The organism is Paenibacillus rhizoplanae, from assembly GCF_042684125.1.
In the GTDB taxonomy this organism is placed as follows: Bacteria; Bacillota; Bacilli; order Paenibacillales; family Paenibacillaceae; genus Paenibacillus_AQ; species Paenibacillus_AQ rhizoplanae.
This window is the reverse complement of sequence record NZ_JBHUKY010000110.1, coordinates 57,672-115,342: the sequence shown is the minus strand read 5'-3', so window position 1 is coordinate 115,342 and position 57,671 is coordinate 57,672. Positions and strand designations below refer to the sequence as shown.

General features: G+C 54.5%; 40 protein-coding genes and 1 riboswitch (2 of these 41 cut by a window edge). Of the genes, 31 read left to right on the top strand and 9 right to left on the bottom strand.

Going from position 1 to position 57,671, the window contains the following annotated elements:
* The 9 genes from ACFSX3_RS32705 to ACFSX3_RS32665 form a co-directional block, all read left to right on the top strand.
* Positions 1–872 carry the 3' portion of a hypothetical protein gene (locus tag ACFSX3_RS32705; protein ID WP_209991820.1) on the top strand. 904 nt of this gene lie to the left of the window's left edge, so the window shows 872 of its 1,776 coding nt (coding positions 905–1,776); the start codon falls outside the window, past its left edge; it ends in the stop codon at positions 870–872.
* A 35-nt stretch (positions 873–907) separates the two neighbouring features.
* The gene (locus ACFSX3_RS32700) at positions 908–4,984 is read left to right on the top strand and encodes an Ig-like domain-containing protein (RefSeq protein WP_209991821.1); all 4,077 of its coding nucleotides are present in this window, start codon (positions 908–910) and stop codon (positions 4,982–4,984) included.
* 86 nt (positions 4,985–5,070) lie between these two features.
* A complete protein-coding gene (locus ACFSX3_RS32695) occupies positions 5,071–7,347 on the top strand; it encodes a helix-turn-helix domain-containing protein (protein ID WP_209991822.1) in 2,277 nt (758 codons plus the stop codon).
* 488 nt (positions 7,348–7,835) lie between these two features.
* Positions 7,836–8,501, top strand: coding sequence for a hypothetical protein (locus ACFSX3_RS32690; protein WP_379313790.1), 666 nt, complete (start codon positions 7,836–7,838; stop codon positions 8,499–8,501).
* Positions 8,502–8,503: 2 nt separating this feature from the next.
* Positions 8,504–12,709: a glycoside hydrolase family 2 TIM barrel-domain containing protein gene (locus tag ACFSX3_RS32685; RefSeq protein WP_209991823.1), complete on the top strand. Its 4,206-nt coding sequence runs from the start codon at positions 8,504–8,506 to the stop codon at positions 12,707–12,709.
* On the top strand, positions 12,706–15,201 hold the full coding sequence (locus ACFSX3_RS32680) for a GH36-type glycosyl hydrolase domain-containing protein (protein WP_209991824.1): 2,496 nt from the start codon (positions 12,706–12,708) through the stop codon (positions 15,199–15,201). The genes ACFSX3_RS32685 and ACFSX3_RS32680 overlap by 4 nt, the downstream gene beginning before the upstream one ends.
* A gap of 293 nt (positions 15,202–15,494) precedes the next feature.
* Complete coding sequence (locus ACFSX3_RS32675) at positions 15,495–17,462, top strand: heavy metal translocating P-type ATPase (protein ID WP_209991825.1); 1,968 nt, start codon at positions 15,495–15,497, stop codon at positions 17,460–17,462.
* 162 nt (positions 17,463–17,624) lie between these two features.
* A complete protein-coding gene (gene trxB / locus ACFSX3_RS32670; RefSeq protein WP_209991826.1) occupies positions 17,625–18,566 on the top strand; it encodes a thioredoxin-disulfide reductase in 942 nt (313 codons plus the stop codon).
* Between the two features lie 83 nt (positions 18,567–18,649).
* Complete coding sequence (locus ACFSX3_RS32665) at positions 18,650–18,886, top strand: glutaredoxin family protein (protein WP_036694922.1); 237 nt, start codon at positions 18,650–18,652, stop codon at positions 18,884–18,886.
* A 172-nt stretch (positions 18,887–19,058) separates the two neighbouring features.
* Here the strand turns inward: ACFSX3_RS32665 and ACFSX3_RS32660 are convergent, their stop codons facing one another.
* Entirely contained in the window at positions 19,059–19,253 is a 195-nt protein-coding gene (locus tag ACFSX3_RS32660) for a hypothetical protein (RefSeq protein ID WP_036694925.1), read from the bottom strand.
* Positions 19,254–19,479: 226 nt separating this feature from the next.
* The gene (locus ACFSX3_RS32655) at positions 19,480–20,640 is read right to left on the bottom strand and encodes an ROK family protein (RefSeq protein ID WP_209991827.1); all 1,161 of its coding nucleotides are present in this window, start codon (positions 20,638–20,640) and stop codon (positions 19,480–19,482) included.
* A gap of 429 nt (positions 20,641–21,069) precedes the next feature.
* Here ACFSX3_RS32655 and xylA point away from each other — a divergent pair, with 429 nt between their 5' ends.
* From xylA to ACFSX3_RS32600, 11 genes are all read left to right on the top strand, one after another.
* Entirely contained in the window at positions 21,070–22,389 is a 1,320-nt protein-coding gene (gene xylA, locus ACFSX3_RS32650) for a xylose isomerase (RefSeq protein ID WP_209991828.1), read from the top strand.
* A gap of 659 nt (positions 22,390–23,048) precedes the next feature.
* Complete coding sequence (gene xylB / locus ACFSX3_RS32645; RefSeq protein ID WP_209991829.1) at positions 23,049–24,545, top strand: xylulokinase; 1,497 nt, start codon at positions 23,049–23,051, stop codon at positions 24,543–24,545.
* 118 nt (positions 24,546–24,663) lie between these two features.
* Positions 24,664–26,208 carry a response regulator transcription factor gene (locus ACFSX3_RS32640; protein ID WP_209991830.1) on the top strand — a complete coding sequence of 515 codons (1,545 nt, stop codon included), beginning with the start codon at positions 24,664–24,666 and terminating at the stop codon, positions 26,206–26,208.
* 197 nt (positions 26,209–26,405) lie between these two features.
* A complete protein-coding gene (locus ACFSX3_RS32635; RefSeq protein WP_209991831.1) occupies positions 26,406–28,184 on the top strand; it encodes a cache domain-containing sensor histidine kinase in 1,779 nt (592 codons plus the stop codon).
* A gap of 127 nt (positions 28,185–28,311) precedes the next feature.
* The gene (locus tag ACFSX3_RS32630; RefSeq protein ID WP_209991832.1) at positions 28,312–29,298 is read left to right on the top strand and encodes an ABC transporter permease; all 987 of its coding nucleotides are present in this window, start codon (positions 28,312–28,314) and stop codon (positions 29,296–29,298) included.
* A gap of 14 nt (positions 29,299–29,312) precedes the next feature.
* Positions 29,313–30,212: a carbohydrate ABC transporter permease gene (locus ACFSX3_RS32625; RefSeq protein WP_209991833.1), complete on the top strand. Its 900-nt coding sequence runs from the start codon at positions 29,313–29,315 to the stop codon at positions 30,210–30,212.
* 191 nt (positions 30,213–30,403) lie between these two features.
* Positions 30,404–32,146 carry an ABC transporter substrate-binding protein gene (locus ACFSX3_RS32620; protein WP_209991834.1) on the top strand — a complete coding sequence of 581 codons (1,743 nt, stop codon included), beginning with the start codon at positions 30,404–30,406 and terminating at the stop codon, positions 32,144–32,146.
* 109 nt (positions 32,147–32,255) lie between these two features.
* Positions 32,256–34,637, top strand: a complete 2,382-nt coding sequence (locus ACFSX3_RS32615; protein ID WP_209991835.1) for a glycoside hydrolase family 95 protein — start codon at positions 32,256–32,258, stop codon at positions 34,635–34,637.
* A gap of 147 nt (positions 34,638–34,784) precedes the next feature.
* Positions 34,785–36,842, top strand: coding sequence for a hypothetical protein (locus tag ACFSX3_RS32610; protein WP_379254972.1), 2,058 nt, complete (start codon positions 34,785–34,787; stop codon positions 36,840–36,842).
* A 12-nt stretch (positions 36,843–36,854) separates the two neighbouring features.
* Positions 36,855–37,241, top strand: a complete 387-nt coding sequence (locus tag ACFSX3_RS32605) for an immunity 22 family protein (RefSeq protein ID WP_209991836.1) — start codon at positions 36,855–36,857, stop codon at positions 37,239–37,241.
* Positions 37,242–37,599: 358 nt separating this feature from the next.
* Positions 37,600–38,739 (top strand): transglutaminase domain-containing protein, encoded by a 1,140-nt coding sequence (locus ACFSX3_RS32600; protein ID WP_209991837.1) that lies wholly within the window; start codon positions 37,600–37,602, stop codon positions 38,737–38,739.
* Positions 38,740–38,779: 40 nt separating this feature from the next.
* Here ACFSX3_RS32600 and ACFSX3_RS32595 read toward each other — a convergent pair whose 3' ends face one another.
* Positions 38,780–39,103 carry a DUF3889 domain-containing protein gene (locus ACFSX3_RS32595; protein WP_339220351.1) on the bottom strand — a complete coding sequence of 108 codons (324 nt, stop codon included), beginning with the start codon at positions 39,101–39,103 and terminating at the stop codon, positions 38,780–38,782.
* A gap of 79 nt (positions 39,104–39,182) precedes the next feature.
* Positions 39,183–39,548, bottom strand: coding sequence for a MerR family transcriptional regulator (locus tag ACFSX3_RS32590; protein WP_209991838.1), 366 nt, complete (start codon positions 39,546–39,548; stop codon positions 39,183–39,185).
* A gap of 109 nt (positions 39,549–39,657) precedes the next feature.
* Between ACFSX3_RS32590 and ACFSX3_RS32585 the strand changes: the two genes are divergently transcribed.
* On the top strand, positions 39,658–40,308 hold the full coding sequence (locus tag ACFSX3_RS32585; RefSeq protein WP_209991839.1) for a nitroreductase family protein: 651 nt from the start codon (positions 39,658–39,660) through the stop codon (positions 40,306–40,308).
* Positions 40,309–40,425: 117 nt separating this feature from the next.
* Here ACFSX3_RS32585 and ACFSX3_RS32580 read toward each other — a convergent pair whose 3' ends face one another.
* Both ACFSX3_RS32580 and ACFSX3_RS32575 read right to left on the bottom strand, forming a co-directional pair.
* Positions 40,426–41,913, bottom strand: a complete 1,488-nt coding sequence (locus ACFSX3_RS32580; RefSeq protein WP_209991840.1) for an amino acid permease — start codon at positions 41,911–41,913, stop codon at positions 40,426–40,428.
* 152 nt (positions 41,914–42,065) lie between these two features.
* Positions 42,066–42,283: riboswitch (Lysine riboswitch) on the bottom strand.
* Between the two features lie 98 nt (positions 42,284–42,381).
* Positions 42,382–43,515: a virulence factor gene (locus tag ACFSX3_RS32575; protein WP_209991841.1), complete on the bottom strand. Its 1,134-nt coding sequence runs from the start codon at positions 43,513–43,515 to the stop codon at positions 42,382–42,384.
* Positions 43,516–43,767: 252 nt separating this feature from the next.
* On the opposite strand from ACFSX3_RS32575, the gene ACFSX3_RS32570 reads away from it, so the two are divergent.
* Both ACFSX3_RS32570 and ACFSX3_RS32565 read left to right on the top strand, forming a co-directional pair.
* Positions 43,768–44,766 (top strand): MBL fold metallo-hydrolase, encoded by a 999-nt coding sequence (locus ACFSX3_RS32570; RefSeq protein WP_209991842.1) that lies wholly within the window; start codon positions 43,768–43,770, stop codon positions 44,764–44,766.
* A gap of 95 nt (positions 44,767–44,861) precedes the next feature.
* Positions 44,862–46,487, top strand: coding sequence for an ABC-F family ATP-binding cassette domain-containing protein (locus ACFSX3_RS32565; RefSeq protein WP_209991843.1), 1,626 nt, complete (start codon positions 44,862–44,864; stop codon positions 46,485–46,487).
* A 113-nt stretch (positions 46,488–46,600) separates the two neighbouring features.
* Here the strand turns inward: ACFSX3_RS32565 and ACFSX3_RS32560 are convergent, their stop codons facing one another.
* On the bottom strand, positions 46,601–46,786 hold the full coding sequence (locus ACFSX3_RS32560; RefSeq protein ID WP_209991844.1) for a hypothetical protein: 186 nt from the start codon (positions 46,784–46,786) through the stop codon (positions 46,601–46,603).
* A 134-nt stretch (positions 46,787–46,920) separates the two neighbouring features.
* Here ACFSX3_RS32560 and ACFSX3_RS32555 point away from each other — a divergent pair, with 134 nt between their 5' ends.
* Both ACFSX3_RS32555 and ACFSX3_RS32550 read left to right on the top strand, forming a co-directional pair.
* The gene (locus ACFSX3_RS32555; protein ID WP_209991845.1) at positions 46,921–47,790 is read left to right on the top strand and encodes a cation diffusion facilitator family transporter; all 870 of its coding nucleotides are present in this window, start codon (positions 46,921–46,923) and stop codon (positions 47,788–47,790) included.
* Positions 47,791–48,002: 212 nt separating this feature from the next.
* Complete coding sequence (locus ACFSX3_RS32550; RefSeq protein ID WP_209991846.1) at positions 48,003–49,076, top strand: C40 family peptidase; 1,074 nt, start codon at positions 48,003–48,005, stop codon at positions 49,074–49,076.
* 247 nt (positions 49,077–49,323) lie between these two features.
* Here the strand turns inward: ACFSX3_RS32550 and ACFSX3_RS32545 are convergent, their stop codons facing one another.
* The gene (locus tag ACFSX3_RS32545) at positions 49,324–49,731 is read right to left on the bottom strand and encodes a hypothetical protein (RefSeq protein ID WP_209991847.1); all 408 of its coding nucleotides are present in this window, start codon (positions 49,729–49,731) and stop codon (positions 49,324–49,326) included.
* A gap of 281 nt (positions 49,732–50,012) precedes the next feature.
* Positions 50,013–50,180: a DUF1328 domain-containing protein gene (locus ACFSX3_RS32540; RefSeq protein ID WP_036730311.1), complete on the bottom strand. Its 168-nt coding sequence runs from the start codon at positions 50,178–50,180 to the stop codon at positions 50,013–50,015.
* A 201-nt stretch (positions 50,181–50,381) separates the two neighbouring features.
* Here ACFSX3_RS32540 and ACFSX3_RS32535 point away from each other — a divergent pair, with 201 nt between their 5' ends.
* The 6 genes from ACFSX3_RS32535 to ACFSX3_RS32510 form a co-directional block, all read left to right on the top strand.
* Complete coding sequence (locus ACFSX3_RS32535; RefSeq protein WP_209991848.1) at positions 50,382–50,888, top strand: DUF948 domain-containing protein; 507 nt, start codon at positions 50,382–50,384, stop codon at positions 50,886–50,888.
* A gap of 70 nt (positions 50,889–50,958) precedes the next feature.
* Positions 50,959–51,495: a hypothetical protein gene (locus tag ACFSX3_RS32530; protein ID WP_209991849.1), complete on the top strand. Its 537-nt coding sequence runs from the start codon at positions 50,959–50,961 to the stop codon at positions 51,493–51,495.
* Between the two features lie 91 nt (positions 51,496–51,586).
* Entirely contained in the window at positions 51,587–51,934 is a 348-nt protein-coding gene (locus ACFSX3_RS32525; protein WP_209991850.1) for a general stress protein, read from the top strand.
* A gap of 210 nt (positions 51,935–52,144) precedes the next feature.
* Positions 52,145–53,317 carry a PP2C family protein-serine/threonine phosphatase gene (locus ACFSX3_RS32520; protein WP_209991851.1) on the top strand — a complete coding sequence of 391 codons (1,173 nt, stop codon included), beginning with the start codon at positions 52,145–52,147 and terminating at the stop codon, positions 53,315–53,317.
* Positions 53,314–56,982, top strand: coding sequence for a response regulator (locus ACFSX3_RS32515; protein WP_209991852.1), 3,669 nt, complete (start codon positions 53,314–53,316; stop codon positions 56,980–56,982). The genes ACFSX3_RS32520 and ACFSX3_RS32515 overlap by 4 nt, the downstream gene beginning before the upstream one ends.
* 81 nt (positions 56,983–57,063) lie before the next feature.
* Positions 57,064–57,671: the 5' portion of a CheR family methyltransferase gene (locus ACFSX3_RS32510; RefSeq protein WP_209991853.1), read on the top strand. The gene runs 262 nt beyond the window's last position; 608 of the gene's 870 nt are visible here — the first part of the coding sequence; it begins with the start codon at positions 57,064–57,066; the stop codon falls past the right edge of the window.

Sequence of the window (57,671 nt, the reverse complement as noted above, 5' to 3'; positions counted from 1 at the left end):
ATTTGCGGCCACGGGAGAACGCCTCGGCTGCGCTGCCGGTACCACGGATTCGTGAGGAGCGGATCTTCGATGCCTCGCGTGCCTATACCTGGATCGGGCAGCATACCCGCCTGGGCAGCATCAACCGCTTCCCGGTGATGCCGGGCAGCTACCAGCATCCGTCCTGGGGGCTGGGCTGGCAGAGCTTCCCGGTTAGCTTCAGCGTACAGGATCAGCAGGTGTCCTATCTGCGCTGGTATGTAGATGACTCCACTGCCGTGCGGACGCATCCGGCGGAGGAATACCGCAGCGCCTATTTGATGCCCGCATTGTTCGCCGGGCCGCTGTACCCGGAGGTGGAGACGCGCTCAGCCCAGCAGGGGAATGCGCTGGTGGTGATCCGCTCGATGACCCGGGTGCATAACCGGGCAGCGGAGATTGCCGATGAATGGCTGGTCCACCGCTATGACGGCGAGGTAGAAGCTGTAGTGAATACTGCCGGAGACAGGGAATGGCTGGTGCTGCGTTACCCGGACTGCGCGGTAGCAGTCACGGCGCTCAGGGGCCTGGACTCCAAGGCGGAAGCTCATGCCGTACTGCCGGTCACGGTGGTGCGGGAGGAAGGACGGATCAGGCTCCGCCAGGTGCTATATTCCGGCAGCGGCTCGATGCTGGCGCTGCCCCGCCTGGAAGCGGGCTGGGCGGTGGTATGTCTGGACGAAGCAGCGGAGTCAGCGGATATCCAGCAGCAGCTCGATACGGTGACGATTGAGGATACACAGAGGGATGACCGGGAGGTGCCCCGTGAGCCATGGGCTCAGATACGCAGCATTAGGCTAACTGCGGGCCCCCGGCCCCCGGTTCAGCTCACCGTTGATCCATACGCGCTGTAACACTATACTTGCTTCCATACAGAAAGGTGGCTATTATGAGACAATCAAGCCGGAAACCCTTATTTGTATACGCTATCATTATGGTTCTGCTGCTGGGACTTCTCCCGGCAGACCTTGGATCTGTTGCCCGGGCGGACAGTGATTACAGGCTGGAAGAGACCTTTGAGACGTATAGCCCCGGTGCGAAGCCGGCCGGATGGACGATTAAGACACCTCCCCAGGGAGTGAGTGTGGGGGTGCAGGCTTGGGAGGGATATCCCGGCAAGCTGCTGGAGCTCCAGCAGACCAGTAAGCTCGCCAGCAGCTACAGCATCAGCAGATCCGTTACAGATGTGACGTACAGAAGCATGTTCAGCTATTCGTTCAAAGCCGAGCAGACCGGAGCCGTGATCTACCTGCCCACCCCGCAGAGCGGTTCCGTGCCGCTGGTGAAGTTCGCCATTAACAACGGAGCGTTCAGCTATATGAAAAAAGGCGCCGGGTCCTGGACCTCCGTACTGCCGGTATCGGCAGGCGTATGGCATGAGGTGCGCCTGTCGCTCGACGGCGGCGGCCATACCTTCGATCTGTCCATTGACGGCAACCGTCTGCTGACGAAGGAGCCGATGGCCGAGGGAGGGGCGTTAACCTCCTTCTATATGGGATTCTATAAAGACAGCACGGGCAAGATCGGCTTTGACAATTTTATTGTAAGCGGATACAAACAGGCGCTCAGTGCAGCCTTTTCCCAGGAAAGCTACAGTCTGCGAAGAGGCGATAAGCTGTCCTTGCCTCTTCAGTTCACACCTGCGGATGCTACAGATCAGACGGCTGTCTGGTCTTCCGGCAACGGGGAGGTCGCCACAGTGGATGGCAACGGCCTGGTCACAGGCATCCGTCAGGGAACCACCGTGGTGACAGCCCAGCCGAATGAGGGGCTTCCGGCCGTCACTGCGACAGTAGCCGTCTACGAATCTCCGGTCACGGAGCTCGTGCTGGCTCCGCTGGCGCGGGCCGTTCCCGTGGGCTCACGGATGCTGCTCCAGGCAGCGGTAACGCCCGTAGATAATACAGACACAGGCATCCGTTGGGGAACGGAGGACGAGAGCATCGCCGTCACTGACCGCTACGGGGAATTGACGGGCGTCAGCGCCGGAACGACAACCGTGTTCGTGACCGATGAGACCGGAAACGTCCGCGCCGAGACGGATGTCACCGTTACCGGGCGGACGACCGGTCAAGAACTGTATGTCGCCCCGGTCGGGGATGACAGCAATAACGGCACGGAAGCGGCTCCCTTCCGGACCATTGCCAGGGCGCAGGAGGCGGTTCGTCTGCTGAATGATGATATGGATGCAGATATCGTGGTGAATCTGAGAGAAGGAACCTATACGCTGACGGAGCCGCTGGCATTCACCCCTGAGGATTCCGGGACGAACGGCTATTTCATTACTTACCGCAGTTATCCCGGGGAGCAGGCAGCCATCAGCGGGGGACGGCCCGTCACGGGTTGGGCAGTGTTCGACAGTGCCAGGGGGATCTACAGAGCTAACGTAGGAACCAGCCTTCAGACCCGGCAGTTATTCGTGGACGGCATCCGCGCGGTCCGGGCCCGCAGTGCGGCGGGGCTGGTTAATCCGGTCAAGACTGCCACCGGCTATACATCTGTTAACCCGGAGCTGGCCGGATGGGGCAACATCGATGATCTGGAGCTGGTATACAATGAGCTGTGGACGAACTCCCGGATCAAAGTAGCGTCTGTCACTTCTTCAGGCGGCCAAGCGCAGATTGTGCTCCAGGAGCCGGGCCGCAGCGCGGTCTTTAACCGCGGATTAACCTCAGCGACGGTTCCGGTCTATTATGAGAATGCGTTTGAGCTGCTGGATGAGCCTGGCGAATGGTACTATAACCGCCAGGAAGGGATGCTGTATTACAAGCCGCGTACCTGGGAGAATCTCTCCACCGCCGAGGTGGTGGCTCCGGTACTGGAACAGCTCGCCACAATCTACGGTGAATCCGCCGATGAACCGGTGCGCAATCTGAATTTTGCAGGCCTGAAGTTTATGTACACCACCTGGAACCGCCCAAGTACGGCAGCAGGACATTCTGATTCGCAGAATAACCATCTGCGTTATCCGTCCATCCCTGATGAGCTGACCGATGCAGCGGTGATGCTGGAGCTGGCGAACACGGTGAATTTCCGCAGCAACGAGTTCACCAAGCTGGGGATTACGGCGGTGCGGATGCAGAACGGTGTTCAGAACAGCCTGATCGAGGGCAACCGCTTCTATGATATTTCAGGCAGTGCGCTGAATGTGGGCCAGCCGAATTCGGCGGACCGCAATATCTATCATCCGGCAGACCACCGGCTGCTGATGAAGAATAACGATGTGCTGAACAATGTGATTCATGATATCGGCATCGATTATAAATCAGCGTCCGCCGTATCGGCAGGGTATCCTGTGGATATGGATATTAGCCATAATGAAATGTACAATCTGCCTTACAGCGGAACGCACATCGGCTATGGCTGGGATAAGCTGTTCGATGCCGCGACCCGGAACGTCAAGATTCAGAATAATCTGATCTATGACCTCATGGGCATGGGGCTGCGTGACGGAGGCGCTATTTACAGTCTTGGCCCGACAGGAGCCACAGCACCCGACAAAAACCTGGTCAGCGGCAACTACATCCGCAATCAGATGGACGGCAATGCCGTTCTCTACACGGATGAAGGCTCTGCCTATTGGAGATTCGAGCATAACGTCATTGATCTGAAGGATGCCCCGCTCTGGCATTCCCCGCTCCGCTGGGCGATGGCCTATGTGCCGACCATCCATGATGTGGATTTTGTGAACAACTATACGACAACAGACGGATACACCAACAACGGGCGCAATGTGCTGTTTCAGAATAATCTGGTCCAGCCGGATGCCGCATGGCCGCAGGCGGCCCTGTCCATTATGGAGCAGGCGGGGCTTCAGCCGGAATACGCCTCTGCCGCAGAAGGGCAGGTCAGCCGCTGGAAGCTTGCTCCGCTCAAGCTGGCCGCCGGTGCAAGCGGGCAGGTATCCCTTCAGGCGCTGGACGGCAAAGACCGACCGCTGGGTACAGCGTCGAGCACCTTCTTTTACAGTATTCTTGATCCGGCAGTGGCCTCGGTTAGCAGCGGGGGCGAGGTCACCGGACTGAGCCAGGGACAGACGAAGCTTGTAGTGAGCATCCTGAACGGCTCAATGCTGCGCACCCTCAGCGCGGATGTGTTCGTGGGAGACACCCTGTCCACGGTCCTTCTGGAGGGACATGACGGTCATGTCGCATACATCCGTGAAAGCGCAGACCTGCAATTGCAGCCTTATGGCGAGACGCTGTTCGGCAACCGTGAGGAGCTGGAGGCGGTCACCTATACGAGCAGCGATCCATCCATCGTCAGCGTCAGCGGGAACGGCCTGTTAACAGCCCATCAGACCGGCACGGCCTCACTTACACTCTCTACGGAGTATTTGGGCGCTGTGACGCAGGGACAATATGAGGTTAAGGTATGGAATGAGGAGAGTACCTACGATCATACCCTGCAAGGCGAGGTGCAGGACCCGGACGGCTGGTATGTAGCGGCAACGGCTAACGGGCTGAAGGAGAGCGGGACGGATACGCTGACCCTGCGGGCACCCGGAGGCCATATTATCTACCAGAACCGCAAGTATCAGAATGAGCTGCTGGATTTCACTATGAGAATCAATGACAGCTCCGCCTCCTCCAACTGGTATGCCCTGATGCTGAATAATCAGAGCAAGGAGCTGAGCTACAGCACCGGCAGCATGTATCTGGTGGTCGTTGGAACCTCGGGCATTGAGCTGCACCGCTTCAACAATGGGGTACGCACTGTTATTTACGGTAAAATCGAGGGCCTGACCAGTCTGGGCGGACCGGCGATTCCTAATTCGTTCCTGCCCTTCGGGGAGCGCAAACGGGTTCAGCTGGGTGCTTTTCAAGAATCCGGGGGTGTGCGCCTGATCCTGAAGGTTAACGGGGTGCAGGTATTCAACTATCTGGACACCGCCGCCGGGGCCATTGGAGAAGCCGGGTACTTCGGACTGATCTCCCGGGGGGCCAGCACCGAGCTGGGGTACTGACAACCTGTATTTAGGAATCCGGTCCCGTAGCCCGCACCCGCAGCCTTAAGGATCACCAACATCTGGACTTACAGGGGATGACACCGATGCATAAGAAATGGCTGTACCGACTGATTCTTTCCTATCTGCCCATCCTGTTTGCGGTGGTGTTCTGCCTGATTATCCTGTTCTTCGTGACCTTAAATGAGGCGATGGAGAAGCAAACCTCGAAGGCAAACGGCGTGTATGCAGAGAACGTGCTGCAGATTGTAGATACTACCCTGCGCAATCTGGAGACCATGACGATCAAAAGCCTGCTGATGGATGATCAGGTGGGCAGTTATTTTGACCGTCCGGGGAAGCTTGATCCTTACCGCGATTACGGGGTAACGGAGGTACTGCTGGATTTCATGTCGCCGCTGCCGATGATTGATTCGGTCTATTTATACCGCGCGGCTGACGGCAAGGTGCTGATGCAGCATTTCTCCTCCCGTCTGCCGGACTTCGGGGACCGCAGCTTCATAGCGTCTGCGATGAAGAATACCGGCGGCCAGGTCTGGAGCGGAATCCGTGATCTGCAGCTGTTCCCCGGTGAGGATCAGCGGAAATCAGTCATTTCGCTGGTGGAGCAGGTGCCTTATTTCTCCGGTGAGCAGGGGCTGATTGTCATTAACGTGCGGAAGCAGTCGCTGCAGGCGCTGATTCAGGAGATGAACATGGAGAATACGGAGATCTGCCTGAAGGATGTGGCGGGACGCGCTTTTGCAGGGGGAGAGGCCTGCTCCGGGCCGCAGATTCAGAGTCAGGCAGTCAGCCGCATATCCTCCTATACCGGCTGGACGATCCAAGTAGGCATGGAGCGGGCCAAGGCCTTCTCGTTGCTGTCAGCCTTCTCCAATGTCTGGGCGGTCCTGGGGTTCGCTGCGATCATTGGCGGTATCGCCGCCATGACGTATATCAGCCACCGCAATTACCGTCCGATTGAGCAGGTAATGAGACGAATATACTCCTTCGGGGAGGACCGTGCCTTCGGCCTGAATCCACAGAGCAGGGAAGGTGACGAATTTGCCTTCATCGGCCATGCGCTGGAGAGTCTGATCGAGCAGACCAACAGCTATGAGAAGCAGCAGGCCGAGGGGATTCTGCACAGGCGGAATCAGTTATTCAAGGAGCTGCTGGAGAACAGCGGCCAGATGTCGGCGGATAACTGGAGCCGGGAAGCGGAACGGATCGGGATGGACGGTGAATTCGCTGGTGCGGTGGTGGGCATTGCCGAGATTGATTTCTATGAGGCTTTTGCCGCAGATTATTCGGCACGGGATCAGGCGTTGTTCAAGTTCACGCTGCGCAGTGTGATTCAGGAGATCGCCGAGAAGGAAGGGGGTTCCCTGTGGACCGAGTGGATCGGACCGGGCCGTCTGGGACTTCTGTTCCGCCGCTCTGCGGATGAGGAGACAGCGGACATCCCCGGGAAGACGCTGATCATTGCCGAGTCGGCCCGGTCCTGGGTGAAGCAGCATCTCAAGTTCACGGCTACCTTCGGTATCAGCGGACCTTCCGCCGGCCTCAGCGGCTTATCGGGTGCGTACCGCCAGGCCCTGGGGGCGCTGGACCGCAAAATCACCGCCGGTCCCGGCCGCGTCTATGCGGCGCCGGCCGGAAGCCCGCTGCCTCCGGCAGAAGGCATGGATGTGCTGGTTCAGGCCATCGGCGCCGTTCCCCAGCTGTACCGGCTGGGGAACGCGGAGTGGAAGCCGCTGATTGAGCGGATCTTTGAGCTGCTGGCAGGCGGCAACTACTCCAAGGAGGATATCGTCCGGCTGCTGAGGCTGCTGGAGACGGGGTTGTCCCGGGAGATGCAGGAGCTGCCGCCGGAGATGAGGGACATCTGGAACAGCGGGCGGCTGCGGGGAATTCCGCATTCGCCGGAGTCTTTTGAATGGATTGAGGAGCTGCACGGGGAGCTGGTCTCTTCGCTGGAGGAGATGGAGGAGGCGCTGCGCAGCCTGCGGATGAACCGTGAGCAGTACACGCTCGCCAATAAGGTGCGCGAATATATCGGCTGCAATTACGCTGATCCCGACTTTTCCCTGACCCATGTTGCCGACAGCTTCGCCATGAACACCAAGACGGTAAGCCGGATCTTCAAGGAGGAGATCGGCGAGAACTTCGTCGATTATCTGGCCCGCCTGCGCATGGAGGAGGCCAAGCGCCTGCTGACCGGGACCTCTGATCCGGTGCAGAGCATCGCGGAGCGCGTGGGGTATCTGTACCCCATGTCCTTCATCCGCGTCTTCAAGAAGCTCGAAGGCATCACGCCGGGCGAATACCGCAAAGCCCAGGGCAGTCCCCTGCATAATGGTGAAAGTGATGGGGAGGGTTAGGTTCATGGATGCGTGGCGTAAACGGGGCGCACAGCGGTACAGCTACGGAGATAAGTTGGTTGAGCTACAAGGTGTGTAACAAGACGGCCGGGGCCCCCTGCCGTCTTGTTTGTGTGCTTGGTGCGGAGGTGCTGCCGTTCTACAAAACCACATTGGTACGCAGATGAAGGGTATAAATACACCACATTTACTGGAATAGCACTGTTGGCGCACGAGTCAAGTGTATATGCCCCCCAGCGTCGCCGTTGGCAGGCCCCAATCAGCCTCCCATTTTTCTCCCGGAACAAGCCTCTTCTTTATTCCTGGAGTATCGGCGGGCATTGTGTATTGCTCTAACAGTAAGCCGGATTCCGCTGCTATATCACATCAGCTTATGGCTGCATTTTCGCATGTCGTTATTATGCTAAAGAAGGGCATGATCGTCAAGGAACCGGCCCGCCGGATACGTTACTCTAGAAGGGTAGATGACATAAGGTTGGAGGGGCACGATGCAGCGTTGTTTATATAGAGCCGAGTGCAGGGAGGATGCTAATCCGTCAGCGTTCTGGGGCGCGCAGACCGGACTGCTGAGTAAACGCATGGACAGGCTGGGCCTTGCACAGCTTAGTGTTTTTCAGAATGGGAAGGAGCTGTTTCTGTACTATGAGTGCGCCAGCCGGGAGGTGGAGCCGGGGCAGCTATTTCAGGGTGAGGCAGAGATTCTCAAGGAATGGCCGGGAGGGGAGCAACCCCGGTTGTGGGTGCCTATGATGGATATTTTTCATTATCAGCAGCCGGTCTCCGCAGAGCAATGGAAGCGCAGTCATACGACTGGAACCCCCTACGGACGAGTGGCGGCGCTGAAGCCGGAGCAGGTCGCAAGTTATGTGTATCACCATTATCAATATCAGGAGGAGCGCCCGGGAGACGGTGACAAGTACGGGATCATCGGCCTGCATGAGAACCTGCTGTTCTTTTATTCCGAGCTGCCTGCAACGGTTGAACCTGCCCCGTACGCCGGGAAGCTTACCACGAATCTCCGGCCGGAGAACTGGGGTGAGGTGATGGACCCGCATTTCAGGAAATGGAGTGAGATGGGGCCGGATCAGGCCATTTGGAAAAAGCTTGGGCTCGTCCTAACCATCCCCCGCCCCCATACAGGAAAAGGAGAATGAATATGTTACGTACATCCATATGTCTCAATGGCGAGTGGGATTTCATGCCGCTCTATGACCAGCCGCGCACCCGCGCCCTTCCGGAGAGATTGCAATACGAGGCCCGCAAAATACAGGTTCCATCGAGCTGGCGCTACAGCTATCCTGCGCCTTCGGGCAGCAAATTTGGCGAAGTCGCCGAATATCATTTTCAACCCTTCGATGTGTACAAATATCCCGAGGAATGGAATACAGCCGAAGCCGGAGTGCTTCACCGCAGCTTTAAGGTGCCGGAGACGATGGTCGAGCAGCGGATCGTACTTCGGTTCGATGGCATTATGCAAAAAGCGGCAATCTATCTGGACCGCGAGCGGATTGCTGTCTGGGAGGACGGATTCCTGCCCTTGCGGCTGGATATCACGGCGCTAACGAAGCCCGGCCGGGAGCAGCATCTGCATGTGGTCTGCGGCAGCTTCGACACGGCGGTGCTTCCCTCCGGGGAGACCAAAATCACCGGACTCTCCGGCTCCTGGTTCGGCAGAATCGCGCGGGGCATCTGGCAGGATGTCTTCCTGGAGGCCTATCCGCCGGTATCGCTGGAGGATCTTACGATCCGCACCTCTGTCCGGCAGGGAAGGCTGGAAGTGGATGCTCTGATAAGCAGCACAGAAGAGGGGCCCTCACCCGAAGGAATGCGCGTGCTTTTGCAGGTCAGGGAGCGGAAGTCCGGCGTCCAGTCAGCACTGGCAGAGCCGCCGCTTCTGTCGCAGCCGCTGCCCGTACTTGAAGCGGAAGCAGCAGTATCGCTTCTTCCCGGGCAGGCTGCGGCAGGGCGGCAGTTATGCGGCAATACCGGCAGCCGGGAGTGGGGCGGAGCGGCATTCAGTTTGCCCTGGCAGGAGGCCAGGCTGTGGAGCCCGGATTCCCCTGTCCTGTATGAGCTTGAGCTTGTGCTTCAATCGGACGGTGTAGTTCTGGACCGCCGGAGCGAGTCCTTCGGCTTCCGGGAGTTCTGGTGTGAGGGGCCGCAGTTTATGCTGAACGGGATTCCCGTTAATCTGCGGGGGGACTCCTGGCATTTTCAGGGGGCGGCCCAGCAGACAGAAGACTATATCCGGGGCTGGTACCGGATGTGCCGGCAGGCGGGCATTAACAGCATCCGGCTGCATGCGCAGCCGTATCCGTCCGATTATCTGCGGATTGCCGATGAGGAGGGGATGCTGATTGTCGATGAGACGGCCATCTACGGCTCCAGCAAAAGCATGGATGCTGCCCATCCCGATTTCATCGACAATTGCCGCGCGCATGTGCAGCGGCTGGTGCAGCGGGACAAGAATCACCCTTCGGTCATTCTGTGGAGTGTACAGAACGAGATGCGCTGGGTGGACGGACGGGATCACTACAAGCAACATATCCCCGGCCTGATCCAGCTGATGAAGGCGCTGGATGACACACGCCCGGTCATGGTGGAGGGGGATAACCGTCTGGTCTCCAGGCAGCAGACCGAGGTGGAGAGCCGCCATTACAATATTGATGGCACGATCGCGCAGTGGGACCGGCAGGTTCCGCTCACCTTCGGTGAGCATGGCGGCTGGTGGTACATCTGTCCGCAGAACAGCAGTATGTACTCGGGAATGGATGTATATAAGGATTCTGACGCAAGTGCTGCCGGGCTGGCCCACAAGGAGCGGCTGTTCGTGGAATATGCACGGCGGCAGGGCGTCTCAGGCATCTCTACCTTTAACTTTGTCCATTACTTCATGCGGGCGATGCCGGAGCAGGAGCTGAAGCTGCCGCAGGCCGATCTGACCACACCCGGTCCTAAGTCCGCTGTGATTCCGGCCTACTCGCTTTCGCTGAACAACGGGCTGCTGCCGGAGGAATATCCGGTCTACAGGCCTAATCCTGCTTTTGCCATTATGGCCGCGGCCTTCAAGCCGGTCACGCTGATTGCCGCCGAATACAACCGCTGCTTCTTCGATGATGCGCCGGTCTCCCGCAGCTTCGATGTCTATAACGATACGCTGTCAGCGCAGGAAGTAACGGTCGAATGTGAAGTCATGCAGGGCGGGCGCAGGGTGCACAGTGAGACCTTCCGCTTCCGTCATGAGCCTGCTGCACGCCAAAGTATCCGGCTGGAGTGGATGCCGGAGGCAGTGCATGGCGAAGGAGCTGGAGCTGGAGAGGGGACAGGAGTAGGCGTACCGGCAGGTGAAGGAGAAGCAACGCTGTCCGCCCGGCTGCTCCATGGCGGCGAGCTGATGCATGAGCTTGAGGTAAGCTACCGGCTGCTGTCCGGGAGCTGCCGGACCGAGCCGGTAGAGATTGCCTTGCCCGCTGCATACATCGGCTCTGACCGGGACTTCCAGGCGATACACGCGCTGGTGCCTGCGCTGGTCCGGGCTGAGCCGGAAGCGGTAGAGAGTCTTGCGGCCGGAACCCTGCTGATTGTCGGCAGCAAGATGGAGGATAAGGACGGGTCGCTGGACCGGAGGCTGAGAGGATTCGTGCAGCGGGGCGGCCGGCTGCTGCTGCTGGAGCAGCTTCATCTCTCTCCCGGCCGGCTGCCGCTCACCCGCCGGGAATTCATCCGCGCCCATGCCGGGGATTACGGGCATCCGGTGCTCCGGGGATTAGGCGCGGAGGATCTGATGTACTGGCATGAGGAGCTGCGCGAGGACGGGCCGCTGCCGATCATCCGGGCGGCGTTCGAGAAGCCGGTAACCGGCGACTTCACCCTGCTGCTGGAATGCAGTGCAGGGGACTTCGGAGACGGCGGCGATCTGTGGTCGCCGCTGCTCGAATACCGCAGCGGAGCCGGCATGTTCCTGGCGAATCAGCTGGAGATCATGGATCATCTCCAGCGGGTTCCCCAGGCCCTGCTGCTGCTGCGCAGCCTGCTGCAGTATGCGGGCCGCGCGGTCCACGCGGCCGCTCCCCCGGCTGCGACGCGGTCCACAGGTCCCGCCGCTGCAGCCAAGCCCGCCGCCGCCGCGCTGGCGCCCGCCGCGGCAAGGTCCGCTGCGGTATGGGTCCGCAGCGGCGGAATGGCGGAGGCCTTGCTCAGCAAGCTCCGCCTGAAGGGCCAGAGCCTGGACAGCGCCGCAGGCTTGTCCGGCCTGACCCCCGGCCTCCTAGTCGTGGAGGCCGCACTGCTGGGCACGCCGGGCACGGCGGAAGCCGTGCGCCAGGCAGCCCTGGCCGGCGGCAGCGTGCTGGTGCTGCCGGCAGAGCCCGGCGGGCAGGAGGCCCTCGCCCGCCTGCTGGACGCTCCCGTGCGCATAGCGCCGCACGGCACGTATCATCTGGCGGCGGACTATGCGCACGCCGCCGTGCAGGGCATCAGCCCGGTCGACCTGTTCGGCTTCGACAAGGTGCATCTCTCGCCCCGGGATGTCGTCAACCGGGAGCTGGCCGCTTACAGGCTGGAGGTGCCGGACGCCGGGGTGCTGTGCACCAGCGTCGAAGGCACAGCCTGGAAGGACTATTTCGCCGGGCAGCATACGGCGGAATACAGCCGGCTGGCGCTGGTCGAGCTGAACCGCAGCCAGGCTGCCGCTCCCGGGGCTTTTGTGATCCGCCAGGCGGCCGGAGCGGGAGAGATTCTCTGCTCGCAGCTGCTTACCGACCCGGACAGTGACAAGAGCCTCAGGCTCTACACCCGCCTGCTCGCCAATCTCGGAGCCGCTTTTGACGATGAGCTGCTGCTTCATGACAAGGAGACTGCGCAGTGGGCGGTGGAGGCCGCAATGACGCTGTTCTGTCCGCCGCATATCGACTACGAGGCGATGAAGGACTACTATACAGACCCTGAATTCTCCCTGAACAATCTGGGGGAAGGCCTATATGGCTGGATGAAGAAAAAAGAACGGCGCCCGGATGGAACCTTCCTCATCCCCGCACCGGAAGGACGCCCTCTGTTCCTGAGCTGCTTCGTGCATCTGCCCAAGGCGGCGGATGCAGCCTTGGGCAGCGTGAGCCCGGACGGCACAAGAACCGGCAGACTCCGGGTGAACTCGGCCTGCGCTTTTGACATCTATATGAACGGCAGGCTGGTGCCGGAGCCTGAACAGGAGATTACGCTGGCAAGCGGGGTCAACCGCCTGATCGCCATCGTCCGGGGAGCGCAGGAGGATATTGCCTTCGGCATGGTCTTCCTGAATACAGACGGCACGTATATGAATGATCTGGAGTTCCGCCTGACGATGGATGAGGTGGAGCCCAAATGAGCACGATCAATGGAGAGGAGCATACCGATATGAACGCCAATGAACCGGTACCATCCGCAGCATCTGCATCATCCGCACCGTCCAATTCATCCGCACCACCCGCAGGCTCTTCCAGCCGCGCTACAGAGCTGGACCAGTATTTTGCCTTCAACGATGAGGTGAGGGAGGTGGAGTTCAAGCGGCATGATATGCCGACCCCCTGGCTGAATTACTTATCCAACGGGACCTTCCATACCATGCTGTCCCATGCGGGCGGCGGATTGGCCTTCTATAAGTCTCCGCAGATCTGGCGGATTACCCGCTACCGTTTCTTCCATCTGCCCACCGACCGCTCCGGTCCGTATATTTACTTGCAGGATGCCGGAACAGGCAGCTACTGGTGTCCCACGTATGAGCCGGCCTTCCGGAAGCCGCAGGAGTGGCGGAGCAGCCATGGCATGGGCTATACCCGCTTTGAAGCGCAGGAGGAGGAGCTGGCGGCAAAAACAGTCTATTTTGTCGGGCCCTATGAGAATTCCCTGATCTGGAATCTGACGCTGACGAACAACAGTAGCGAGCTCAAGGAGCTGAACGTGTATGCCTACGCCGAGTTTGGGATGATGGAATTCATGCGCGAGCTGCAATGGCAATGCTATAACAAGCATCAGGTCTCGGTGCAGTACCATGACAAGGAAGCACTGATCTACAAATACGGGGTGGAAAATCAGCCCAAGCCCGACGAAACACCGCTCGTCTATATGATGTCCAATGCACCGCTTGCCGGGTATGACGGAGACCGTGAAGAATTCATCGGCAGCTACCGCAGCGAATCCAATCCGGCTGCCATAGAGCAGGGGGGCTGCACTGGCTCGGCGATTCTGGGAGGCGACCCCTGCGGCGCACTCCAGGTTCGGGTAACGCTTGCGCCTGGCGAGACCCGAACCGTGAACTTTTTCCTGGGGACAGCCATGAACGAGGCCGAGATTGAACGGGCCATCGACCATTCGCGGGAGGCGGATTTTGTTACCCGTTCCTACGCGGCGCTTCAGGAGAACTGGGAGCGTTACCTGGGGGCGTGGAATTGTGAGCTGCCGGATCAGGATGCGCAGCGTATGCTCAACACCTGGAATCCGTACCAGTCACAGCGGAACTTCCTCTTTTCGCGCAATATTTCTTACTATGCCACCGGCACCTTCCGGGGCGTAGGCTACCGGGATACTGCCCAGGATATTCTGGCGGTCGTACCGTACGATCCCGAGGCGGCCAAGGATAAAGTCCGGCTGCTCCTGGGGCAGCAGTATCAGGACGGGCATGTGAATCATTATTTTTTCCCGAATGAGGGTTGGGACCCGGTCACCAGCATCCATTCGGATGATCACCTGTGGACGGCGCTGGCCGTATGGGACATTCTTGCCGAGACCGGAGACTGGGCATTCCTTCAGGAAAATATTCCGTTCTATGACGGCGGTGAGGCGCCGCTCTATGACCATTTGAAGCGGGCGGTGGACTTCACGGTTTCCCGGCTGGGGCCTAACGGATTCCCGCTGATGCTGCGCTCGGACTGGAATGACCAGCTTTTCCGCGTATGCCGTGAGGGCAGAGGAGAGAGTATATGGACAGCGATGCAGTTCGGGACGGTGCTGCTGCGCATGAAGGATCTGGCGGCGGCCTCCGGTTACCCGGAGCATGCGGCGGATTATGACCGGCTCTACGGGGAGCAGAAGCGGCTGGTGAACACGTTGGGCTGGGACGGGCAATGGTTCCGGCGGGCGGTGATGGATGACGGGCGTTATCTGGGTACCGCTGAACATGAGGAGGCCCAGATCTGGCTCAACGCGCAGACCTGGGCGACCCTGTCCGGGATGGCCGAGTCTGACAAGGGGCTGAAGGCTATGGACAGTGTACGCGACATTCTCGATACAGAGCTGGGTATCAAAAAACTGCATCCGTCCATCACCACCTTCCCCGATCCCGCCGATCCGTTAACCAACTATAACAAAGGAACCGGGGAGAACGGGGCCGTCTTCTGCCACGCCAATACCTGGGCGATTATTGCGGAGTGCATGCTGGGCAGAGGGGACCAGGCGTACAAATATTACCGCCAGCTGATCCCGAACATCGCCATGGAGCAGGCCGGAATCTGGCGCTACAAAGCAGAGCCGTATGTCTATGCCTCGAACCTGTTCGGGCCGGAGTCCGACAGATTCGGTCTGGCGAATGTATCCTGGCTGACCGGGACGGCCGCCTGGATGTATGTAGCTGCAACACAGTACATTATGGGCATCAAGCCGGTGCTGGCCGGACTGTCCATTAACCCGTGCATCCCGTCTTCCTGGGAGGGCTTCTCGGTCACCCGGCGGTTCCGCGGCTGTGAGTATGAGATTACCGTGAAGAACAGCAGCCATGTCTGCTCAGGCGTCCAAGAAATCCGGGTGGACGGCGAACGGCTCGAAGGAAAAGTCCTCCCCGCGTACCCGCACAAACAATCAGTGAAAGTGGAGGTCATACTGTAGCCTGGGCCTTCTGTTGAACCAGAGTGTATAAGTTAGGCTCATCCCCCGGTTTACATTTGCGGATAGCGTGGTATAGTATAGTTATAAGTTGCACAAAGGAAATATAGTTGCTCTATTGCAACAATGATTATCATTCTCAGTCATCATCTCAGTCATTATCCTCAACTACCATACCTATTCAACATGCTGTCCCGGCCGATGCCGGGGCAGCATGTGTCATTTTAAGGGTGTTAATAATGGCTCTCATTCTCAAGTGTGCGCTTAACCAAAACCATTCAGGAAGGTGATTATTCATGCAAGCAACCTCGAAATCAATGCCCAAATCCATAGCGCGTCAAGGAGGGGCGCAGCAGCCCCGCACTCCGGGACCGCGGCGCTTCGATCCGCTGGCGATGCTCAGTAACTCCGAAATGCAGGCTGCTCTGGGGAGCGGCCTGATTATGCTCGTAGCCTGGGCTACCAGCGGCTGGTCGGAGGTCTTATCCGTTATCCTCTATGTGATCTCTTATACACTGGGCGGCTGGGTGAAGGCGAAGGAGGGCGTGGAGACGCTGGTCAAGGAACGTGACCTGGATGTCAATCTGCTGATGATCGCCGCAGCGCTGGGTGCCGCCTCCATCGGGTACTGGAATGAAGGTGCGATGCTGATCTTCATCTTTGCCCTGAGCGGAGCGCTGGAGAGCTACACCATGGAGCGCAGCAAAAAGGACATCTCCGCCCTGCTGGCCCTCAAGCCTGCCACTGCGGTCCGGATCGAGCAGGGCGCGATGAGTGAGGTAACCATTGATCAGCTCATGCTGGGAGATCTGCTGCTGATCCGTCCGGGTGAACTGATTCCCGCTGACGGCAAGGTATGCCGGGGGGAGTCGTCTGTGAATCAGGCGTCCATCACGGGAGAATCGCTTCCCGTAGACAAAACTGCCGGCAGTGATGTATTCGCCGGTACCGTCAATGGAGAAGGCCCCCTCTATATAGAAGTGACGAAGACTGCCGAGAATACGCTGTTCGCCAAAATCATCCGCATGGTCGAAGAGGCGGAGAACGAAGTGCCGGATTCGCAGCGTTTTATCAAACGGCTCGAATCCGTATATGCCCGAGTTGTGGTGGCTGCCACGGTCCTGCTGATCACCTTGCCGCCGTTTCTGCTGGACTGGAGCTGGAGCGATACGTTCTACAAGGCAATGGTTTTCCTGGTTGTGGCCTCCCCGTGTGCGCTGGTATCCTCAATCATGCCCGCCATGCTGTCGGCCATCTCCAAGAGCGCCCGCAAAGGCATCCTGTTCAAAGGCGGGGTTCATCTGGAGAATATGGCGCGGACCTCGGTCGTTGCTTTTGACAAAACCGGTACCCTGACGGAAGGCATTCCGCAGGTCACGGACTTCATCGCCGGAGAAGGGTATGTGCGGGAAGAGCTGCTGGCCGTGAGCGCCTCCATCGAGAAGCTGTCGGGGCATCCGCTGGCCGAGGCCATTGTCGCGCTGGCGGAAGCGGAACAGATCGGACTGCGGGATATTGAAGAGAGCCAGTCAGTCACCGGCTGGGGAATTGAAGGCGTCATAGACGGCCAGCTGTGGCGGATCGGCAAGTCCAATCTGCTGGATGAAGCGGAAGGTGCGGCAGCTGGGGCGGATACGGACTATTGGAAGGCTCTGCGCAGCAGGCTGGAACAGGAAGGCAAAACGGTATCGCTGATCCTTGCCGGAGAGACCATCGCCGGAATGATTGCCTTGCAGGACACCGTTCGCCCCCAGGCGGCGGCTGCCGTGCGCAAGCTGCAGGATCTGGGGATCAAGGTAGCAATGCTGACCGGTGACCGCGAGGCTACAGCCCGGGTAATTGCGGGGCAGAGCGGCGTTGACCTCGTGTTCGCCGGGCTTTTGCCGGAAGATAAGGTATCGCACATCAAAGCGCTGCGGGAACAATACGGCCATGTCATCATGGTAGGCGATGGGGTGAATGATGCGCCTGCACTCGCTACTGCAACGGTTGGCATGGGCATGGGCATGAAGGGCAGCGGGGCTGCCCTGGAGATTGCCGATGTGGTGCTGATGAATGACAACATTGAAGAGATTGCCGGAACGATTGCCCTGGCGCGCCGGACGCAGCGGATTGTGAAGCAAAATATGATTTTTGCCGTAACGGTCATTGCAACCTTAATGATCAGCAACTTTGTGCAGGGGATTGCACTGCCGTTCGGGGTGGTCGGGCATGAGGGAAGCACGATTCTCGTCATCCTTAACGGCTTACGTCTTTTGCGCTAATTCATTTAATTGCTTAAAATTGAATTGTTCACAAAAAGGAGCGTTTACAACGGGTCTGGCATATTGACAACTCCCCTTGAGGTGATCATAATAAATACTAGATTATAATTATTTTAAATAAGGAATGGCGTCTTTTCCGTCCATCTCAAGGGGGATATCATCATGTACAAATCAATTATTGTCGGTACTGGACCGGCCGGATTGACAGCTGCTATATATTTGGCCCGGGCGAACCTGAACCCGCTCGTTATCGAAGGTCCGCAGCCAGGCGGACAGCTTACAACTACAACGGAGATCGAGAACTTCCCGGGATTCCCGGAAGGCATTTTGGGTCCTGATCTGATGGATAATATGCGCAAGCAGGCAGAGCGTTTCGGTGCACAGTTCGTGACCGGCTGGGTGAACAGCGTGGAGCTGGGCGACCGTCCGTTCAAGTTGAACGTGGAAGGCATGGGCACACTGATCACGGATACGCTGATTATCTCCACGGGTGCTACAGCCAAGTATCTCGGCATTCCCGGGGAGCAGGATAATATCGGACGCGGGGTCAGCACTTGTGCTACCTGTGACGGATTTTTCTTCCGCGGCAAAGAGATCGTGGTGGTCGGCGGCGGCGATTCCGCGCTTGAAGAAGCGGGCTTCCTGACACGTTTTGCTTCCAAGGTAACCCTGGTGCACCGTCGTGAAGAGCTGCGGGCCTCGAAGATTATGCAGGACCGTGTCCGCGATAATGCCAAAGTGACCTGGGGATTGAACCGTACCCCTGTTGAAGTAATTGCTGCAGACAAGGGCGTAACCGGCCTGAAGGTGATCAACAACGAGACTGGCGAAGAAGAGTTCATTGAAGCCAGCGGGGTATTCGTGGCGGTCGGCCATCATCCGAATACATCATTCCTGGGCGGACAGATCACTACGGATGCGAACGGTTATATCGTATCGAATCCCGGAACCTCCGAGACGAACATTCCCGGCGTATTCGCCTGCGGCGATGTGCAGGATACCCGTTACAGACAGGCCATTACGGCTGCAGGCAGCGGCTGTATGGCGGCTATGGATGCCGAGAAATATATCGAGAGCCTGGAGCACAGCGCGGTAATTATGTAAGTCTGGCATTTGGAAAAGCAGAGATTCCGGTGCTACAATAGAGCCTAGAGTCTAATACTTAGATAAGAGGAGGAAATCATACTATGGAGAATGTAATTGTATACACATCGACGAATTGCCCGCATTGCCGTCAGGTGAAAAGCTTCCTGAGCGATAAAGGGGTAGCGTACGAAGAACGCAACATCGAGCAGAATGAAGAGTACGCCCAGCAGGTGTGGGATATGGGCATGAGAGCTGTGCCGATTACGGTAATCGGAGATATGAAGATTGTCGGCATGAACAAAACCAAGTTCGACAAGGCTTTGGCTGCAACGGAATAATAGCCGGCAGTCCTGAAATATATAGAGCCGCTTCCCGTTGGGAGGCGGCTTTTTACGTGCGGCGGCGGAAAAACAACATTTAAATCTGCCCATTGGCCTGCTGTAGCGAATATGAACAATCTTAAATGCTGCTTCTCCACTTGCTTACGTCATTACTGTCTGCTTGCAGGCCTCAGGTAAGAGACATGAACATCTGGAAGACAGCATAGACGGCAATGCCGCTGGCGATAAGGAGGAATCCCGATTTCTTCCGCGACTGGAACAGACGCAGGACACCGAGGCTGACGAGCGGAGCAATGATGAGCAGCAGCAGCAGCACCGCGATGAACATCTTCGCCGAAATATCAGACGTATCAACATAAGTCATGGATTCTCTCTCCATTTCAGAAAAAAGGGTATGGTGACAAATGTCACACAAGTATCCTTATTATATAGGATAGCTACTCCTTTTAGAGCAGGAAATGCAGATAAAAATGCGGCGATTTTAAGAAATATAAGAATTTATGCGCTAGCCAAAAGTGATCCTGCTATTTCACGGAAAAAAAGCCGCGTCATAAAAAACATGCCGCAGCTGTTCCGCTTGTAAATGTGCTCTATAGGGTCACGCGGATATTGCCCAGAAAATGCATGACCGCTGAAAAACCCGCTCCAATCATGGTTCCCCGGCTGCCCAGCCTGGAGAAGGTGATTTCGAGCTGCTGCTTGTGGTAGGGAAGGGTACGTTCAGCTACGACCCGGCGCAGCGGCTCGCCGAGCCACGGCTCCGCCTCTGATAGAGCGCCGCCGATAACGATCAGCTCGGGGTTGAAGCTATTGATCAGATTGGTAACTCCGATCCCAAGATACTCGCCAATGGAGTTGAAATGGCTTAGTGTATCGGGCTGCCCCTCAAGCGCATACTTGACCAGTCCGGTTGTTGTGCGGGCCGGGAGGGAGAGGCCGGGGTTATCATAGGTTTTCTCGGAGGCGTACAGCTCCCAGCAGCCCCGGCTGCCGCAGCTGCAAGGCTTGCCTTCTGCTTCAATCGTCATATGTCCGGTCTCACCCGCATATCCGCGCGCACCCTTATACAATTCTCCGCCGATAATAATCCCCGACCCGATCCCCGAGCCGGCGCTGATATACAGCAGGTGGCGCACATCGCGCGCTGCCCCGAAGTTCAGCTCACCCTGAGCACCTGCATTGGCCTCATTATCAATGGTGACCGGCACCGCGAAGGCGCTTTCCAGAATCGAACGCAGGTCTACCATCTCCCAGCCCAGGTTGGGCGCGAACAGGACAACGCCTTGCTCATCGACCATTCCCGGGACGCCGACACCAATGCCGACGAGTCCGTAATGAGAAGGCGCGGCCGTAGCGATCAGCTCCGAGATCATCTGCTGCATCTGCCCGAGCACATAAGGGAAATCGTGGTTCTCCAGCACACTGTCCCGTTCATGAAGAATGCCGCCCCCCAGGTTGCAGAGTACAGCCTTAAGCTGTCTCACGCGCAGCTCGATCCCGATCACACTACCAGCCATTTCGTTAAAATGCAGCATCAGCGGCTTGCGCCCGCCACTGGATTCTCCGGGTCCGGCCTCGGTAACCAGCTGCTGCCCGCAGAGCTCGGCTACCAGATTGGAAACGGTAGCTTTATTCAGTCCTGTCACCTCGGACACCTTGGCCCGTGAGATGGGGGAATGCATACGGATGGTATGTAAAATAATCGATTTGTTTATTTTTTTGACCAGCGCCTGATCACCGGTAACTTTCAAGAAGCACACTTCCTTTTACAATATAAGAATTTATATGTCTCACACAATAATGTTCGTCCGGTCTGCTGATCGGCGGCATGTAACAATGAGGAAAGCCGTTGTTTCAGGTTAGAACGGGGCCCTTGCGCGTACGGGAACGGGAAGAAGCAGCAGTGAAGCCGCTCTCCGCTGCGCGGGTATGCCCCCTAGTCTAGAATGAAGAGCGCAAAAATGCAACTACATCCACTGAACTGGAGCGATAGTGAAATTGCATAATTTTATATAAATAGAATTTACGAGGGTGAAGATAAGCGCCGGGAAAGATACGGAATACCGAGAAAAATAAAAATAAAAAAACTTTGTTTAACCAATATACAAAGTCCGAAGGATGTGTTAAGATGTTGCTGTAAACGCTTGCGGGCGAAGCAAAATATCGAGGAGGATTTAAAAATGGCTTATTTTGAAACAGTGAGCAAGATCTCTTACGAGGGAAGCCGTTCCACCAACCCTTATGCATTCAAATTCTACAATTCCAAAGAAATCGTAGCCGGCAAAACAATGGAAGAACACCTGAAATTTGCAATGGCTTACTGGCATACATTAACAGCTGGCGGTTCCGATCCGTTCGGCGCTGAAACTGCAGTCCGCGCTTGGGACAAACTGAGTACACTGGATAAGGCTAAGGCCCGTGCGGAAGCAGCATTCGAATTCATGGATAAGATGGACCTGCAGTACTACTGCTTCCATGATGTGGACATCGCTCCTGAAGGCGCGTCCCTGCGTGAATTCTACAGCAACATCGATACTATTGTAGACATCCTTGAACAAGGCATGAAGGCTTCCGGCAAAAAATTGCTGTGGAACACTGCCAACATGTTCACCAACCCGCGCTACATGCACGGTGCAGGCTCCACCTGTAACGCTGACGTATTCGCACACGCTGCTGCACAAGTGAAGAAAGGTCTGGAAGTGGGTAAACGTCTGGGCGCTGACAACTATGTATTCTGGGGCGGCCGTGAAGGTTACGAGACACTGCTGAACACTAATATGCAGCTAGAGCAAGACAACATTGCCCGCCTGTTCACCATGGCTGTGGATTATGCGAAGGAAATCGGCTTCGACGGCCAGTTCCTGATCGAGCCTAAGCCGAAAGAGCCTACCAAGCACCAATATGACTTCGATGCAGCAACTTGCATTGCCTTCCTGCAGAAGTACAACCTGGATAAGCACTTCAAGCTGAACCTTGAAGCGAACCATGCTACACTGGCTGGCCACACGTTCGAGCACGAGCTGCATGTAGCCCGTATCAACGGCATGCTGGGATCGCTGGATGCGAACCAGGGCGATCCATTGCTCGGCTGGGATACAGATGAATTCCCTGCAAGCATCTACGATTCTACCCTGACTCTGTATGAAGTACTGAAGAACGATGGACTGGGCAAGGGCGGAATCAACTTTGACTCCAAAGTACGCCGTCCTTCCTTCGAGCCTGAGGATCTGTTCCTGGCACACATCTCCGGTATGGACGTATATGCTAAGGGCCTGAAGGTAGCTGCTAAGCTGCTGGAAGACGGCGTATTCGAGAACTTCATTGCGGATCGTTACAGCAGCTTCAACGAAGGCGTTGGCGCTGACATCGTATCCGGCAAAGCGACACTTGCTTCGCTGGCTGACTACGCGCTGAACAACGAGAGCCCGCGTCCGAACAAATCAGGACGTCAGGAAATGCTGAGAGCTACACTTAACCAGTACATCCTGACTGCTGAGTAAGACGCTGCCGGATTTGCGGGATCACCCGCAGATTCATTAGAGAATACACGCAACGGGGGTTGCTGAAGAGAGCATTCTTCGGCAGCCCCTTTTTTAAAATATAAGAATTTATATGTTTTCACACGATAACTTATCCTTCTATTTCTCGCTGAAACGGTACCGTCCTTTTAAAGGACGGCAAAGCCGTTTCCACTTGATGCAGAATGGTAGGGTTTCCTGCGGAGTAGTGCATCAAGAACCGCAGAAGTGTATGTATTCCATAAATGTGGTAAGTCTTGCGGAGCAGGACTGTGTGAGTGTATTTTGTGCAATAGAATGCTCTAATTTCGCTGGGAAATAGCATTCTACTGTATTTAGCACAACTGATATTTGAGAGTAGCCTACAAAACAGCCTTTTCAACAAATTCTAGTGTACAAAGTGCAATAGCTTACGATTTTCGGCCAACTTAACGAGAATCTATTGCAGGAAATACAATCGCGGCCGCGTCTTCAGTGGATTGAAACCGTTGGAACGGCTGATGCTTACGAAGCGAGTTTTGCTCGAAGAGAATACAGGATGCGGAACCCCGCAAAACTTAAGCGTATGCTTACGAAGCGAGTTATATTGCGGAGATGTTCCAAGAGAAGTAATGCTTCATATAACTTTTAGGAGGATAACTATGAAATATGTAATTGGTGTCGATCTTGGAACCAGCGCGGTAAAGACTGTACTGGTAGATCCTCAGGGCAAGGTGGCATTTGAGCATTCTGAAGCATATCCGCTCAGCAGACCCCAGCCGAACTGGAGTGAGCAGAACCCGGAGGATTGGGTGAAGGGAACCATCGCCAGCCTGAAGCGTCTGATGGAAGTATCGGGTGTAGAGCCTGGACAGATCGACGGTATCAGCTTCTCCGGCCAGATGCACGGGCTTGTGCTTGTTGACGGTGAAGGCAAGGCGCTGCGTCCCGCTATTCTATGGAATGATACGCGTACGACTGCGGAATGCCGCAAGATTGAGAAGAAGCTTGGCAGCAAGCTGATCGATATCGCCCGCAACCGCGCGCTCGAAGGCTTCACGCTTCCGAAGATCCTGTGGGTCCAGGAGCATGAGCCTGAGGTGCTCGCGAAGGCTGAATTGTTCCTGCTGCCGAAGGATTATGTGCGCTACCACCTGACGGGTGACTACGCCATGGACTACTCCGATGCAGCCGGAACCCTGCTGCTCGACGTAGGCGCGAAGCAGTGGAGTGCGGAGATTGCCGGAGCGTTCGATCTGCCGGTCTCCCTCTGTCCGAGACTCGTAGAATCCTTCGAGCAGACCGGAACCCTGCTGCCGGCGGTTGCCGAAGCCTCCGGCCTGCTTCCTACCACCAAGGTGTTCGCCGGCGGGGCAGACAATGCTTGCGGCGCACTGGGTGCCGGCATTCTGGGTGAAGGCCGCACGATGTGCAGCATCGGCACTTCCGGTGTGGTATTGTCCTACGAGAGCAACAAGGATCTTAACCTCGAAGGCAAGGTTCATTTCTTCAACCACAGTGAGAAGGATGCCTTCTACATTATGGGCGTGACCCTGGCGGCAGGACACAGCCTGACCTGGTTCAAGGAGACTTTTGCAGCTTCGATGAGCTTCGACGAGTTGCTGCAGGGAGTGAACGAAATCCCGGCTGGCAGCAGCGGTCTCTTGTTCACCCCTTACATCAGCGGGGAACGTACACCGCACCCGGATGCCAGCATCCGCGGCAGCTTCATCGGGATGGATTCCGGACACACCCTGTCCCACTTTACCCGCGCTGTGCTGGAAGGCATCACCTTCTCGCTGCGTGAATCGATTGAGATTGTGCGTGAATCCGGCAAAGAGATTACCGAGGTCGTGGCGATCGGTGGCGGGGCCAAGAATGAAGCCTGGCTGCAGATGCAGGCTGATATCTTCGGCGCTACGATCATTAAGCTGGAGAGCGAGCAGGGTCCGGCTATGGGCGCAGCTATGCTGGCAGCCTACGGCGCAGGCTGGTTCGAATCCCTGGGTGAATGTGCGGAAGCCTTCATCCGTCCCGCAGAGACCTATACCCCTAATGCAGAGCAGGCGGCACTATACGATGGGATCTTCGCTTTGTACCAGGATGTATACAGCCAGACCCGTGAACTGAATGAGAAGCTGGCTCAGTATCGTAAATAAAATATTAGCATGGAATATCTGCCATCCTGTATAGGGTGGCAGCTTGTTTTCTTTATACGCGTTATGGTATAAGCTTTGCTGTAGAATCTGTTATAAGCTCTGTGAAGGGAGGCCCCAATTGATCAAAGTACTGATTGTGGATGATGAGCCCAAGCTGAGGGAAGGGATGCGGACCTTGATTCCCTGGGAGGAAGAGGGGTATACCGTGGTGGCGACAGCGGCTAACGGTTATGAAGCGCTGGACAAATTCCGTGAGCTGAAACCTGGACTTGTGATGGCAGATATCCGTATGCCGGGAATGACCGGGCTGGAATTGATCGCTGAGCTGCGCAAGGAGAATCCGGGCTGCCATGTGCTGATTCTGAGCGGCTATGCCGATTTTGAATATGCGAAGCAGGCCATCTCCTATCATATTGACGGTTATTTGCTTAAGCCGGTGGATGAGGAGGAGCTGATCAGCTATCTGCAGGAGCTGCGGGAGAAGATCAGCCTGGAAGAACGGATCAACGAATGGCAGGCGCTGGAGCCCGCAAGAACAACCGAGGTGCTCGTGCGTGAGCTCTTGCAATCGAAGGAAGGCGGAGAAGCTGCGGCTGAATTGGGCCTCAAGGACAGCAGCTGCGAAGTGGTGCTGCTGGAATTGAAAGGGCTTAACAAGGGTGAGGATGTCCGCGAAGATGCGGTGAAGCGGCTGATGGAGTGGCATTGGCAGGAGGAGGAGCGCGGCTTCTTCTTCACCCTTCCTCCGTACATGGGAATTCTGCTGAAGGAGCCGCTCCGGGATGAACGCGCCCGGGCGGCGCTCTGGCAGGAGCTGCACCACCTGATCTCGAAGGAGGGGCTGGAGTTCGTGGCCGCAGCGGGCGGAGCAGCTGTCCGGCCGGAGGAGGCCGGACAGTCCTTCGCGGCTGCACGCGCCCGGCTGGAGGATGCCTTTTTCGGGCAGAAGAACACACTGCTCTGCGAAATGCCGGACCTCTGGGAGGAGCCTGCACAAGCTGCGGTTGAACCGGAGGAGGAGCCGGACCCCGAGCGCGACATCGAGGTGCAGCTGCTGCTGGCAGTGGAGGCTGGAAGCAGCGAGGTGGCCAGGGACCTTACGCTGCAGATTATCCGCCAACTCGTGGATACCCAGCGGGATGAGACCTATATCAAGGATCAGCTGCTGCGGATTGTCAGCAGCACCATTGCCCGGCTGGAGGCGGCGAGTCCTGAGCTGCGCCCGCTGATTGCCGGACAAGCCTCGCCGATGGGCGAGGTCTACAGCAGCAGATACCTGCATGATGCAGAGCGTCTGGTGTCGGGCTACATGGAGCAGCTCTCCCGGCTGACGGGCAGCGGTAGCGGACGCGGCGATGAAATTAAGCGGATTACGGATCTGATCCAGCGGCGGTATAAGGAGAATTTGAAGCTGGGCACACTTGCGGAGATTTTTAACTACAATAGTGCCTATTTGGGCAAAATGTTCAAAAACCAGGTGGGCGAGCACTTCAACACGTATCTGGATAAGGTACGGATCGAGAAGGCCAAGCAACTGCTGACCCAGGGCATGAAGGTCTATGAGGTGGCCGAGCAGGTCGGGTACATGAACTCCGATTACTTCAATGCCAAATTCCGCAAATATGTCGGCGTCTCCCCAAGCGCATACCGCAAGGAGAACTAGACTTATATAAGAAGCGGTAAAGCACTTAACGAAAAGCAAAAAGAAGCGAAGGGGAAATTTGGAACTGCAGGTCGCGGCAAGCTTGCAGAAAATCAGGTATGAGGCTTATGATATACAGGCTGTTCCCCTTCTTGCAGAAGACCGGGAGCAGCCTGTTTGTATAGAGAGGGGAGATTGATATCAAGAAGCTGGTGCGGATGGTCAATAATATGAAGCTGAAATACAAGCTGATCTTTTTTTATATCATAGTGGTGATGATTCCCGTGCTGATTGCAGGGGTTATTCTGACGAATTATTTTCGGGAGGGAGCCTTGAACAGAGCGATTGATCAGGCCACCAACAACGTGGAAAAGATCAAAAGCCAGTTGTACAGCAAGCTGCGGGTCCCTACAGATATTTCGAATCTGCTCTATTTCGATGAGGATCTGGAACGGCTGGTCAATACGCATTATCCGAGTATCCTGGAGCTGACCAAGGCTTACCTGAATTATACCGACCTCAAGGAGTATGTGCTGCGGTACCGGGAGATCTCCAATATCCGCTTTTTCATCGATAATCCTTCACTGGTGGACGATATGTCCATCGCACCGGTAACGCCGGAGATCCGTACGAGAAACTGGTATACACAGGCTATGCAGAACAATCAGATCTACTGGATGTATATCCACGACAAGGACCCTTATATCAACAGCCCCAAAGGAACCATCAACAAGCTAAGCCTGGTCCGCCAGGTGCCCTACCCTGAATACAGCAAGTCAGGAGTTCTGATGGTGCAGGTGAATCAGAATGAGCTGAACCAGATGCTGCACCAGGAGCCGTTCGAGACCATTATTATCGATGAACAGGGTTATATTGTGTCCGCCAAAAATCCGCAGCTCGTAGGAAGTACGGTGGATGCTTTTGATATAGGGATCGATGTGGGGGCGCAGTCCAAGGGCGTGTTCACGACCCAGGTGAAGGACAAGGATTCCTACGTCATCATCGATGAGATGATCCCTGAGCTGAGTGTCAGCAGGCTGAAGATTATCTCGGTATTTGAGACTAAAAGCATTCTGAGCGATGCCAATAAGGTGAGTCAGCTGGGCTTGTTTATCGTAATCGGGGTGCTGCTGGTTGCGCTCGTACTGGTCTACACCATCTCGCTGCTGACGAGCAACCGGCTGCTGCGGCTGAGCCGCCAGCTCAATCAAGTGGCCCTCGGGAACCTTAACGTTGTCTCCCACATTGACGGAACAGACGAGATCGGCCAGCTGTCGCGCCAGTTCAACTACATGGTAGCCAGCATCAACCAGCTGATTAAGCAGGTGATAGAGAGCAATGAGAAGAACAGTACGCTGGAGATCGCGCAGCGGGAGATTAAGCTGAAGATGATGGCCAGCCAGATTCATCCGCATTTTCTGTTCAACGCACTGGAGTCGATCCGTATGAACGCCCACCTGCGGGGAGAGAAGGAGATCGCCAATATTGTCCGGCTGCTGGGCAAGCTGATGCGCAAGAATCTGGAAGTAGGCCGGGAGAGAGCGCCGATCAAGGAAGAGATTGAGATGATCCGCTCCTATCTGGAGATTCAGAAGTTCCGGTATGAGGACAGGCTGGAATATAAGATTACCTTCGATCCCGCCGCCGCTGAGGTGATGATTCCGCCGCTGATTATCCAGCCGCTGGTGGAGAATTCTGTCGTTCACGGTCTGGAGAACAAGGAAGGCACGGTGCATGTCAGCATCGCCATTACCCTCACGGAGAATCAGGAGATTGAGGTGATTGTAATGGATGACGGGATCGGCATGAAGGAAGGACGGCTGTCCGAGATTATGGAGGTCATCACCAAGGCGGAGGAAGAGGAGCAGGGCCGGATCGGGCTGCGCAATGTGCAGCAGAGACTGACCCTGTATTACGGAGCGGAGCATGGGCTGAGCATATCCAGCCGGGAGGGAGAGGGGACCCGGATTACATTTTCAATTCCTAAGGAACAGTGATTTGAAGGCTTAAGGGGATACAGGCGGGGAGAATGTCTAATTTCTATAGGTTTTTACGTGAAATCTGTTGGGTATTCTCGCCCCCGGCGCTGGGATAAGATAAAGCTATCAAAGCGAAGGGGGAATAATGATCGTGAAAGCGCTCACTGAAAGCGGTGTTACAGCAAATGAAAGCGTAACCCCCCGCCCACCTGCGAAACGGAATAGTGGATTTTGGAAAAGCGTACTCCAGCAAAAGTACTTATACCTGATGTCCCTTCCATTCGTAATCTGGGTATTTATATTCAGCTATGTGCCCATATGGGGATGGCTAATGGCCTTCCAGAATTATAAGCCGGTCAGGTCGTTTAGCGAGCAGAAATGGGTCGGACTGGACAACTTCAAGGAGCTGTTCCAAGATGAACGCTTCTACCTCGTATTAAGAAATACACTGGCGATGAGCATGCTGGGACTGATCTTCGGCTTCGTGGTTCCTATCCTGTTCGCCGTAATGCTCAACGAGCTGCGCGGGAACATCTTCAAGAGATCGGTTCAGACGATATCTTACCTGCCTCACTTTGTATCCTGGGTCGTTGTTGGCGGGATTGTCTATAAGACGCTTGCCATCGATGGAGGGATCGTGAACGATCTGCTGCTCTGGACGAATGTTATTGATGAGCCGATTCAGTTCATGGCCAAAGGGAAATACTTCTGGGGAGTCTTAACGGCTGCTGACATCTGGAAGGAAACGGGCTGGAATGCGATCATCTATCTGGCAGCGATTACAGGCATTGATAAAGAGCTGTATGAAGCCGCCAAAGTGGACGGTGCAGGACGGGTCAAGCAGATGTTCAATATTACACTGCCGGGTATCCGCACCACGGTGATGGTCCTGCTGATTATGAATATCGGCCATCTGGTCGGCATTGGCTTCGAGAAGCAATTCCAGCTGCAGAACAACATGGTTACCGATTATTCGGAAGTGCTGGATTTGTATGCGCTTAAATACGGGATACAGATTGGACGCTTCTCCTATGGTACCGCGATAAGCATGTTCACCTCGGTAGTCAGTGTCATCCTGCTGTTTACCGCCAACGGTCTAATGAAGAAATTTGCCAAAGAAAGCATTATGTAAGGAGGGGATCATCTATGGGTGGCAAAGCATTCCAAATGTCAAAAGGTGAACGTGTTTTCGATATTTTTCTCTACATCGCTCTAATCCTGATTATGATTGTGACGTTATATCCCTTTCTGAACGTGCTGGCGATTTCCTTCAATGAATCTACGGATACGGTCCGGGGCGGCATCTATATCTTCCCGCGGGTCTGGACGCTGGAGAATTACGAGCGGATCTTCAGCTATACGGGACTGATTCAAGGCTTCAAAATATCGATTCTGCGTACCCTTTCCGGTACCCTCCTGGGTCTGATCAGTGCTTCCATGCTGGCCTTTACCCTCAGCCGTCCGGAATTCAGAGCCAGAAGATTCGTCTCGGTATTCCTGGCCCTGACCATGTATTTCTCCGGCGGTATGGTGCCGATGTACATTCTCATGAAGGATCTGAATCTGATCGGAACGTTCTGGATCTACATCCTGCCGGGTATGGTTTCCGCGTTCAACGTGTTCATTATCCGCTCTTTCATGGACGGGCTGCCGTTTGCCCTGCAGGAATCCGCTAAGCTGGATGGGGCGAATGACTTTATGATTTTCTACAAAATCATTCTTCCGCTCTGTAAGCCGGTACTGGCGACTATCGCCTTGTTCCTGGCCGTGGGGCAATGGAATGAGTGGTTCACCACCTATCTCTACAACGGCAACAAGCCGCATCTGACTACGCTGCAGTTCGAGCTGATGAAGGTCCTGTCTTCGACCAATCAGGGCAGCGGCATGGCAAATGCGAATGATATGGCCAGACAGATGGCGCAGATTTCACCGGAGTCGATCAAGATGGCGATTACGATTGTCGTAACCGTGCCGATTCTCGTGGTATATCCGTTCCTGCAAAAGTATTTTGTCGGCGGTATGACGTTGGGTGCAGTTAAGGCATAGGCCTTAACCCAGGAGTGACAGGGAGAAGCTGCCGGGTTCAGTGCAGAGCCGGGCAGCTAACCCGCTTAGGGTTGAGTGTTAATTAATGGAAATTTATATTTATGGTAGTTTTGCAAGCGTTCACAATGGTATATTCAGGTCTCACCTGATATGCATAAAGGCAACATATTAAGATACAAGGGGGATACACAATGAACCGCAAGAGTACCAAGACTATCTTCACACTCCTGCTGATGAGCTCGATGCTGATCGCCGGTTGTGGAGGCAACGGCAATAATGCAGCCAACAATACGACGCCTAACAACTCAGGAACTACACCTGATGCTACTGCCGCAGCAGATGATACGGCTCTAGATACCTCACCCGCTACGTTCACCTTCTTCGGTGCGGATGCCAGCCCGAACTGGAACAAGATGCAGGATGATGTCGGTAAAGCCATTACGGAAAAAACAGGGGTCACCCTTGAAGCTGAATTCGATGTAGGCAGCGGCGGCGGTGACCAAAAAATCGCCATGATGGCGGCCAGCGGCGATGTTCCTGATATTATTTTCGCTAAAGGCAGTCTGAGTACCCTGGTGGATGCGGGCCTGATCATGGATATGACGGACCTGATTGACAAATATGGCCCCAACCTCAAGAAAGTCTACGGCGAGAACATGAACCGTCTGAAGTACAGTCTGGATGACCAGAGTATTTATCAGATTCCTACTAATATGGGTGTCGGCCAGAAGTCCTTCGATGCCACAGGCGGATTTGAAATTCAGCATCGTGTGCTCAAAGAGCTCGGCTATCCGAAAGTGCGGACTGTAGCTGATTTTGAAAAGGTGCTGAAGGATTATGTCGCTCTGCATCCGGAAACCGATGGACAGCCTACCATTCCGCTGACGCTGAACGCCGATGACTGGAAGATTATGATCACCGTGACGAACCCGGCCTTCACTACAACTGGCGCACCGGATGATGGTGAATATTATGTGGACCCTGAGACCTTCGAAGCGAAGCTTCACTACAAACGCGCCGAAGAAAAGGAATATTTCCGCTGGCTGAACGGCATGTACAATCAAGGACTGCTGGATAAGGATACCTTCGTACAAAAGGATGACCAATACAAAGCGAAAGTGGCCAGCGGCCGTGTACTCGGTCTCATCTCTCAGGAATGGGAATACTCTGATGGTGAGAATGCCCTGAAGGCTGCCGGTAAAGACGAGTATACCTATGGACACTTCCCTGTAACCCTGACCGAAGAGTATAAGGATCATTCCTTCATGCAGACAGGAATCGACGGCTACGGGATTGCAATCACTACAGCTGCCAAAGATCCTGAGCGGATCATCAAATGGCTGGACTGGATGTCCTCCGATGAAGGCCAGATCCTGAGAACCTGGGGGATTAAAGACAAGCACTATACTGTGGATGCCAATGGCAAACGTGAGGTTCTGCCTGAGATCCGTGACGGCTTAGCCAATGATACAGCGAACACTCAAAAAACAACCGGGATCGGCCAGTACCTGATCTTCGGTGCACGGTATGGCGACGGAGTGAAGGATTCTACGGACAACTACTACACTACAAGCTTCCCAGAACAGATCGTTGCTTCGTACTCAGAAGCTGAGAAAGAATCCCTTGCTGGATATAAAGCGACTACCTGGAAGGACCTGTTCCCGAAAGAGGATGAATTCCCTGTAAAAGAAACAGGTGCCCTGTACAACCTGCCGGTTCCGACAGACGGTAAATATCAGGTCATCTTCAAAAAGACCCAGGATATCGTACGTAAACGTATCCCGGAAGCGATTCTGTCCAAACCGGCTGATTTCGATAAAGTCTATGACGCCTTCCTGGCTGAGCTGGACAAAGCCGGCGCTCAGGATATGGAAAAAGAATTCACTGAGCTGGTGAAGAAGAGAGTATCCCTGTGGACAGGCAAAAATCTGTAAATCCTAATGGGATGTAGCATGATCAAACGTACAGCAGAAGGCAGAAGGGCCCGACTTAGGTCAGGGCCTTTTGCTGTATTCAGAACTTAGTACGAAGGGTGAGGAGAATATGGAAACTGAACAAAGGAAATCCCCATGGAAGCTTAGATACCGCCAGCCCGCAGCCGTCTGGGAAGAGGCGTTGCCGCTGGGGAACGGGCACATGGGGGCTATGGTATTCGGCGGTACCGCCAGAGAGCTGATCTCGCTGAATGAAGATACCCTATGGTCCGGGTTCCCCCGGGATATTAACAATTATGAAGCGCTCAGGTACCTGAAGAGAACCCGGGAGCTAATCGCTGCAGGCCGGTATGGTGAGGCCGAAGATATGGTGAATGCCCATATGCTGGGGGTCAACGCCCAGGCCTACATGCCGCTTGGGGACCTGATTCTTACGCAGCCGGGCGCAGAGAATTGTACGGCCTATGAAAGAGTGCTGGATCTGGATAGCGGAGTTGCCAGAGTGACCTATCAGACCGGGCAGGGAGCCTTCACCCGTGAAGTATTCATCAGCACACCAGATCAGGTGGGTGTCGTGCATCTGACAAGCGGTCAGCCCGGAGGGATTCAGTTAGAGCTGGCACTGGACAGCCAATTACAGCATAGCGTTAGTCCAGGGGAGGGGAATCGGCTGGTAATGCAGGGGCGCTGCCCCTCGCATATTGCCGACAATTACCACCAGGATCATCCGCTCGCAGTGCTCTATGAAGCGGGGCTTGGAGTAGCATTTGAACTGCACCTGCATGTACAGGTAACCGGGGGAAGTATCCGGCATTCCGCAGGCAAGCTGGTCATCAGTGGCGCGGAGCGTGTTCTGCTGCTGTTGGCAGCCGGAACGGACTATGAGAAGGTGCGGTCCAGAGCAAGCCATAGATCTGCTGCGCCAGCTCAGTATTCCGCAGCTATGCTAAGCCCGGCGGAGCTGTGCGCCAGCAGATTAAGCGCTGCGGGCGGAAAGACTTATGAGGAGCTGCACGCACGCCACGTAGCAGACCATCAGGCGATCTTCCGCCGGATGGATCTGGATCTCGGCGGTCACGAGGCGGATGAGCGGCCTACCGATGAACGTCTGGCCGCCTATCAGGAAGGGGCAGAAGACCCGGCGCTGGAGGCCCTATTGTTCCAATATGGCCGCTATCTGCTGATGGGCAGTTCACGGGCCGGAACCCAGGCAGCGAATCTGCAGGGGATATGGAATCCCCATGTCCAGCCGCCATGGAACAGCAATTACACGACCAATATCAATACACAGATGAACTACTGGCTGGCGGAGGTCTGCAATCTCAGCGAATGCCATGAGCCGCTCTTTGAGCTGATTAAGGAGCTTAGTGAGACCGGGGCCAGAACGGCTGCTATTCATTACGGAGCGCGCGGCTGGGTAGCTCATCATAATGTGGATCTGTGGCGGGCCTCCACACCGTCCGGCGGAGATGCCAGCTGGGCCTTCTGGCCAATGGGCGGGGTGTGGCTATGCCGTCACCTGTGGGAGCATTACGAATTCAACCCGGATATGAAGGTTTTGGGTGAGACTGCTTATCCGCTAATGAAGGGAGCTGTCCTCTTCTGCCTGGATTGGCTGGTGGAAGGACCGGAGGGCTGTCTGGTTACCAGCCCGTCTACTTCGCCGGAGAACCGGTTCGTTACGGAGGACGGCAGAGCTTGCAGTATATCTATGGGTTCGGCTATGGATATGAGCCTGATCGCTGAGTTGATGCAGCACTGCCTGGAGGCTGCGCGTATTCTCGGCGTAGACGCTGAGTTTCAGGAGGAGCTGGAGCAGACACTCGCCCGACTGTCTCCGCTGAATATCAGCAAGAGCGGGCGGGTGCAGGAATGGCTCTATGACTTTGCCGAAGCGGAGCCGGGGCACCGCCATGTCTCCCACCTGTACAGCCTGTATCCGGGCAGCCGGATTAACAGGCGGGACACGCCGGAGCTGCTGGAAGCCAGCCGCTTAACGCTGGAGCAGCGGGTTGCTTCAGGCGGGGGACATACCGGCTGGAGTTGTGCTTGGCTGATCAACCTCTATGCCCGGCTCACAGACGGCGATTCGGCTTACGGTTATGTGCGCACGCTGCTAACCCGTTCCGTCTATCCCAACCTGTTCGATGCACATCCCCCGTTTCAGATTGACGGTAATTTCGGCGCGGCCGCCGGGATTGCAGAGATGCTGCTGCAGAGTCATCTCGGGGAGCTTACGCTGCTTCCGGCGCTGCCGGGAGCCTGGAAGAACGGCCGCATCAGCGGCCTGAAGGGGCGCGGAGGGTATGAGGTAGATATCGAATGGCAGGCTGGAGTCCTGGTATCCGCGCGGATTACAGCCCGGTTCGATGGAACACTGCGCCTCGGTTATGCGCAAGAGCTGATGCTACAGCATGCAGACGGCCGCCGCCAGGCGCTGAACGGTACGCTTGAGGTTACGGCTGGCGGGGTGTATTGGGTGGGGGTGTGAGGAGGAGGGGGAATGCAGCAGGGATGTAAAACTATAAATATAATGGAAAATAAATCCGATAGTATAGGGGGAGCCTTTATAACTGAGGGAGATTTATATATTAAATTAGAAGCCAGTGAGTTTTAGTATTCGGCGGGAAGGATGGTTATGGCGTCAACAAAGCTAGTATTTAACGAAGATGAAGTCAGGCGCCTGCAATCGAAGATCGGCCAAGTGAGTCAGGAAACCAATCGGTTATATCTTCAATTGAAGGGCCAGTCCAGTAGCTGGGGCGGTATTCCCATGGGCGACCAAATGGTCAGGGCCCAGGTTCTGATCAATGAATTAACCGTAGAAGCGGAGAAATTAGAGGATATCATCCGGGTCGCCCTCAGAGGCGTCTCGGAATTACAGGAAGAGAATAAACGGCAGGCGGACAAGCTGACGGGGCAATTTAATCTTTTGCTCGCAGCCTTCGGAAGCTTGGGACTGCAACCAGCCGCCGGACGGCTCTCCATCCCCGAATTTGTGCAGCGAAGTGCGACGAACCTCATCACTTCAATTGCCGCTCTATCAGGAAAAGATGAGCTCAGCAGGGACCCGGTGGTGCAGCAGCTCAGGAATGTCATTCAGACCTCCGGCCTGCTGACCGTAGAGAGTATAGCTGCACAAAGTAAGCTGAGCGATATCTTTGCGGCGCGGAATCAGATCGCCAAGGCACAGATGGCCTTCAAGGTGTATCAGGCGTTTGGAAACCAGTCGCAGATGGAGGCTGTTCATGCACAGGCCGAAGAAGCCCGGCAGAAGCTGGCTTCTCTAGGCGTAGGCAAGATCTACTATGAAGCCGGTAAGGATCTAAGCGCCCATTACAGACAACCAGCGGTTACAGCCTGTGAGTATGACCCTTCAATCACGGCGGACAAGGTACCGTTACTACATAACGAAGAATATTTATTGCTGCTGCGGCTGGCGATGGAGAAGACCGCCGCTGGAGCCTATGCGCGGGGTCAGCTTGCAGCCAAGCGGCAGGAGATCCAGCTCGCAGCGGCGCTTAAACAGGTTCAAGAGCAGATCGAAGCGGAGCGGCGATTGAACGGGCCGCCGCTTACCCTGCCGGACGGCACGCCAATTACCGCAGACAACAAGGAAAATGAGCCCACCTGGGACTTTTATCAGGCCAAAGTCTATGTACCGAATGAATATCTTACCCCCATGTACACCAGTTATCTGGGGTGGCTGGATAACACGTACGGCCTCACGAAATGGCAGAGCAAGGTCCGTCAATCAGGAGATGTAGTGCTGGCTTTTACCGAAGGATTGGTGAAAGAGGTCGTGATGGGCGTAGCGGATACGGCAACCTTTGCCTTCAAGCTAGTGGTAGACCCGGTCAAAACCACCACAGAAATGAAGAATCAGGCGAAATATCTAATTGACCATCCGGAAGTGCTAGTGGAAGCGGCGAAGATGGCGTATCATCAATTTGACGAAGGCACACCCGAAGAGAAAGCTGCGATGCTGGGTTCGGTCGCCTCTATCCTTGTTCCCGGACTACAGGTCACGAAGGCCGGCAAAGTGGGTAAAGTCCTGGGCGAGGTAGAAGACGCCGTCAGCCAAGTGGCGAAGGATGCCCTGCAAGGGATCAAGCAGAAGCTTCCGAATCTGGGTCCGGTAGTGCAGACGCCGGAAGGGTTTGTGTTCAAGGTAGGGGAGATCCCCGATACTCCAGCCTTGCCGAAGACGCCGGTGCAGCAGAAGTATATGGATGCGGTGGATGGTGGGGGTGGTAAGGTTGAGGGGCCGGGTAAAGTTCTTGATTCTGTTCCGTCAGTTAGAAACGGTGAGTTTAATAAATGGTTCAATTCTTTGACTCCTGATGAATTTGACAAAGTATGGGCAGATCCTAAACTAAGGGATATCATCAAAGACCGGCTCAGACATCCAGGCGGATTACATGAGTGGCATTTGGTATCAAGAGCAGATGTCTTTAAAAGATGGGGAATCACGAGTGAGCAGATTGCTGAAATGCGAACACTTATTAGCAACACCAAGTTTGTAAATCCTAAAGGTAAACATGGTGGGAAAGGCTCAACAACAGCACATAATGAGTTGTTAGACATTATTGATTCGTCTACTGATTATGGTATGTTTAAAAGAAGATTACAAAACTGGGCGAATTATAGATTTGATGGTGGGGCAGATGCTCTGCCAAACGGATTAAAACCTTAGAGGGGGATTAGCATGGAAAAGGAAGGTTTCGTATCTTTGTGGGCAGGGAATGTCCAATCTTCTGAGGAGTTGGATAGATTACTTGTTGTTTCTTATTCAGATGAGGGTGATTTTATTCCATCCATATTTGCAAAACACATTAACATTCGTAGATATGATGATGCTGTAAGAGAAGCAGAGTATTATGAAGAAGTAAGTGATGACTTGAATCAATTACTCGAGGGATTCTCTTATGATGATGAAATTGTTCCAAGATTTACTGCCCTAGTGCAAGAAGGTTTGCCGAACGATATTAATGCAATAGTTTTATTGTATAATTTTGAATATACTGGGGCAATTGTCGAAGTAACCATTCAATCTAATTACTTCAGATTCTTAGGTGCGGTAGAATATCGATAGTGGGGCTACCCTGTGCCGAATAAACCCATCCTTCAACCAATAACACATATACCCCATGTAATACCTGTATAAAGATTCTTCATTTTCGGTTATACGTACATTAAAGGCTATATACTCATAACTTAAATCCCGCAATAACGATACAATGAACAGGTTGATTATGGTTAGATACTACCATGATTGACCTGTTTGTGCTATCCATGCCAAGTTGGACGGTTAGAGATGATATAATGAATAGGTCAGGCTGGCACAAATTTACGTTCTTGAGGTTGGGGTTGTAAACAGGGCATTATTGGCATTTACTATAGAGTATACGGTTATGGCCGATGATATAGATTGCAGGAGGCGCGCGGATCATATGGGGAAGAGACAGGGATCGCTGATAAAGACAGCGGTTGGACTTATGCTTGTGTTTGCAGCTATACCGCCTGCGACGTACTGGGGATACGAGCATGCGTATGCTGCATCGGATTCGGCGGTCGTGCAGACCACACAAGGAATGACGCAGAAGCTGGCCGGAGCGATGAGTAACCGCAGAGAGACGATCACCTTCACTTATCAGGGCAAGACCGCCAAGCTGAAGAGTGAGATCCAGACGGCAATTAATCAGGCGATGGGGAGCGACCCGTACCTGTATTATATTATTGACAGCTATGCGTTCTCTTACCGTGGAAGCACGCGTGCTGTTCATGTGACGGTACAGGTGGAATACCGGGAGACGCTGCAGCAGACGGCGTATGTTAACAAGCAGGTGAAGGCTATTCTGCAGCAGATTATAACACCAGGGATGAACAATCATCAGAAGATAAAAGCGATCCACGACTGGGTCGTGCTGAATCTGGAATATGATCACTCGCACCGCAAATACACCGCTTACGAGGGACTTCAGACCGGGAGTGCGGTCTGCCAGGGCTATACGCTGCTAACCTATAAGCTCCTGCTGGGCGCGGGGATTCCGAACAGGATTGTGGAAGGGACGGCCAGGGCGGCAGACGGCGTAACCCAGTCGCATGCCTGGAATCTGGTGCAGCTGAACGGGGCATGGTATCATCTCGACACCACCTGGGATGACCCGGACCCAAGTCCGGAGGGCGGAATCAGCACGCTCTATTATATGAGGACGGATGCCCAGCTGCGGCTTGACCACACTTGGACCAAGTCCTATCCGGCGGCCTCCACCAGTTATGCCCAGACCCTATCTAAGCTGGTCAATCAAGGGGGCCAGGGGGTGGAGGCATACAAGAGGCTGCAGAAGGACCTGAATTACTGGCTGTACGAGGAGAATCAGGTGGTTTCGTCGGCGGCACAGCTCAAGGAGCTTGCGAAGCAGGCGGCAGAGGCCGGACGGCAATCGCTGCTGTTCCGTTATCGCGGAAGCGACAAGCTGCTGAGGCAGGACCTGCAGGTGCTCTACGATCTGAGGCTGAACAACCTGGCCTTCAACAGTTCGCCGTTCGAGAATACAGGAGATCTTAAGGTATACGTCACTTGGAAATAAAAGCTTGTCAGCTACCCGGCAAGCCAGCCAGGGTGGAGCTTCAGGCTTTGGTCTCCAGGAACTGAATGGTCTGAAGCTTGTTTGTTGAAGGGTTGAAGCGGACCATCACAACTACGCCGAATTCCCGGCCTGCCTTGCTTCGGACCAGCAGCTTGAATTTCTCTTCTGCCAGCTTTGGCCTGATCTGGGTCCTGCCGATGTGCTTGTAATCGATGATCTCGGCGTTGTATTTCTGCTGCGCCTCCTTCACGGCGATGGTTCCCCACCGGGCATAGTCAGGTGCAGCGGAGCTCCGGCTAACCGGAGCGGCGGTGACGAGCAGGAGCATCAGCAAGGCTATCATCCAGTTTTTTTTCATTTTCATAGCGGCCTCCTTGGGGTGTGAATATTGGTTAGCGTGTCCCTACGAAGGCGCTTCTATGCCTGGACTGCTTCTTGAAGATTCAGGCTTTTCCGAACCCGTCCTCACAAGTGATGTTCATGTCAAGAATCCCGTACAGAGATTGCTTGGAAGTCTCCATTTTTTTCTGCGCGTCTTCAATCTCTGCTATTTTGTGATGTATAATGCGAGCTTGCTCATCCTTGGATATTCCATGCTTGGAAATCATAGACTTAATGTCCTGGATTGAAAATCCAACCGCTATACAATTCTTTACCACTTCGATATATTGAACGATTTCCGGGACATAATTCCGGTAATTATTCTCTTCTCTGAGGATATACTCCTCCGTAATGATGCCCATTTTCTCATAATAACGCAGGGTTGAAATAGGAAGGCCTACCTTTGTTGCGACTTCACTAATCTTCATGCCATCACCTCATGGTTTGTGCTTGCTATGAACTATAGTTTATAGTTTACAATTCTCCTAGTGATGATTCAATATCAGCACATTATATATAAAAAGGAGAGAAGTAACTATGAGCACAATGACAGGCAAATTCCACAAAACCAATGATTTCAATGCAATCGTCCTGGAGCGCTGTTCCGTGAAAGTCTATGATCCTGAGGTGAAAATCAGCAGAGAGGAAATGACCGAGATTCTGGCGGAAGCTTCCCGCGCCCCCTCTGCCGTTAACCTGCAGCCATGGCGTTTCCTGGTCATTGACAGCGCTGAAGGCAAAGCGAAGCTTGCACCGCTGGCCACCTTCAACCAGACCCAGGCGCTCACCTCTTCGGCTGTGATTGCGGTATTTTATGATACGAACAACGTTGAATATATGGACGAAATTTTCGGCAAGGCTGTGGAGCTTGGGTACATGCCCCGCGAGGTGATGGATATGCAGCTGCAGCAGGTTAAGCCTTATTATGCGAAGATTTCCGCGTCCGAATTACGGGATATGAATCTGATTGACTCGGGGCTTATCTCTATGCAACTGATGCTTGTTGCCCGTGCGCACGGCTACGATACCAATCCGATGGCCGGGTTTGACAAGGAGCATATTGCAGAAGCTTTTGGCCTGGACAAAGAACGGTTCCAGCCGGTCATGCTGATCTCGATAGGCAAAGCCGCCAAAGAGGGGTATCCATCCTACCGTCTGCCGGTCGAAACGATCACCACCTGGGCATAATCAATAGCTGCAGGGATTCCCGCAAATAGAAGCATACTTAAGCTATTCCTATTTAAAAGACCGGTTTTGGCCCGCTGCTGCGGGATCAAAACCGGTCTTTTGCTATGCTGCAATGAATCAGTCTGCGTGGGTGCTCAGGTCACACTTCTCCAGCGGGATAAGGCTGCTTTTGCGGAACCAGCCATAGCCCAGCCAAATCAGCAGGAACAGCGGCACGCTGACATAGGAGACGAGAATGCCGTACCAGTCGATCTTCGCACCGGTGAAGGCACCCATGTTCTGGCCGAATACGGCGACCATACACAGGGCGAAGGCAAACAGCGGACCGAATGGGAACCATCTTGCCCGGTAAGGCAGCTCATCCAGTGAATGGCCCTGCTTCACAAAGGCCCGGCGGAAGCGATAATGGCAGACGGCAATTCCGAGCCAGTTGATGAAGCCGCACATCCCGGAAGCGTTAAGCAGCCAATTGTACACCGCGCCGTCTCCGAAGAAGGAGGCGAGGAAGGCGAGCATGCCGACAGCGGTGGTCACGAGCAGCGCGCCTACAGGAACACCTCTGCGGTTCAGCTTACCGAGCGCGCGCGGTGCCATTCCATCCTTGGCCATGGCGTACAGGACGCGGGTGGAAGCATACATTCCCGAGTTACCGGCAGACAGCACGGAGCTGAGAATCACGGCATTCATTACCGAGGCGGCAATCGCCAGCCCTGCTTTGTTAAAGACGATCGTGAACGGGCTGACGCCGATATCATCAATACCGCCGCGGAGCAGATCTGGATTTGTATAAGGAATCAGCAGGCCGATGACGGCAATGGCAAAAATATAGAAGATCAGGATGCGCCAGAACACCTGGCGGATCGCAATCGGCACGTTCCGGCGCGGGTTCTCGCTCTCTCCGGCGGCGACACCGACCAGCTCCGTTCCCTGGAAGGAGAACCCGGCGGCCATGAAGACCCCGACGAAGGCGAAGAAGCCGCCATGGAACGAGCTGCCTCCCAGTTGGAAGTTGCTGAAGCCCACCGCCTTGCCGCCCATAATCCCGAAGATCATCAGGACACCGACGATGAGGAAGAAGACCACCGTAATAATCTTGATAATGGCGAACCAGTATTCCGACTCGCCGTACCCCCGCGCAGACAGGAAGTTCAGGCCGAACATGAGTGACAGGAAGAGCAGACTCCACAGGAAAGAGGGACTGTCCGGGAACCAATACTTAATAATAACGGTGGCTGCTGAGAGTTCGGCTGCTATGGTCACCGCCCAGTTGTACCAGAAGTTCCAGCCGATAGCGAAGCCGAAGGCGGGGCTGACGAACCGCGTGCCGTAGGTGCTGAAGGAACCGGAATCGGGCAGATAGGTTGCCAGCTCCCCAAGGCTGGTCATCAGAAAATAGACCATAATGCCGACGGCCGTGTAGGCGAGCAGTGCTCCGCCCGGACCGGAGGAGGCAATGGCCCCGCCGCTGGCGAGGAACAGTCCGGTTCCGATCGAGCCGCCGAGGGCGATCATGGTCAGATGTCTTGCTTTGAAGGATTTGCGCAGGCCCGGTGTATTGGCGTTGCCCGCCTGTACTACCGGCCGTTTTGGTTGTTGTGGTTGCATGAATAAGACACTCCCTTTAGATTGATGGTTCTGTTCACAGGGGGAGTGCCGCTGCCTGCATATGCCAGTGTCTTCTTCCCGGCATGATGCACGCAAAAAAACCGCAGACGGACGCTGCGGTTTCCTGATTATGGGCTCCGCATCATACTCCCTGTTAAGATAGCGCAACACGGTGCAGCTCCCGCAGTCTCCTGACAGGCGGCAATACACAGTGACAGTTCCGCGCCTTTCGGCAAACGGCCCCAATCGTAGCTGCGGACTAAGAGCAGCAGTTACGATTTCGGCGGATATTCCTTTGGGCACGTATCACCGATGGCTCTTAGGCATCTCCACGTGCTTACTCTTCTTATCCGCGACCTCTACCTCATCCTAGGTATGATGAGGCTATCTTTGAACGATTATGAACAACAGGAATCAGTATAAGGCATACCGGCTTCTCAGGCAATGACAAAATACGGCAGGTTCACGTTAGCTCCGCCGGCGCTCCGACATCTGCTGCCAGACGGTGCCCGCCGCTTCTTCGCCGGACAGAATCCGCTCCAGCGCCATCTTGGCCTGCAGCCCAACCTCGAATTCGGGGTCTTCGGCAGCAACGCTCAGCGCGTCCTGGGCCTCGGCGGTCCCGACTTCGTAGAGGAAGCGTGCCGCCCGCCAGCGCACCAGCTTGCTGGCATCACTCAGCGACGCCGTCATCACCGGCGTCGCAGCCGGGTCGCCGATGTCGGAGAGCGTGTCCCCGGCTGTGCGCCGCACGGCCGGGGCGCTGTCCTTCATCGCCTCATAGAGCAGCTCCATCGCACCGGGCGTGCGGATGTCGCCCAGGTACACGACCGCCAATCTGCGAATCTGCAGCTTGGGGTCATGGAGCGCCGCCCGCAGCTCCGGCAGGAGCTGCTCGCCCGGCGCCAGATCCTCCAGCGCGGCGTAGCGCACGCGCCAATCCTCGGCGTGCAGGTCTCGCAGCAGCTCGGCCTGCTCCTTCTTGTGCCGCTGCTCGACGAACTCGCCGGCAGCCCCGTGCGCGATGGCCTGCTGCACGAGGGAGTCGAGGCGTTCCTGCGGATACGCCGCCTCCAGCTCCTGCTCGACCTCGCGGGCAATCTCCGGCGGCTCGCCGTAGCGTACGCCGTAATCGCTGAGCTTACGCTCCTTGATCATCACAGCGCTGGCCACATCGGTCACCGCCTGGGTGAAGCGGCTGGAGAGGGCGATACGCTCCTCCTTCGCGCCGGTCTTGACGCGGATCTGAATCGGGATGCCGCGGAACAGCTGCACGAACACCTGGGACTCCCCGTAGTGGGTGCCGTCATTCTCATCGCCGAGACTGTATTCGGCGCTGAGTCCGTCCGCCCCGAAGCGGTTCTGGACCTCGCGCAGAATTGCAGCCCAGTCGGCACTGCCTTTGCGCTCCAGCGCGGCGAAGTCAGCGGCATGATAGATACTCGTAACGCCCGTAATCTCCAGCATCTCCTGCGCCCAGGAAGGGGCGGAGCGCCGGGTATCCGGGGTGTAGGTCCGGCGGATACCTGGGGCAAGGCTTTCGTCCAGATGAAGCTTCATCGTATTTGGACTCGGTGTCGGTTCAATAAATGTAATCTTCATATGTCAGCTCCTCTTCTAAGTAGCATAAGCACCGTTTGCTTTACCCGCATTTTACCTCATTTCAATGGGCGAATACAAAGTTGGCGGCAAGCCCGGACGTTTCCCGCCCAGCCATTTGGGTACAATTTGTAATGAGCGTCCCGCAGAGCCCTGTAATTTTGCAAATGATTCTGCGGAACCCTATAGTTAAGATACGGGGTTTGCCGCCGGGCAACAGAAAAGGCAAATCTGCTATAAGGAGTGGTTCTTGCTATGGCCAAAATACGTTATAACAACATCGACAATGTCAGCACCGATAAAACGCTTAAGGAATTCCGCCAATGGCGTGAGGACCGCCGGAAGAAAAAGAAGGATTACACCTATAAAGTACCGAATCATCCGCCGCGGCTGGACTATCTGGCCGGGAACCGGCTGGAGACGACGATTACGTGGATCGGGCACTCCACTTTTTTTCTGCAATACGAAGGGCTTAATATCATCACCGACCCGATCTGGGCGCGGCGGCTGGGCTTCGAGAAGCGGATCGGTCAGCCGGGCATTCCGCTGGCGGATATCCCGCCGATCGATCTGATTCTGATCTCCCACTCCCACTATGATCACCTGCATATCGCGTCCATCCGCAAGCTGTACCGGGAAGGAACAACTATTGTGGTGCCTGCCGGACTGAAGCGCAAGATGCACCGCAAAGGCTTCCCGAACTGCCAGGAAATGCAGTGGTGGCAGGAGATTACGCTGGGCGCAATCAAGCTGACGTTTGTCCCGACCCAGCACTGGACGCGGAGAACGCCGTTCGATACGAATTCCTCACACTGGGGCGGTTATGTGCTTCAGCCGGCAGACCCGCAGAAGCACCCGGAGGGGGAGGAGGGCAAGGCGCAGCATAAGCTGCTTCCGCCTAACCTCTATTTTGCCGGGGACAGCGGCTTCTTCCCGGGCTTCAAGGAGATCGGCAGCCGCTTCAAGCTGCATGTGGCGCTGATGCCGATAGGCGCTTATGAACCTGAATGGTTCATGAACTCCCAGCATGTGAATCCCGAGGAGGCCGTGCAGGCCTTCCTTGATGTTGGCGCAGAGCTGATGATTCCGATGCACTTCGGAACCTTCAGGCTGGCCGATGACACCGCGCGCGAAGCGCTGGACCGGATGGAGCAGGCGAGGGTGGCGCAGGGGCTCAGCGAGGAACGTATCCGTACCTTGGGCTATGGGGAGACGCTGGTCGTCCAGCCCGAGGAACGCCCGGCGGGGCAATAACACTTCTACTTAAATAAGAGCCGTAATAAGGGCCATTTTGCTTGATTTTATGCTATAATGAGCCGGAACCTAAGTGAAAAGGATGGTAATGCTTAATGATTAGCACAAGCGGCGTAACACTCCGCTACGGAAAACGCGCACTATTTGAGGACGTAAACATAAAATTCACCCCCGGCAACTGCTACGGTCTGATTGGCGCGAACGGCGCCGGCAAATCGACCTTTCTAAAGATTCTGTCCGGAGAGATTGAAGCGAACATCGGCGATGTGCATATTACACCCGGTGAACGACTGGCGATACTCAAGCAGAACCATTTCGAGTATGATGAGCATCTGGTGCTGGAGACAGTAATTATGGGCCATACCCGGCTATATGAAATTATGAAGGAGAAGGATGCTCTGTACGCTAAGAGCGACTTCACTGAAGCTGACGGACTTCGCGCGGGTGAACTGGAAGGTGAATTTGCAGAGCTGAACGGCTGGGATGCTGAGCCTGATGCGGCTGCAATGCTGATTGGCCTTGGTATTATGCGTGAGATGCATGATAAGAAAATGGCCGAACTCAGCGGCAACGAGAAGGTCCGTGTACTGCTGGCCCAAGCGTTGTTTGGACGTCCGAACAACCTGCTGCTCGATGAGCCTACCAACCATTTGGATCTTGAATCCATTGGCTGGCTGGAGAACTTCCTCATGGACTACGAAGGCACTGTTATTGTGGTATCCCATGACCGTCACTTCCTGAACAAGGTCTGCACGCATATTGCGGACATCGATTTCGGCAAAATCCAGATGTACGTCGGCAACTACGACTTCTGGTATGAGTCCAGCCAATTGGCCCAGGCCCTGCAGCGCGACTCGAACAAGAAGAAGGAAGACAAGATGAAGGAGCTGCAAGCCTTCATTCAGCGCTTCTCGGCCAATGCTTCCAAATCGAAGCAGGCGACTTCCCGTAAGAAGCAGCTCGAGAAGATTACACTGGACGATATCCGTCCTTCCAACCGTAAATACCCGTTCCTGAACTTCAAGCCGGAGCGTGAAGCCGGCAAGCAATTGCTTACGATCAGCGGCCTGACCAAGGCTGTGGACGGCGACAAGCTGCTGGATGAAGTCAGCTTTGTAGTGAACAAAGGGGATAAAATCGCTTTTGTAGGACCGCATTCCCAGCCAAAATCCCTGCTGTTCGATGTGATTATGGGCGAGAATGAAGCAGATGCGGGTGAGTATACTTGGGGAGTAACAACCACCCAGGCGTATTTCCCTAAGGATAACTCCAGCTACTTCGACGGGGTGAACATGAACCTGGTGGAGTGGCTGCGCCAGTATTCCAAGGATCAGGACGAAACCTTCCTGCGCGGATTCCTCGGCCGGATGCTGTTCGCCGGCGAAGAAGCACTGAAGAAGGCAAGCGTATTGTCCGGGGGCGAGAAGGTCCGCTGTATGCTGGCCAAGATGATGCTGAACGGGGCGAACGTGCTTGTGTTCGATGAGCCTACCAATCACTTGGACCTGGAATCGATCACCGCGCTCAATAACGGGCTGATTGACTTTGACGGCACGATCCTGTTCACCTCCCATGACCATCAGTTCATCCAGACGATTGCCAACCGCATTATCGAGATTACTCCGGCTGGAATCATTGACCGTACGATGAGCTATGACGAGTATCTGGATAACCCGGAGATCAAGGAAATGCGTGCCCGGATGTACCCTGCAGAGGCTTAAGAACCAGATAGAGACAGAATGAACGGTAAGGTGTTCATACGACAAACGGCTGCGTCGTCCCCGAAGGGATCACGCAGCCGTTTATGTTCAAAATATACAACAAAGTTAGAAATCTAAGACCCGCCAGTCCGGCGGCGTTGATTGTTCGGCTTCTTGTTATTCTGGCTTTTCAGCGGTTTCGCGGAGCCGGCCTGGAAGGTTGACTCCGGTTTTCCCGAAGCATGCTGTTTCTTCTGCTCCAGCTTCTGGCGGATGGCATCGGCCAAATTAATTTTTGGTTTCTCATTGTTCTCGCTCATTATGTTACCCCCTTAGGCAGCAAGTCCTTTTCTTATTCTAAATGTTTTTAAATGCGGCTACAAGGGCAAGAATAACTCAAAGAAAGATTTCCTGTATTTATGCGGCAGGGATAGGGAGAAGGTGAGGGGCAGAGATGACCGATATTTATGAAGATATCCGCAAGGGTGAAAAGGGTGCGCTGGTCAGTATCGCCGCATATGTGATTTTGTCCGCCTTTAAGCTGGTCTGCGGTTACCTGTTCGCCTCCAGTGCACTCCTGGCAGACGGCTTCAACAATTTAACCGATATTGTAGCCTCGCTGGCGGTGCTGATCGGTCTGCGCATCTCCCGGAAGCCGCCGGATTCCGATCATACCTACGGGCATTTCCGGGCCGAGACGATTGCTGCGCTAATGGCCTCTTTTATTATGGCGCTGGTGGGCATCCAGGTCATAGTGGAAGCGGTGCGCTCGCTGTTCGAGGGAGCCAAGGCTACACCGCAGCTCTGGTCTGCCGGTGTGGCACTGGTGTGTGCCGTAGCGATGATGGGGGTATATATATATAACAAGCGTCTGGCGAAAAGAATTAATAACCATGCGCTGATGGCTGCGGCGAAGGACAATTTCTCGGATGCGATAGTCAGCGTCGGCGCGGCTGTGGGCATAGTAGGGGCACAGTTCGGGCTGCCATGGATTGATTCGGCTGCCGCCATCGGAGTCGGCTTGCTGATTATCAAGACAGCCTGGGATATTTTCCGTGATTCCACGTACCGGCTGACTGACGGCTTTGACGAAGATAAGCTGCTGGACCTGCGCAGCACCATTGCCCGGACGCCGGGCGTGGAGGGCATCAAGGATTTGAAGGCCCGTGTACATGGTAATCATGTGCTGGTGGATGTGGTCGTGGAGGTCAATGCCCGCATGACGGTCATGGAAGGGCATGAGATCAGCGACTCGATTGAAGAGCGGATGACCAAGCTGCACAACATCATGCATGTGCAAGTTCATGTGGAGCCCAAGGAGTAACATTCCATGATTTCTCCTAGTTAGCTGTAATTTCCACCAAATCCAAGGAGAAATCGAGACTATAGACCTGCATGTTACCATAAGATGGAAAGGTTTTTTGTGAAATTTGGAGCATGTTCCAAATCCCGGGTAGGCCTATAATGAGGGCAGAAAGCAACAAACGTAGCGCGCGCCGTTGTTGAATTTCTTAATACGCTAAGCGGGGGAACGCTATGATCGTATCACGCAAGAAATTTACAGCATCACTCTGGGTTTCCGCATCACTGGCATTATCCTTGGGAGTGTTCAATCCGGGACAGGCCTTCGCTGCAACCGATTCTTCGATTTCAACGTTGGCGGCATCCACCGGACAGACTGGTATCATTGAAGCTTCAGTCCGGCTGCGTACAGATCCGTCTAACAGCAGCACGATACTGAAATATCTAAATAAAGGCGACCAGGTAGTTATTCTGGAAGCTGCGGGCAGCTATTGGTACAAAGTAAGAACGGCAGAAGGGATTGTGGGGTATACAAGCTCGGGGGCTTCTTATATCCGGGTGGTTACGGCTTCCGCACCTGCCTCACAGGTTGCAGTGATCCAATCCACGGTCCGTGTCCGGGATACCCCTGGAACAAGCGGAGCAGTGGTTGGATATCTCTACAAGAATGACCAGGTTACCATCCTTGAAGAAACCAACAGCTATTGGTACAAAATAAGAACGGCAAATGGTACGGTGGGGTATACAAGCTCATCTGACCAGTATATTGTAGCGGCTGGTTCATCATCGCCTGCTCCAACACCGGCGGCGCCTGTTCCGACGCCTATGCCGACACCAGTTCCGGCACCTGTACCTACAGCCGGGCAGACGGCAGGGATTGAACCTGTGATCGCAGCGGGGATGGGCTATCTGGGAACGCCGTATGAATTCGGCTCCAGCCGCAATGATACCCGTACCTTCGATTGCTCGGATTTCATCCGCCAGATCTTCATGGACGCAGCGAACATGAAGCTGCCTGCCGATTCCCGGCAACAGGGGGATTGGGTCAAGCAGAACAGCGCTGTGGTCACGGATATAGCCGGCTTGAAACGCGGTGATTTGATGTTCTTCATGGATTATAAAGGAACTTCTCCCTCTGCTTATACAGGGATCAACAAGTCTACGGCAAGAATTACGCATGTTGCCATGTATTTGGGTGACGGGAAGCTGTTGCATACCTATTCAGTAAGCTCCGGCGGTGTAAGAGTAGATAATTTAAGCGCTTCATGGATGAACCGTTTCCTGTACGGAGGTTCGGTCATCCGCTAACATATAGAGCTATGACAGCAAGAAGCGACAGGCAGTACAAGTTTGTGACGGGTGAACTACAATCGGGTGTTTGGTGGGGTTATCCCTTCAGTAGAAGCTTCTACTGAAGGGATAACCCTTTTTGTCGTAACATGAACACACAAAAAAAGGCCGTCTGGATTAACATCCACGGGCCTTGTCAGATACATGCGTGAGTCATAGCTGCAGCACATGAGTTGAGCAGCTATGACTCCTATGTGTCAGTCGTTTATGGATTGATTACATATGCGGAGGAAGGAACCTTAATCCAGGCTGTACCCAGCCAAGTGTAGACTTCTCTCCATTCGTTGCCCATTGCGTCCTTCATGATCACTCCGGTAGTATCAACAGTCTGTGCACTCAGCCAGCCTGCAGGAGTTGCCATGCTTCCCATAGAAAGATGGAACGCTGTAGTCTTGGTCAGAATGATCTGAGGAGTCGCCGGCTTGATGTCCGCTGGCGTAATTACCGGGTCTGCCGGATTCAGGTAAGTGGCTCCGGTTACAGTAGCTACTGCATCAGAAGAAGTGGTTTTGGTAGTTGCTGTTGTTCCTGTTGTTACCTCAGCAGCGGAAGCTGTTGCTGCTATGGAAGCCATAAGACCCATTGCTACTGTTAAACTGGCTAATTTTTTCATTGATGATTCCTCCTAGGTATGTTGGTACGATTTTCTATGTTCATGCTGTGCTAATAAGGATATAAACATAATTTGCATTGTATGAACCATTGTCGGCAAGGAAATTTATTTATTCCTGTCCCGCTTGACGAGTAAAGCCTCATTCCGGTCCGAATCATGGATGACAACCTGAGCGGAAAGGCCTATACTTTTTGAAGACAGCAAGAGGCCCGGAGGTCTCCTGACGGAGACCTCCGGGCCTGCAGCACTGCCTGGAAGCAGTTAGCTAACGGTAGACTTGACTACATTGATCGTCCCCTGCGCCCCATAAAGAGGGAGACCACAAAGAGGACCAGGAAGATGTAGAACAATACTTTGGCAATACCGACAGCCGCCGCCACAATATTGAAGAATCCGAAGATACCGGCAATCAGGGCAACCACCAGCAGAATGATAGACCATCTTAACATGAGGAGTCATCCTTTCTGTGCGTTGATGTAGTCATTGTTTAAACGAGGCTTATCCATTTGAAACAGGGAGGAAAGGAAGAGGATTCCAGGGGCTTGACCTTTGTTTCGGCCGAATTCTGTAAGGGTAACTATGCAGTATCACACAGGGCAAACCGACAATTTAGACACTAGGAATTAGACACTAGGAAGGGGTTATTCAAAATGATCATTGAACTTAGCGTAGCACTGGCTGCTATCGCCTTTGCAGTACTCGTATTCTTCTTAATCAAAACCTTAAAGTCAGCGAAGGACTCGCTCGACAAGGTCAGCCAGACGCTGCAGGAGGTTCAGAAGACTATCGATGAGCTTACCTATGAAGTGAAAACAACAGTCCGGCATGCCAATGACATCACTGCTGATGTCCAGAGCAAAATTCAGAAGATTGACCCGATTGTGGATTCCGTGAAGAATCTGGGCGATGTCATGAACGAGCTGACATTGACCGTGAAGCAGGTATCGGTAACGGTGATCGAGAAATTCCGTAAATCACGTGAACTGAAGGATAAGGCAAAGTCGGTATCTATCGCAGAAGCCCCGTTAACACCAGCCGAGGAGAGAACCGTTCAATCCTATGAGGCAGTGAGTTCAAGCAAATCCAAGGGCAAAGTCGCAACAGCCCTCAAAGGCGTGGATGCAGCCGCCGCGATCTGGCAGAAATTCCGCCACTAATCCCTTGATGGAATGATATACGGCGGGGCACAGGACGGGGCAATACCAGCTCATGAAAGGCGGAACTCCTATGAAAATGGTTATTCTCTTGCTTGGTCTGCTTGCTCCCTTCATATCTGCAACGCCGCAAGATATGACTGTCCCTGCCGCTTCTGCAACCGCCGTACAGCTCCCGGCGATGTTCGCCTTCGAGCATAATATCGCTGCCGATCCTTACATAAGCAGCTTCGATTCCTTATCCGGCATTAGCTTATATATGACGGAAGAGGAGCTGCTGGATGCCAAGGGAGCCCCTCAGCAGATTGCTGAAGATCCTTGGGCGGGATGCCTGGAATATTCATATGCCGATATCTCGGCTGGGGTATGCGGCGGCGTTGTCCTCTACGTTCATGCTTCACCTGCTCAGGCTGGGCAATACGGTCTGAGGCTTAACGGACAGCTACTCGATCCACAGACCATGAACGTGCGGGATATGCTGGGTGCGCCTGATTTTGAAGCCGAGGATGGGGATGTTTATATTAGGGGAGATGCTGCGTTCAAGATCTACCGCCATAAGGAGAGCGGCGAATGGGATGGATTGGATTTGTTTGACGCCAATTCCTTCTGAAGCTGTTTCAAGGGCGGGATTTCTGGTTAATGAATGCTCAGTCATCTATCCGGTGGCTTGCCCCTTACCCATTATGAAGGAGAGTGATTTCATGGATTCAATCGGTACACAGGCCTATGCCAAGCTGCTGGAGAACGGTATTCAGGCGATAGAAGAAGTGAATCGGCTCCGTAGCAGCGGCTACACCAGAGAGGATCTCTATGTGATCAGTCACGATGAAGACCGCGAAGGACGTATTGTCGACGCCGCAGATACTAATGAAGTAGGGCTGAGTGAAGAAGGGCTATTTGGTTCAATCGCCAATCTCTTCCGTTCGCGTGGCGACGCTTTACGCTTCAAGATTACTTCCCTTGGCTTCAGCGCAGCGGAGGCGGCCTTTTATGAGAAAGAGCTTGATACAGGCAAGGTTCTTGTTATTGCCAAAAGAAACCCACAATAATTCAAGCTCAGTTTGCTTGACCTCCATAGTACAATAGCGTAACCTCCAGTCCCACTAGATCTAGTGGGACTGGAGGTTACTTTGTTGAAGACGGGAACCTGTTTATGCCAATATCTAGCGGGTTGGTAACAGGCCGTGTAAATAACGTATGATAGAATGAGAGAACTGCGGGATGAAGAGCTTAACATTATACGCGTGAGGTGAGGAAGCTTGAGAATATTAATCGTAGACGACAATCCTACCAATGTAATTATTATCCGTGAAATCCTCAAGAAGGAAGATTACCGGAATTTCATAACGGCTTCGTCCGCAATAGATATGTTGAAGCTGCTGGGCGTCGGTGTGGGGGGAGAGAACGTGCAGCCCAGGCCGTCCGATGTGGACCTGATTCTGCTGGATATGATGATGCCGGAAATGGATGGAATTGAAGCCTGCCGTGTGGTCCAGCAATATGAGCACCTGAAGGATATTCCTATTATTATGGTTACGGCTGTAGGTGACTCCAAGAAGCTCGCCGAGGCTCTGGATGCCGGGGCGGTGGATTATGTGACGAAGCCGATCAATAAGGTGGAGCTGATGGCCCGTATCCGCTTGGCACTGCGGCTGAAGCGCGAGAAGGACTGGCATAAGGAGCGGGATCAGCGGATACAGGATGAATTGAAGCTCGCTGCCCTGGTACAGAATGCCGTGCTCAGTCTGCCGCTGGCCGAGGAGGCCTTGGAGGTACATGCCATCTATCAGCCTTCTTTCGAGCTGGCCGGAGATCTGTATGCCTGGTATCCGCTGGGCGACGGGCGTTATGCGGTCATCCTGCTGGATATGATGGGTCACGGCATTTCGTCCTCCCTGTTCTGCATGTTCCTGGCCTCAGTATTGAAGGATACTGTAACCACCTATGTGGAGCCGGAGAAGGTCATTCAGGAGCTGAACAGACGGTTTAACCAGCTTTATATTGAGAAGCAGCTGGTCCAGTATTATTTCACCGCTATTTATCTTGTCATTGATACCCGCATGAAGCGGATTAACTATGTGAATGCCGGACATCCGCCGGCGCTGTTCTTTGAGGGAGAGGCTAAGACGCCGGTGCTGCTTGAGAGCAACTGCCATCCGGTCGGGCTGTTTGACCGGATTGATATCCAGCAGCAGAGCCTGAGCTATGAGGACGAGGGTCATCTGGTGCTGTTCACCGACGGCCTGTTGGAGATGGTGGAGGGCGGTCAGGAGGAACAGCTGCAATTCATGATCGGGCATTTGAATTCCACTCATGACTGGCAGGAAGAGGTTATGCGCGCTGCCTTCCTGAGCGAACCTGTCAATTCGGACCGTGATGATGATAAATGTCTGGTATGGATCTCTATGAAGAAAGGAACAGATAGGCAATGAAGATTAAGGCGAAACTGCTAATCGGGTTCAGTGCGATGCTGGCCATTATGCTGGCCCTTACCATGATCGGCTATGATAGGCTGCATTATATGAGCGGCCAGCTTGACAGCTACCAGGAGAGATACAGTAAGGGCCGCGCTTCTTCGGGACTTCGCGGCGAAGTGAACGACATGGCACGGATTCTGACCACATCTATGCTTAATGCCGATACCGTAACTGTGGAAGCGCAGAAATCGGAAATCGACAGTAAGGTCCTTAAGGCCGGAGAGCACCTGGAGAACATTAAGGCCTCGCTGAAGACGGCAGAGGAACTGCAGATGTTATCACGGATTGAGAACTCCTACTCCGCTTATCTGAAGTATCAGAATAAGGTCTTGGAGATGCTCGGCGCCGGATTTTTTCAGAACGCCAATACGTACCGCAATGCAGAAGGACAGGATATTCAGAACGAGGTGCTAAACAGTCTGAATGTCCTGTCTGATTACAATGCCTTCCGGATGACCGAGGAGACTGCCACAGCCCAGGAGGCTTCCGCCAGATCGATTCAGATGGTCACCCTGATCATGGCCTTGGGGCTGCTGCTCGGGCTGGGTGTGATTCTGTGGGTGATACCGAGCATTACGCGCGGCCTAAGTGTCGTCTCCATGATGATCACCAGCTTCGGCAACGGCAAAATGCGGGCCATCCGCCGGATCAAGGTGATGTCAAAGGATGAGATTGGTGATGTAGCCCGGGTGTTCCAGCAGATGGCTGAAGATATCGAGCAGAAACAGGAGCTTGAGCGGTCCTACGCCCAGGCCCAGAGCGATCAGGCTTGGCTGAATGCCAATATAGCCCGGGTCACGGAGCTGCTGCGCGGCGTCAGCTCGCTGGATCAGGTATCCCAGACCTTCATCAGTGAGTTCACGCCTGTGCTGGGAGCCCAGTATGGTGCCGTCTATCTGAAGAGCCAGGACAATCCGAACCTGCTGGTCAGCAGTGCTTTTTATGCCGGTGAGGAGGGCGTTACACCCAAGGAGAGCTTCGAGATCGGTCAGGGACTGGTCGGGCAGAGCGCCTTGGATAAGCTGCCGATCAAGCTGACAGAGGCACCTGACAACTATATCGCGGTATCTTCCGGATTTGGGGAATCGCATCCGAGTTATATATCGATCCAGCCGCTTTTATTCGAGGATGAGGTGCTGGGTGTGGTGGAATTCGCTTCCTTCACACCGTTCTCGGTGCTGCAGAATGAACTGCTCCATCAGCTCTCCAGTAATCTGGGGATTATTCTGAACAACATCAGCCGCAGGCTGGTGGTTGAAGAGTTGCTGCGCGAATCGCAGGCGCTCACCGAAGAGCTGCAATGCCAGTCGGAGGAGCTGCAGACCCAGCAGGAGGAGCTGCGCCGTTCCAACGAGAACCTGGAGGAGCAGACGGATGCCCTGAAGCGCTCAGAGGAGCTGTTGCAGCGGCAGCAGGAAGAGCTGGAGCATTACAATACAGAGCTGGTCTCCAAGACCCGTGCGCTGCAGGATCAGGTGCAGGAGGTTGAAGAGAAGAAGGATGAAATTGAGCATGCCCGTATGCAGCTGGAGAAGCAGGCGATGCAGCTGGCGGTAACCAGCAAATACAAATCCGAGTTTCTCGCCAATATGTCCCATGAGCTGCGGACCCCGCTTAATAGCCTGTTGATTCTCTCCCAGCTCCTTAAGGAGAATAAGGAGGGCAACCTGAGCGAGAAACAGGTGGAATTCGCCCATACCATCTATATGTCAGGTGCGGATCTGCTTAAGATGATTGACGAGATTCTCGATCTGTCCAAGGTCGATGCCGGCAAAATGGAGCTGAATCATGAAGAGATTCCGCTGGTCGAGCTGAAGACCTTCGTGAAGCAGAACTTTGCTCCACTGGCTGCGCAGAAGGGGCTGTCGCTGCGCCTGTCGTTTGATGAGCCGCTGCCGGACAGCGTGTACAGTGACAGCCACAGACTGAAGCAGATCCTGCGCAACCTGTTGTCCAATGCCTTCAAATTCACCAGCGAAGGGTATATAGAGTTCTCTGTCAGCCGTGCCGACGTCAAGCGGCTGCCTGCCTATCTGCCCCATGAATATGAGTATATCTCCATATCCGTCAAAGACAGCGGCATCGGTATCCCGTCAGATAAGCTGGACATCGTCTTCGAGGCGTTCCAGCAGGTGGACGGCACGACAAGCCGCAAATATGGCGGTACGGGGCTTGGGCTGTCGATCAGCCGCGAATTAGCCCGCCTGATGGGCGGAGCCATCGGACTGGAGTCCCGTGAAGGGCAAGGAAGCGTATTTACGCTGTATCTACCCATCCAGGGGAACTTCAGCCTGCTGCCCGGAGCGATAGAAGCCGCACCTGCCGGGGAGCCTGCACAGCTTGAGGAATATCGGGTACCCGTGTCAATGGATGTAGCGGGGGATATTGCCCCTACACCTGCTGTGCCTGTAGTTGTCGAAGATGACAGGGAATCCCTTGCCAGCGGCGACAAGGTGCTGCTGATTATTGAGGATGATGAGAGCTTTGCCAAGATATTACTGAGCATGGCCCGCGGGCGCGGCTTCAAGGGGCTTGTAGCTCTACAGGGCGATACTGGCCTACAGATGGCCAAGACTATGCTGCCGGACGCAATCATTCTCGATATTCAGCTGCCCGTTATGGACGGCTGGTCGATTCTGAGGGAGCTTAAGGGCGACTCCCAGACGCGCCATATTCCAGTGCATGTGATCTCTGTGAATGATGAGATGAAGCAGGGGCTCATGATGGGGGCGATGGCCTATCTGAGAAAGCCGTCCTCCCGGGAAGCGCTTGAGCGGGCCTTTTCGCAGATTGAGAATTATACCGCAAGCACGATGAAGCATCTGCTGATCGTAGAGGACGACGATATTCAGCGCCGCTCCATCGAAGAGCTTATCGGTCATGATGATGTTGTCATTACGGCAGTTTCTTCTGGCCAGGAGGCCCTGAACGAGCTGCACACGCAGAGATACGATTGTATGGTCCTTGACCTGATGCTGGATGATATGACCGGATTCGAGCTGCTGGATCAGATCCGCGACGATGAGGCGCTGAACAATCTGCCGATTATTATTTATACCGGTAAAGATCTGGACAGTAAAGAAGAGACCAAGCTGCGCAAATATGCCGAATCGATTATTATCAAGGATGTCCGCTCGCCGGAACGGCTTTTGGATGAGACGACGTTGTTCATGCATCGGGTGGAAGCAAATCTGCCGGAGGATAAGCGTAAAATTCTGCAAAAGCTGCACAATAAAGAAGAACTGTTTGACGGCAAGAAAATTCTGCTCGTCGATGATGATATCCGCAACGTCTTCGCCCTCTCCAGCGTGCTTGAAGGCTATCACATGGAAGTGAAATTTGCCGAGAATGGCCGCGAGGCCATCGACATGCTGGTCGAACAGAGTGATTATGACCTGGTGCTGATGGATATGATGATGCCGGAGATGGATGGATATGAAGCCATGCGCCGTATCCGGCAGATGCCGCAGTACCAGAAATTGCCGATCATAGCGCTTACAGCCAAGGCGATGAAGGAGGACCGCGCCAAGTGTATTGAAGCTGGAGCCTCCGATTATATGAAGAAACCGATCAGCACCGATCAGCTTCTTTCGTTAATGCGCGTCTGGTTGTATTCGTAAGCGTGATTTCGGGGTAATAGCTATACAGTAGGTTGAAACCACGTACGGAAATAAGGCACAGGCAAGGGAGTATTGATGACAATGGCAGCGATGGAGCATGGATATGAGGAGCAGGGGAATCAGCCGGGAAGCAAGCAGGAGCTTGAACAAATTGAGATTGAGCTGCTTCTGAGCGGAGTACACCGGCTGTATGGATATGACTTCAGAAATTATGCGCTGCCTTCCTTGAAACGGCGTATCTGGCATCATGTCCATGCGGAGAGCTTACCCACTATATCTGCTCTGCAGGAGAAGGTGCTGCATGACCGTGCCTGCTTCGAACGGTTTGTATACAGCCTCTCGATCCCTGTGACAGAGATGTTCCGTGACCCGGGACTCTTCCTGACGTTCCGCCAGAAGGTCATTCCGCTCCTGCGGACCTATCCTTATATCCGGATCTGGCATGCCGGCTGCTCGACAGGCGAAGAGGTCTACTCGATGGCGATTATGCTGCATGAGGAAGGCTTGTATGATAAGGCAAGGATTTATGCAACGGACATGAACGCCCGTTCCTTGCAGCAGGCCAAAGAAGGCGTGTACGAAATTGGCAAAATGAAGCAATACACCAAGAACTACCTTGAGGCCGGAGGCACGGGGGCTTTCTCGGAATATTATACAGCGAAATATAATTCAGTAATTTTCCAGCCGTA

Coding starts and splice junctions, on each gene's coding strand:
- ACFSX3_RS32535 (WP_209991848.1), top strand. CDS start 50,382: ATGATCATTGAACTTAGCGTAGCACTGGCTGCTATCGCCTTTGCAGTA.
- xylA (WP_209991828.1), top strand. CDS start 21,070: ATGGCTTATTTTGAAACAGTGAGCAAGATCTCTTACGAGGGAAGCCGT.
- xylB (WP_209991829.1), top strand. CDS start 23,049: ATGAAATATGTAATTGGTGTCGATCTTGGAACCAGCGCGGTAAAGACT.
- ACFSX3_RS32560 (WP_209991844.1), bottom strand. CDS start 46,786: ATGAGCGAGAACAATGAGAAACCAAAAATTAATTTGGCCGATGCCATC.
- ACFSX3_RS32695 (WP_209991822.1), top strand. CDS start 5,071: ATGCATAAGAAATGGCTGTACCGACTGATTCTTTCCTATCTGCCCATC.
- ACFSX3_RS32610 (WP_379254972.1), top strand. CDS start 34,785: ATGGCGTCAACAAAGCTAGTATTTAACGAAGATGAAGTCAGGCGCCTG.
- ACFSX3_RS32540 (WP_036730311.1), bottom strand. CDS start 50,180: ATGTTAAGATGGTCTATCATTCTGCTGGTGGTTGCCCTGATTGCCGGT.
- ACFSX3_RS32580 (WP_209991840.1), bottom strand. CDS start 41,913: ATGCAACCACAACAACCAAAACGGCCGGTAGTACAGGCGGGCAACGCC.
- trxB (WP_209991826.1), top strand. CDS start 17,625: ATGTACAAATCAATTATTGTCGGTACTGGACCGGCCGGATTGACAGCT.
- ACFSX3_RS32530 (WP_209991849.1), top strand. CDS start 50,959: ATGAAAATGGTTATTCTCTTGCTTGGTCTGCTTGCTCCCTTCATATCT.
- ACFSX3_RS32595 (WP_339220351.1), bottom strand. CDS start 39,103: ATGAAAATGAAAAAAAACTGGATGATAGCCTTGCTGATGCTCCTGCTC.
- ACFSX3_RS32690 (WP_379313790.1), top strand. CDS start 7,836: ATGCAGCGTTGTTTATATAGAGCCGAGTGCAGGGAGGATGCTAATCCG.
- ACFSX3_RS32565 (WP_209991843.1), top strand. CDS start 44,862: ATGATTAGCACAAGCGGCGTAACACTCCGCTACGGAAAACGCGCACTA.
- ACFSX3_RS32625 (WP_209991833.1), top strand. CDS start 29,313: ATGGGTGGCAAAGCATTCCAAATGTCAAAAGGTGAACGTGTTTTCGAT.
- ACFSX3_RS32590 (WP_209991838.1), bottom strand. CDS start 39,548: ATGAAGATTAGTGAAGTCGCAACAAAGGTAGGCCTTCCTATTTCAACC.
- ACFSX3_RS32660 (WP_036694925.1), bottom strand. CDS start 19,253: ATGACTTATGTTGATACGTCTGATATTTCGGCGAAGATGTTCATCGCG.
- ACFSX3_RS32525 (WP_209991850.1), top strand. CDS start 51,587: ATGGATTCAATCGGTACACAGGCCTATGCCAAGCTGCTGGAGAACGGT.
- ACFSX3_RS32585 (WP_209991839.1), top strand. CDS start 39,658: ATGAGCACAATGACAGGCAAATTCCACAAAACCAATGATTTCAATGCA.
- ACFSX3_RS32600 (WP_209991837.1), top strand. CDS start 37,600: ATGGGGAAGAGACAGGGATCGCTGATAAAGACAGCGGTTGGACTTATG.
- ACFSX3_RS32555 (WP_209991845.1), top strand. CDS start 46,921: ATGACCGATATTTATGAAGATATCCGCAAGGGTGAAAAGGGTGCGCTG.
- ACFSX3_RS32605 (WP_209991836.1), top strand. CDS start 36,855: ATGGAAAAGGAAGGTTTCGTATCTTTGTGGGCAGGGAATGTCCAATCT.
- ACFSX3_RS32550 (WP_209991846.1), top strand. CDS start 48,003: ATGATCGTATCACGCAAGAAATTTACAGCATCACTCTGGGTTTCCGCA.
- ACFSX3_RS32685 (WP_209991823.1), top strand. CDS start 8,504: ATGTTACGTACATCCATATGTCTCAATGGCGAGTGGGATTTCATGCCG.
- ACFSX3_RS32665 (WP_036694922.1), top strand. CDS start 18,650: ATGGAGAATGTAATTGTATACACATCGACGAATTGCCCGCATTGCCGT.
- ACFSX3_RS32615 (WP_209991835.1), top strand. CDS start 32,256: ATGGAAACTGAACAAAGGAAATCCCCATGGAAGCTTAGATACCGCCAG.
- ACFSX3_RS32620 (WP_209991834.1), top strand. CDS start 30,404: ATGAACCGCAAGAGTACCAAGACTATCTTCACACTCCTGCTGATGAGC.
- ACFSX3_RS32545 (WP_209991847.1), bottom strand. CDS start 49,731: ATGAAAAAATTAGCCAGTTTAACAGTAGCAATGGGTCTTATGGCTTCC.
- ACFSX3_RS32680 (WP_209991824.1), top strand. CDS start 12,706: ATGAGCACGATCAATGGAGAGGAGCATACCGATATGAACGCCAATGAA.
- ACFSX3_RS32635 (WP_209991831.1), top strand. CDS start 26,406: ATGGTCAATAATATGAAGCTGAAATACAAGCTGATCTTTTTTTATATC.
- ACFSX3_RS32575 (WP_209991841.1), bottom strand. CDS start 43,515: ATGAAGATTACATTTATTGAACCGACACCGAGTCCAAATACGATGAAG.
- ACFSX3_RS32515 (WP_209991852.1), top strand. CDS start 53,314: ATGAAGATTAAGGCGAAACTGCTAATCGGGTTCAGTGCGATGCTGGCC.
- ACFSX3_RS32700 (WP_209991821.1), top strand. CDS start 908: ATGAGACAATCAAGCCGGAAACCCTTATTTGTATACGCTATCATTATG.
- ACFSX3_RS32675 (WP_209991825.1), top strand. CDS start 15,495: ATGCAAGCAACCTCGAAATCAATGCCCAAATCCATAGCGCGTCAAGGA.
- ACFSX3_RS32630 (WP_209991832.1), top strand. CDS start 28,312: ATGATCGTGAAAGCGCTCACTGAAAGCGGTGTTACAGCAAATGAAAGC.
- ACFSX3_RS32570 (WP_209991842.1), top strand. CDS start 43,768: ATGGCCAAAATACGTTATAACAACATCGACAATGTCAGCACCGATAAA.